This is a genomic window from Actinoplanes sp. HUAS TT8 (assembly GCF_051380535.1).
Taxonomy (GTDB): domain Bacteria; phylum Actinomycetota; class Actinomycetes; order Mycobacteriales; family Micromonosporaceae; genus Actinoplanes.
In genome coordinates, this window is the sequence record NZ_CP195646.1 from 3,605,275 (window position 1) to 3,659,920 (window position 54,646).

At 71.9% G+C, this 54,646-nt stretch carries 59 protein-coding genes and 1 riboswitch (2 of these 60 running past the window's edge); of the genes, 32 read left to right on the forward strand and 27 right to left on the reverse strand.

The genetic code is table 11. The features are described from left to right. Window positions 1–1,407: the 5' portion of a LuxR C-terminal-related transcriptional regulator gene (locus tag ACSHV8_RS16280; RefSeq protein WP_436533881.1), read on the reverse strand. It extends 1,035 nt beyond the left edge of the window; only the first 1,407 of its 2,442 coding nucleotides appear in the window; it begins with the start codon at window positions 1,405–1,407; its stop codon lies beyond the left edge, outside the window. A gap of 167 nt (window positions 1,408–1,574) precedes the next feature. On the opposite strand from ACSHV8_RS16280, the gene ACSHV8_RS16285 reads away from it, so the two are divergent. From ACSHV8_RS16285 to ACSHV8_RS16310, 6 genes are all read left to right on the forward strand, one after another. Then, window positions 1,575–3,065, forward strand: a complete 1,491-nt coding sequence (locus tag ACSHV8_RS16285) for a dynamin family protein (RefSeq protein ID WP_436533883.1) — start codon at window positions 1,575–1,577, stop codon at window positions 3,063–3,065. After that, window positions 3,053–4,855, forward strand: a complete 1,803-nt coding sequence (locus ACSHV8_RS16290; protein ID WP_436533885.1) for a dynamin family protein — start codon at window positions 3,053–3,055, stop codon at window positions 4,853–4,855. The genes ACSHV8_RS16285 and ACSHV8_RS16290 overlap by 13 nt, the downstream gene beginning before the upstream one ends. 5 nt (window positions 4,856–4,860) lie before the next feature. Next, a complete protein-coding gene (locus ACSHV8_RS16295; protein WP_436533887.1) occupies window positions 4,861–5,316 on the forward strand; it encodes a hypothetical protein in 456 nt (151 codons plus the stop codon). Window positions 5,317–5,389: 73 nt separating this feature from the next. Further along, window positions 5,390–6,766, forward strand: a complete 1,377-nt coding sequence (locus tag ACSHV8_RS16300; RefSeq protein ID WP_436533888.1) for an MFS transporter — start codon at window positions 5,390–5,392, stop codon at window positions 6,764–6,766. Further along, window positions 6,766–7,122, forward strand: coding sequence for a GntR family transcriptional regulator (locus ACSHV8_RS16305; RefSeq protein ID WP_436533890.1), 357 nt, complete (start codon window positions 6,766–6,768; stop codon window positions 7,120–7,122). Before ACSHV8_RS16300 ends, ACSHV8_RS16305 begins: the two co-directional genes overlap by 1 nt. A 200-nt stretch (window positions 7,123–7,322) precedes the next feature. Further along, window positions 7,323–8,189 carry an NAD(P)H-binding protein gene (locus ACSHV8_RS16310; RefSeq protein WP_436533892.1) on the forward strand — a complete coding sequence of 289 codons (867 nt, stop codon included), beginning with the start codon at window positions 7,323–7,325 and terminating at the stop codon, window positions 8,187–8,189. Window positions 8,190–8,348: 159 nt separating this feature from the next. Here the strand turns inward: ACSHV8_RS16310 and ACSHV8_RS16315 are convergent, their stop codons facing one another. From ACSHV8_RS16315 to ACSHV8_RS16325, 3 genes are all read right to left on the reverse strand, one after another. Continuing rightward, window positions 8,349–9,767 (reverse strand): FAD-dependent monooxygenase, encoded by a 1,419-nt coding sequence (locus ACSHV8_RS16315; protein WP_436533894.1) that lies wholly within the window; start codon window positions 9,765–9,767, stop codon window positions 8,349–8,351. Between the two features lie 365 nt (window positions 9,768–10,132). After that, window positions 10,133–10,501 carry a hypothetical protein gene (locus tag ACSHV8_RS16320; RefSeq protein WP_436533897.1) on the reverse strand — a complete coding sequence of 123 codons (369 nt, stop codon included), beginning with the start codon at window positions 10,499–10,501 and terminating at the stop codon, window positions 10,133–10,135. Window positions 10,502–10,543: 42 nt separating this feature from the next. After that, entirely contained in the window at window positions 10,544–11,308 is a 765-nt protein-coding gene (locus ACSHV8_RS16325) for a lysophospholipid acyltransferase family protein (protein WP_436536788.1), read from the reverse strand. 131 nt (window positions 11,309–11,439) lie between these two features. Next, window positions 11,440–11,499: riboswitch (guanidine-III (ykkC-III) riboswitch) on the forward strand. 18 nt (window positions 11,500–11,517) lie between these two features. On the opposite strand from ACSHV8_RS16325, the gene ACSHV8_RS16330 reads away from it, so the two are divergent. Beyond that, a complete protein-coding gene (locus ACSHV8_RS16330; RefSeq protein ID WP_436533900.1) occupies window positions 11,518–11,832 on the forward strand; it encodes a DMT family transporter in 315 nt (104 codons plus the stop codon). Window positions 11,833–11,851: 19 nt separating this feature from the next. Further along, window positions 11,852–12,169, forward strand: coding sequence for a hypothetical protein (locus tag ACSHV8_RS16335; protein WP_436533902.1), 318 nt, complete (start codon window positions 11,852–11,854; stop codon window positions 12,167–12,169). Window positions 12,170–12,254: 85 nt separating this feature from the next. Here ACSHV8_RS16335 and ACSHV8_RS16340 read toward each other — a convergent pair whose 3' ends face one another. Together ACSHV8_RS16340 and ACSHV8_RS16345 are read right to left on the reverse strand one after the other, a co-directional pair. Beyond that, window positions 12,255–12,860 (reverse strand): RBBP9/YdeN family alpha/beta hydrolase, encoded by a 606-nt coding sequence (locus ACSHV8_RS16340; RefSeq protein WP_436533904.1) that lies wholly within the window; start codon window positions 12,858–12,860, stop codon window positions 12,255–12,257. Between the two features lie 170 nt (window positions 12,861–13,030). Continuing rightward, complete coding sequence (locus ACSHV8_RS16345; protein WP_436533906.1) at window positions 13,031–13,897, reverse strand: bifunctional helix-turn-helix transcriptional regulator/GNAT family N-acetyltransferase; 867 nt, start codon at window positions 13,895–13,897, stop codon at window positions 13,031–13,033. Between the two features lie 299 nt (window positions 13,898–14,196). On the opposite strand from ACSHV8_RS16345, the gene ACSHV8_RS16350 reads away from it, so the two are divergent. Further along, window positions 14,197–14,787, forward strand: a complete 591-nt coding sequence (locus ACSHV8_RS16350) for a MerR family transcriptional regulator (RefSeq protein WP_436533908.1) — start codon at window positions 14,197–14,199, stop codon at window positions 14,785–14,787. Between the two features lie 102 nt (window positions 14,788–14,889). Beyond that, window positions 14,890–15,474: a hypothetical protein gene (locus tag ACSHV8_RS16355; RefSeq protein ID WP_436533910.1), complete on the forward strand. Its 585-nt coding sequence runs from the start codon at window positions 14,890–14,892 to the stop codon at window positions 15,472–15,474. 41 nt (window positions 15,475–15,515) lie between these two features. On the opposite strand, the gene ACSHV8_RS16360 is transcribed toward ACSHV8_RS16355, so the two are convergent. Then, window positions 15,516–15,935, reverse strand: coding sequence for an organic hydroperoxide resistance protein (locus ACSHV8_RS16360; RefSeq protein WP_436533912.1), 420 nt, complete (start codon window positions 15,933–15,935; stop codon window positions 15,516–15,518). Next, window positions 15,932–16,384, reverse strand: coding sequence for a MarR family winged helix-turn-helix transcriptional regulator (locus ACSHV8_RS16365; protein WP_436533914.1), 453 nt, complete (start codon window positions 16,382–16,384; stop codon window positions 15,932–15,934). Before ACSHV8_RS16365 ends, ACSHV8_RS16360 begins: the two co-directional genes overlap by 4 nt. A 79-nt stretch (window positions 16,385–16,463) precedes the next feature. Between ACSHV8_RS16365 and ACSHV8_RS16370 the strand changes: the two genes are divergently transcribed. Next, the gene (locus tag ACSHV8_RS16370) at window positions 16,464–16,982 is read left to right on the forward strand and encodes a GNAT family N-acetyltransferase (protein ID WP_436533916.1); all 519 of its coding nucleotides are present in this window, start codon (window positions 16,464–16,466) and stop codon (window positions 16,980–16,982) included. Between the two features lie 113 nt (window positions 16,983–17,095). Here ACSHV8_RS16370 and ACSHV8_RS16375 read toward each other — a convergent pair whose 3' ends face one another. Next, the gene (locus tag ACSHV8_RS16375; protein WP_436533918.1) at window positions 17,096–17,866 is read right to left on the reverse strand and encodes an endonuclease/exonuclease/phosphatase family protein; all 771 of its coding nucleotides are present in this window, start codon (window positions 17,864–17,866) and stop codon (window positions 17,096–17,098) included. Between the two features lie 118 nt (window positions 17,867–17,984). On the opposite strand from ACSHV8_RS16375, the gene ACSHV8_RS16380 reads away from it, so the two are divergent. The 3 genes from ACSHV8_RS16380 (at window position 17,985) to ACSHV8_RS16390 (ending at window position 20,250) form a co-directional block, all read left to right on the forward strand. Beyond that, window positions 17,985–18,746, forward strand: coding sequence for a sulfite exporter TauE/SafE family protein (locus ACSHV8_RS16380; protein ID WP_436533920.1), 762 nt, complete (start codon window positions 17,985–17,987; stop codon window positions 18,744–18,746). Beyond that, entirely contained in the window at window positions 18,746–19,219 is a 474-nt protein-coding gene (locus ACSHV8_RS16385; protein WP_436533922.1) for a heme-degrading domain-containing protein, read from the forward strand. Before ACSHV8_RS16380 ends, ACSHV8_RS16385 begins: the two co-directional genes overlap by 1 nt. A 68-nt stretch (window positions 19,220–19,287) precedes the next feature. After that, a complete protein-coding gene (locus ACSHV8_RS16390) occupies window positions 19,288–20,250 on the forward strand; it encodes an NAD-dependent epimerase/dehydratase family protein (protein ID WP_436533924.1) in 963 nt (320 codons plus the stop codon). Between the two features lie 47 nt (window positions 20,251–20,297). Here the strand turns inward: ACSHV8_RS16390 and ACSHV8_RS16395 are convergent, their stop codons facing one another. Both ACSHV8_RS16395 and ACSHV8_RS16400 read right to left on the reverse strand, forming a co-directional pair. Next, complete coding sequence (locus ACSHV8_RS16395) at window positions 20,298–20,786, reverse strand: hypothetical protein (protein WP_436533926.1); 489 nt, start codon at window positions 20,784–20,786, stop codon at window positions 20,298–20,300. Window positions 20,787–20,918: 132 nt separating this feature from the next. After that, window positions 20,919–22,589 (reverse strand): FAD-binding dehydrogenase, encoded by a 1,671-nt coding sequence (locus ACSHV8_RS16400; protein WP_436533928.1) that lies wholly within the window; start codon window positions 22,587–22,589, stop codon window positions 20,919–20,921. A gap of 256 nt (window positions 22,590–22,845) precedes the next feature. Here ACSHV8_RS16400 and ACSHV8_RS16405 point away from each other — a divergent pair, with 256 nt between their 5' ends. The 3 genes from ACSHV8_RS16405 to ACSHV8_RS16415 are packed head-to-tail and all read left to right on the forward strand — an operon-like array spanning window position 22,846 to window position 26,778. Beyond that, window positions 22,846–24,105: an IucA/IucC family protein gene (locus ACSHV8_RS16405; RefSeq protein WP_436533930.1), complete on the forward strand. Its 1,260-nt coding sequence runs from the start codon at window positions 22,846–22,848 to the stop codon at window positions 24,103–24,105. Further along, complete coding sequence (locus ACSHV8_RS16410; RefSeq protein ID WP_436533932.1) at window positions 24,102–25,649, forward strand: IucA/IucC family protein; 1,548 nt, start codon at window positions 24,102–24,104, stop codon at window positions 25,647–25,649. The genes ACSHV8_RS16405 and ACSHV8_RS16410 overlap by 4 nt, the downstream gene beginning before the upstream one ends. Beyond that, window positions 25,642–26,778 (forward strand): type III PLP-dependent enzyme, encoded by a 1,137-nt coding sequence (locus ACSHV8_RS16415; RefSeq protein ID WP_436533934.1) that lies wholly within the window; start codon window positions 25,642–25,644, stop codon window positions 26,776–26,778. Before ACSHV8_RS16410 ends, ACSHV8_RS16415 begins: the two co-directional genes overlap by 8 nt. Before the next feature lie 120 nt (window positions 26,779–26,898). Here the strand turns inward: ACSHV8_RS16415 and ACSHV8_RS16420 are convergent, their stop codons facing one another. From ACSHV8_RS16420 to ACSHV8_RS16435, 4 genes are read right to left on the reverse strand one after another with little or no spacing between them, the layout of a single operon-like run. Next, a complete protein-coding gene (locus ACSHV8_RS16420; RefSeq protein ID WP_436533936.1) occupies window positions 26,899–27,435 on the reverse strand; it encodes a permease-like cell division protein FtsX in 537 nt (178 codons plus the stop codon). Between the two features lie 19 nt (window positions 27,436–27,454). Further along, complete coding sequence (locus ACSHV8_RS16425) at window positions 27,455–27,988, reverse strand: hypothetical protein (protein ID WP_436533938.1); 534 nt, start codon at window positions 27,986–27,988, stop codon at window positions 27,455–27,457. An 18-nt stretch (window positions 27,989–28,006) separates the two neighbouring features. Next, a complete protein-coding gene (locus tag ACSHV8_RS16430) occupies window positions 28,007–28,258 on the reverse strand; it encodes a hypothetical protein (RefSeq protein ID WP_436533940.1) in 252 nt (83 codons plus the stop codon). After that, a complete protein-coding gene (locus ACSHV8_RS16435; RefSeq protein ID WP_436533942.1) occupies window positions 28,255–28,674 on the reverse strand; it encodes a class I SAM-dependent methyltransferase in 420 nt (139 codons plus the stop codon). The genes ACSHV8_RS16430 and ACSHV8_RS16435 overlap by 4 nt, the downstream gene beginning before the upstream one ends. Window positions 28,675–28,792: 118 nt before the next feature. Between ACSHV8_RS16435 and ACSHV8_RS16440 the strand changes: the two genes are divergently transcribed. Next, entirely contained in the window at window positions 28,793–29,992 is a 1,200-nt protein-coding gene (locus tag ACSHV8_RS16440) for an erythromycin esterase family protein (protein ID WP_436533944.1), read from the forward strand. A gap of 273 nt (window positions 29,993–30,265) precedes the next feature. Here ACSHV8_RS16440 and ACSHV8_RS16445 read toward each other — a convergent pair whose 3' ends face one another. The 3 genes from ACSHV8_RS16445 to ACSHV8_RS16455 all read right to left on the reverse strand — a co-directional run bounded on the left by ACSHV8_RS16445 (window position 30,266) and on the right by ACSHV8_RS16455 (window position 31,765). Continuing rightward, on the reverse strand, window positions 30,266–30,682 hold the full coding sequence (locus ACSHV8_RS16445; protein WP_436533946.1) for a hypothetical protein: 417 nt from the start codon (window positions 30,680–30,682) through the stop codon (window positions 30,266–30,268). 246 nt (window positions 30,683–30,928) lie between these two features. Next, complete coding sequence (locus tag ACSHV8_RS16450; RefSeq protein WP_436533948.1) at window positions 30,929–31,315, reverse strand: hypothetical protein; 387 nt, start codon at window positions 31,313–31,315, stop codon at window positions 30,929–30,931. 87 nt (window positions 31,316–31,402) lie between these two features. Beyond that, the gene (locus tag ACSHV8_RS16455) at window positions 31,403–31,765 is read right to left on the reverse strand and encodes a VOC family protein (RefSeq protein ID WP_436533950.1); all 363 of its coding nucleotides are present in this window, start codon (window positions 31,763–31,765) and stop codon (window positions 31,403–31,405) included. 62 nt (window positions 31,766–31,827) lie between these two features. On the opposite strand from ACSHV8_RS16455, the gene ACSHV8_RS16460 reads away from it, so the two are divergent. The 4 genes from ACSHV8_RS16460 (at window position 31,828) to ACSHV8_RS16475 (ending at window position 36,700) form a co-directional block, all read left to right on the forward strand. Next, complete coding sequence (locus ACSHV8_RS16460; protein ID WP_436533952.1) at window positions 31,828–33,012, forward strand: FIST signal transduction protein; 1,185 nt, start codon at window positions 31,828–31,830, stop codon at window positions 33,010–33,012. Window positions 33,013–33,022: 10 nt separating this feature from the next. Further along, window positions 33,023–34,765, forward strand: a complete 1,743-nt coding sequence (locus tag ACSHV8_RS16465; RefSeq protein ID WP_436533954.1) for a putative bifunctional diguanylate cyclase/phosphodiesterase — start codon at window positions 33,023–33,025, stop codon at window positions 34,763–34,765. Between the two features lie 68 nt (window positions 34,766–34,833). Continuing rightward, window positions 34,834–35,646 (forward strand): discoidin domain-containing protein, encoded by an 813-nt coding sequence (locus ACSHV8_RS16470; protein ID WP_436533956.1) that lies wholly within the window; start codon window positions 34,834–34,836, stop codon window positions 35,644–35,646. A gap of 79 nt (window positions 35,647–35,725) precedes the next feature. After that, window positions 35,726–36,700 carry a hypothetical protein gene (locus ACSHV8_RS16475; protein WP_436533958.1) on the forward strand — a complete coding sequence of 325 codons (975 nt, stop codon included), beginning with the start codon at window positions 35,726–35,728 and terminating at the stop codon, window positions 36,698–36,700. On the opposite strand, the gene ACSHV8_RS16480 is transcribed toward ACSHV8_RS16475, so the two are convergent. After that, entirely contained in the window at window positions 36,661–39,327 is a 2,667-nt protein-coding gene (locus ACSHV8_RS16480; protein ID WP_436533960.1) for a LuxR C-terminal-related transcriptional regulator, read from the reverse strand. The two genes, ACSHV8_RS16475 and ACSHV8_RS16480, sit on opposite strands and share 40 nt — an antisense overlap. A 62-nt stretch (window positions 39,328–39,389) precedes the next feature. Between ACSHV8_RS16480 and ACSHV8_RS16485 the strand changes: the two genes are divergently transcribed. The 5 genes from ACSHV8_RS16485 to ACSHV8_RS16505 all read left to right on the forward strand — a co-directional run bounded on the left by ACSHV8_RS16485 (window position 39,390) and on the right by ACSHV8_RS16505 (window position 44,264). Continuing rightward, the gene (locus tag ACSHV8_RS16485; RefSeq protein ID WP_436533962.1) at window positions 39,390–40,622 is read left to right on the forward strand and encodes an MFS transporter; all 1,233 of its coding nucleotides are present in this window, start codon (window positions 39,390–39,392) and stop codon (window positions 40,620–40,622) included. A 5-nt stretch (window positions 40,623–40,627) separates the two neighbouring features. Beyond that, the gene (locus ACSHV8_RS16490; protein WP_436533964.1) at window positions 40,628–40,966 is read left to right on the forward strand and encodes a VOC family protein; all 339 of its coding nucleotides are present in this window, start codon (window positions 40,628–40,630) and stop codon (window positions 40,964–40,966) included. Window positions 40,967–41,099: 133 nt separating this feature from the next. Then, the gene (locus ACSHV8_RS16495) at window positions 41,100–42,107 is read left to right on the forward strand and encodes a hypothetical protein (protein WP_436533966.1); all 1,008 of its coding nucleotides are present in this window, start codon (window positions 41,100–41,102) and stop codon (window positions 42,105–42,107) included. Between the two features lie 63 nt (window positions 42,108–42,170). Next, window positions 42,171–43,019, forward strand: coding sequence for a PHP domain-containing protein (locus ACSHV8_RS16500; RefSeq protein WP_436533968.1), 849 nt, complete (start codon window positions 42,171–42,173; stop codon window positions 43,017–43,019). A gap of 42 nt (window positions 43,020–43,061) precedes the next feature. Continuing rightward, window positions 43,062–44,264 carry an MFS transporter gene (locus tag ACSHV8_RS16505; RefSeq protein WP_436533970.1) on the forward strand — a complete coding sequence of 401 codons (1,203 nt, stop codon included), beginning with the start codon at window positions 43,062–43,064 and terminating at the stop codon, window positions 44,262–44,264. A 21-nt stretch (window positions 44,265–44,285) separates the two neighbouring features. On the opposite strand, the gene ACSHV8_RS16510 is transcribed toward ACSHV8_RS16505, so the two are convergent. Together ACSHV8_RS16510 and ACSHV8_RS16515 are read right to left on the reverse strand one after the other, a co-directional pair. Next, entirely contained in the window at window positions 44,286–44,657 is a 372-nt protein-coding gene (locus ACSHV8_RS16510; RefSeq protein WP_436533972.1) for a YciI family protein, read from the reverse strand. Window positions 44,658–45,012: 355 nt separating this feature from the next. Further along, window positions 45,013–45,918: an ArsR/SmtB family transcription factor gene (locus tag ACSHV8_RS16515; protein ID WP_436533974.1), complete on the reverse strand. Its 906-nt coding sequence runs from the start codon at window positions 45,916–45,918 to the stop codon at window positions 45,013–45,015. Between the two features lie 64 nt (window positions 45,919–45,982). Between ACSHV8_RS16515 and ACSHV8_RS16520 the strand changes: the two genes are divergently transcribed. Beyond that, on the forward strand, window positions 45,983–46,963 hold the full coding sequence (locus ACSHV8_RS16520) for an aldo/keto reductase (RefSeq protein WP_436533976.1): 981 nt from the start codon (window positions 45,983–45,985) through the stop codon (window positions 46,961–46,963). 101 nt (window positions 46,964–47,064) lie between these two features. Here the strand turns inward: ACSHV8_RS16520 and ACSHV8_RS16525 are convergent, their stop codons facing one another. Further along, window positions 47,065–47,475: a MarR family winged helix-turn-helix transcriptional regulator gene (locus tag ACSHV8_RS16525; RefSeq protein ID WP_436533978.1), complete on the reverse strand. Its 411-nt coding sequence runs from the start codon at window positions 47,473–47,475 to the stop codon at window positions 47,065–47,067. An 83-nt stretch (window positions 47,476–47,558) separates the two neighbouring features. Here ACSHV8_RS16525 and ACSHV8_RS16530 point away from each other — a divergent pair, with 83 nt between their 5' ends. Together ACSHV8_RS16530 and ACSHV8_RS16535 are read left to right on the forward strand one after the other, a co-directional pair. Further along, window positions 47,559–48,503 carry a quinone oxidoreductase family protein gene (locus ACSHV8_RS16530; RefSeq protein ID WP_436533980.1) on the forward strand — a complete coding sequence of 315 codons (945 nt, stop codon included), beginning with the start codon at window positions 47,559–47,561 and terminating at the stop codon, window positions 48,501–48,503. Then, on the forward strand, window positions 48,500–49,231 hold the full coding sequence (locus tag ACSHV8_RS16535; protein ID WP_436533982.1) for an AAA family ATPase: 732 nt from the start codon (window positions 48,500–48,502) through the stop codon (window positions 49,229–49,231). Before ACSHV8_RS16530 ends, ACSHV8_RS16535 begins: the two co-directional genes overlap by 4 nt. A gap of 20 nt (window positions 49,232–49,251) precedes the next feature. Here ACSHV8_RS16535 and ACSHV8_RS16540 read toward each other — a convergent pair whose 3' ends face one another. Next, the gene (locus ACSHV8_RS16540; protein WP_436533984.1) at window positions 49,252–50,460 is read right to left on the reverse strand and encodes a serine hydrolase domain-containing protein; all 1,209 of its coding nucleotides are present in this window, start codon (window positions 50,458–50,460) and stop codon (window positions 49,252–49,254) included. Between the two features lie 104 nt (window positions 50,461–50,564). On the opposite strand from ACSHV8_RS16540, the gene ACSHV8_RS16545 reads away from it, so the two are divergent. Further along, window positions 50,565–50,999 (forward strand): Lrp/AsnC family transcriptional regulator, encoded by a 435-nt coding sequence (locus ACSHV8_RS16545; protein WP_436533986.1) that lies wholly within the window; start codon window positions 50,565–50,567, stop codon window positions 50,997–50,999. A gap of 8 nt (window positions 51,000–51,007) precedes the next feature. On the opposite strand, the gene ACSHV8_RS16550 is transcribed toward ACSHV8_RS16545, so the two are convergent. Next, entirely contained in the window at window positions 51,008–51,391 is a 384-nt protein-coding gene (locus ACSHV8_RS16550) for a hypothetical protein (protein ID WP_436533988.1), read from the reverse strand. A 105-nt stretch (window positions 51,392–51,496) separates the two neighbouring features. Further along, a complete protein-coding gene (locus tag ACSHV8_RS16555; RefSeq protein WP_436533990.1) occupies window positions 51,497–52,150 on the reverse strand; it encodes a hypothetical protein in 654 nt (217 codons plus the stop codon). A gap of 90 nt (window positions 52,151–52,240) precedes the next feature. Here ACSHV8_RS16555 and ACSHV8_RS16560 point away from each other — a divergent pair, with 90 nt between their 5' ends. After that, window positions 52,241–53,092, forward strand: coding sequence for an oxidoreductase (locus tag ACSHV8_RS16560; protein WP_436533992.1), 852 nt, complete (start codon window positions 52,241–52,243; stop codon window positions 53,090–53,092). Between the two features lie 61 nt (window positions 53,093–53,153). Here the strand turns inward: ACSHV8_RS16560 and ACSHV8_RS16565 are convergent, their stop codons facing one another. Together ACSHV8_RS16565 and ACSHV8_RS16570 are read right to left on the reverse strand one after the other, a co-directional pair. Beyond that, a complete protein-coding gene (locus ACSHV8_RS16565; protein WP_436533993.1) occupies window positions 53,154–53,861 on the reverse strand; it encodes a tyrosine-protein phosphatase in 708 nt (235 codons plus the stop codon). A gap of 78 nt (window positions 53,862–53,939) precedes the next feature. After that, window positions 53,940–54,646 carry the 3' portion of an RDD family protein gene (locus tag ACSHV8_RS16570; protein ID WP_436533995.1) on the reverse strand. 256 nt of this gene lie beyond the right edge of the window, so 707 of the gene's 963 nt are visible here — the last part of the coding sequence; its start codon lies beyond the right edge, outside the window; the stop codon is at window positions 53,940–53,942.

Consider the following 54,646-nt stretch of genomic DNA (forward strand, 5'->3'; position numbering starts at 1 on the left):
GTCGGTGTCCCAGCCGGGGACGCGGTGGGCGGCGCGGACGGCGGCGATGGCCGCGGCGACACCGGGTTGCGGGTGCGGGTGCCGGGCGGCGACCTTGTCGGCCAGGTCGAGCGCGGACATGGGTGCGGTGGCCAGGGCGGACAGCAGCAGCACCCGGTCGCGGGCGGCGACCACGGCGGCGGCGGCCGCGTCGGGCACGCCTTGCACGGCCAGGACGGCGCCGTGCGGGTCGCCGGCCTGCAGAAGGGCTTCGCCGTGCAGGACGGCGACCTCCAGGGCCAGGGGTGCGGCGGCGCCGGTGGGGCGGGCCCCGGCGGCGGCGAGCACGGACGCGGCTTCGCCGGCCCGGCCGGCGACCAGCAGCGCGTCGGCTGCGGCGAGGCGTACGCGCAGGTCGACGGGGGTGTCCAGGCCGCAGGCGAACAGCAGCAGCCCGGCCCGTTCGGCGGTGCCGGCCTGGTCGGCGGCGATCAGGGCCTGCCGGTAGGCGCCGGCGTTGTCGCCGGCCGCGGCCAGGTGCCGGGCGGCTTCGGCCGGTGGGGTGAGCTGGGCCAGCCGCTGGTGCATGTCGGCGCGGGCGGTCGCGTCGAGCAGCCCGGCCGCGGTTTCGGCGACGTACGCCGACACCGGGTACAGGGCGCCGCCGGGTTCGGTGTCGACCAGGCCGGCGGCCTGCAGGTCGGCGGCGCCGGGGCCGAGCAGTCCGGCCGGGGCGGGCCGGCCGAGCAGGCCGAGCGCGGCCAGGGCGGTGCGGGCGGGGCGGGGCAGGTCGGCCAGGGCGGTCGCTATCGCGTACGCGATCTGGTCGATGTCCTGGGTGGCCGGGGTCTTGCCCGCGGCGGCCTGCCGGGCCAGCGCGATGATCGCCAGGGGGTTGCCGCCGGCGCGGGTGACGACCGCGGCGAGGCCGGGTTCGTCGAGGCGGGCGGCGGTGCGCCGGGCCAGGGCGAGGGCTTCGTCGCCGGTCAGGGCCGGCACGGGCAGCCAGGCGCCGGCCGCGTCGCGCAGCGCGTCGTGCAGGTCGGCGGGCAGCCGGTGCGGGGTGCGCAGCGCGACCAGCACGCGGCAGGTGCGGGCCAGATGCGGCAGGGCGGCGATGGTGGCCGGGTCGCAGTGCTGCAGGTCGTCGAGGACGAGCAGGCCGCCGCGCACCCGGGACCGGACCGCCTCGGCCAGGAGGTGTACGTCGTCGCCGGGCAGCCGGGCCCGCACGGCGCGGGACAGGGCGAGGGCGGGAACTCCGGCGAGCATGGCCAGTCCGCCGCCGGCGTGCACGGGGCCGGGGACCGCGGCGGCGATGCGCTGCAGCAGGGTGCTGCGGCCGCAGCCGGGTGGGCCGGTGAGCACGACGAGGGCCGGGCCGTGACGCAGAGTGGAGGATGCGGCCAGGTAAGGCTCGTCCGCCACTAGTGGTCCTCCTTCTCTGGCACGAACACGGGATCCCCGAGGCGGCACCGGCATCCGTAGTCTGTGCTGCGAACCCGCTTCCCGCGCGAGAGAGGTCCCCGTTTCGTGACGCCGACTGCCGCCTTCTGCACATTGTCGCTGACAGTGTGCTCAGCTGACGAGTCGCGGTGACCGGACCGCTCAGCCAACGGTTGGCTACTCTGTGTCACGATATCGTCACGGATTTCGACTCCGATGCTGGTGGGCAGGTACGACAGATCGGCAACCGTCTACACGAACCGTTACGGGTCGCGATCGCCGGTCGCCTGAAAGCCGGAAAGTCGACACTAGTAAACGCTCTTATCGGCCGGCGGGTCGCCCCGACCGCAGCCGGCGAGTGCACTAGAGTCGTCACCCGGTTCCGGTACGGCCCGGCCGACCGCGTCGACGTCGTCACCCGCGATGACCAGCGGCGCAGCCTCCCCCTCGACGACGACGGCATGGTCCCGGCCCGCCTCGGCGTCCCCGCCGCCCGCATCGCCTACGTCGATGTGACGCTCACCAATGACCGATTGCGGACACTGACCGTCGTCGACACCCCGGGCCTGTCCTCGACCGACACCGCCTCCAGCGACCGCGCCGCCCGCGTCGTCGGCGACGCCCCGTTCGACGACGACATCGACGCCGACTCCTCCCGCGAGGTCGCCGCCGCCGAAGCCGTCATCTACGTGTTCACCCAGGCCGTCCGCGCCGACGACGTCCGCGCCCTGGACGCCTTCCACGACGCGTCGGCCCGGCTGGCCACCAGCCCCATCAACGCCCTCGCCGTCCTCGCCAAGATCGACACCCTGGCCGGCGGGGCCGCCGACCCGTGGCCGGTCGCCGTCCCCCTGGCCCGGCAGCAGGCCGGCCTGCTGCACCGCACCGTCGGCGACGTCGTCCCCCTGGTCGGGCTGCTCGCCGAGACCGCCGGCGCGGGCCGGCTCACCGGCGCCGACCGCGACGCCCTGGCCACCCTGGCCACCCTCCCGCCCGACCAGGTCGACCTGCTGCTCACCTCCGTCGACCTGTTCCGCTCCCTGCCCGCCCCCGTGCCGGCCGAACGCCGCGAACGCCTGCTCGGCCGCCTCGACCTGTACGGCATCGGTTTCGCCTGCGCCCACCTGGCCGCCGACCCACGCCTGAGCACCGGCGAACTCGAACGCCGCCTGCTGTCCGCCTCCGGCCTGCCCCGCCTGCAGAGCACCCTGGAACAATCGTTCGGCTGGCGCGCCGACGCGATCAAGGCCGGATGGGCCCTGACCCGCCTGGAACGCCTGGCCGGGCACACCGCCGACCCGCACCTGCGCACCCGCGTCCGCGACGCCCTGGAAGACGTACTGCGCGACCCCGCCTACCACCGCCTGCGCCTGCTCGACGCCGCCCAGCGCGCCGCCACCGGCACGGTCCGGCTGCCGGCCGACCGCGAGACCGAACTGATCCGCCTGGCCACCAGCGACGACCCCGGTTTCATCCTCGACCGGCCCGGCGCCGGCGAAAAAGAACTGATCGCCGCGGCCGGCCGGTGGCGCGCCTACGCCGTCGACGGCGCCGGCCCCGCCCAGGCCCGCATCGCCCACATCGCCCACCGCGGCTTCCAACTGCTCGCCCAGGAGGTACGCGGCCGATGCGCGATCTGACCCCGCAGATGGACGCCGCCGTCCGCGACACCCTCGCCTACCTGCGCACCACCGACATGGACGCCGCCGCCGACCTGGCCGACCTGCGCCGCACCCAACTGACCCGGCCCGGCGTGGTCGTCGTCGGCGAAACCAAACGCGGCAAGAGCAGCCTGGTCAACGCCCTGCTCGGGGTGCCCGGCCTGTCCCCGGTCGACGCGGCCGTCACCACCGCCGCCTACCTGAGCTTCGTACCCGGCGACACGTACACGGCCCGGGCCTGGCTGCCCGAGGGCGGCGAACCCGTGACCGTCGACGACCTGGCCGACTGGGCCGCCGGGAAACGCCGCGCCCGCCGCATCGAGGTCACCCACCCCGCCCCCCTGCTGCAATACCTCACCCTGCTCGACACCCCCGGCGCCGGCGGCCTCGACCCGGTCCACGCCACCGTCGCCCTCGACGCCGTACGCCGCGCCAGCGCCCTGCTGTTCGTCGCCGACGCCTCCGCCCCCCTGTCCCGCCCCGAACTGGACTTCCTGGCCCAGGCCGCCGAACGCGTCGACGCCGTCGTCTTCGCCCTCACCAAGATCGACGCGTTCCCGCAGTGGCGGCGCATCGCCGACGACAACCGCAGCCTGCTGCAGGCCCACGCCCCGCGATTCGCCGCCGCCCCCTGGTTCCCGGTCTCGGCCCGCCTGGCCGAACTCGCCCTGGCCACCACCGACACCACCCGCCAGGGCGCCCTGGCCGACGCCTCCAAGATCCCCGGCCTGCAGCACGCCCTGATCGAACTGGCCGGCCGCGGCCACCAACTGCAACTGGCCAACGTGCTGCGCGCCGCCCGCGGCGAACTCGGCCGCCTCGAAGCCCAGGCCGACGCGAAAGTACAGGCCGCCACCGCCGACCCGGCCCGCCAGGCCGAACTGCGCGCCGACCGGGCCGCCCTGGCCACCCGCAAACGCACCGAGTCACGCCAATGGTCACTGCTGCTCAACGCCGAGGTCCAACGCGCCCGCGTCGAAACCGTCGGCGCCCTGCGCAGCCGCATCGCCGAGATCCAGCAGGAACTGTCCACCCGCATCGAAAAACTGCGCGCCTCCGACCTGGCCCGGCTCCCCGACGACGTCGACACCCAACTGCAGGCCGTCGCCGTGCAGATGTCCGAACGCCTGGAGACCACCTTCGCGCAGGTCGCCCAGCACGTCCTGGACCGCGCGTTCGAGGACGGCGAACGCGACGCCGTCCTCGGCAAGGTCAACGCCACCCTGCGCCACGCCCTGGCCGCCACCCCACCACGCGACGGCTCCGGCGACAACCTGCTCATCGCCCTGTCGGCCGGCGGCATCGCCTTCATGGCCGGCCGCGGCGCCGCCCTCGGCATGTCCGTGCTCGGCGCCGCCGGCGGGCTGCTCATCCCGGTCGCCGGCATCGGCCTCGGCCTGGCCGCCGGCGGCTACGTGCTGTACCGCCGCCGCGTGCACACCGACCGCCAGCACGCCCGCACCTGGCTGCGCGACGTCCTCTCCGAAGCCCGCGCCGCCCTGGCCGACGAGGTCACCGTCCGCTTCACCGACCTGCAGTACGCCCTGTCGGTCGCCCTCGACGACGCCGCCGAACGCCGCCTGCGCGACCTGGACGCCCAGATCGCCGAGATCGACGCGGCCGCCGCCGAGGACGCCGGCGGCCGCGCCAAACGACGCGCCGCCGCCCAGCACGAGCTTGACACCGTACGCGTCCGGGTCCGCCAGGCCGACGAAGCCCTGCTACGGGCCCGTGCCCTGACCCCGGCGCCGATCGACGACGAAAGGTAGAGCAGATGAGCGACCACTGGGGCGGATTCGACCATCACGACGACGATGGCCTGCCCGACTTTTCCGACATCCACGACCTACCGGACACCCACGAGCTGCACACACCCGAACTCGACACCCACCACGACGACCTCGACCACCACGAACCACCGCCCGTCGACACCGACCACGACGACCTCCCCGACCTGCACGACCCGCTGCCCGTCACCGACGACTTCCCCCCGACCCTGCAAGTCGGCGACCTACCCGAACCGGTCGACGGCTTCCCCTGGGTCGACGCCTCCACCCTCGGCACCGCCGACACCTACGCCGCCCACGCCGACCCGATCGACCCCCACGAACTGGCCGCCTACGCCGGCGTCGAGGTCCCCGACGGCGCCGACCCCTGGTCGATCCTGTCCGCCTCCGACGACCCGGCCGTCGCCGCGCTGGCCCGCTGGTGGACGCCCGGTGAACAGTGACATGGGTCTCCCATGAACGACGCCCGGATGGCATCATGTGCGCGCACCGATCGAAACCCCTGGAGCGCACACGATGGCCGTCACCGGCACCCCGACCCCCGTCCCCGCCGGTAAACGGGAACGCCGCGGCTGGTACTTCTACGACTGGGCCAACTCGGCGTTCCAGACCACCGTCATCACCGTCTTCCTCGGCCCGTTCCTGACCACCGTCACCGAACAGGCCGCCGGCTGCCCCCTCGGCGCCGACGAATGCGACGGCGTCGTGCACCCCCTCGGCCTCACCGTCGCCGCCGGCAGCTACTACCCGTACCTGGTGTCGCTGTCGGTGTTCCTCACCGTCTTCGTCCTGCCGGTCATGGGCGCCATCACCGACCGCGCCCCCCGCAAGAAACCCCTGCTCGCCGGCGCCGCGTTCATCGGCGCCGCCGCCACCATCGGCATGGGCTTCGTCACCGGCCAGCGCTACCTGCTCGGCGGCATCCTGTTCCTGATCGCCAACATCGCCTTCGGCGCCGCCATCGTCGTCTACAACTCGTTCCTGCCGCAGCTGGCCGAACCCGACCAGCGCGACAAGGTGTCCAGCCGCGGCTGGGCCATCGGCTACCTCGGCGGCGGCCTGCTCCTCGCCCTGAACCTGGTCGCCGTCACCCTGCTCGCGCAAGAAGGCAACCCGCAACGCACCCTCGACGTCGCCCGCTGGTCCATCGTCTCGGCCGGCGTCTGGTGGGCCGCCTTCACCCTCGTACCCCTGCTCTGGTTGAAAGATCGCCCCGGCGCCGAGAGCACCCCCGAACGCGGCAACGTGCTCACCGACGGCTTCAAACAACTCGGCCACACCATCAAACACATGCGCGCCTACCCGCTGACCCTCGCATTCCTCGGCGCCTACCTGATCTACAACGACGGCATCCAGACCGTCATCACCCTGGCCAGCCAGTTCGGCACCGAAGAACTCAAACTCGAACAGTCCACGCTGATCATCACGATCCTGATCGTGCAGTTCCTCGCCTTCGGCGGCGCCCTGCTGCTCGGCGCCATGGCCACCAAACTCGGCGCCCGCAACACCATCCTCGTCAGCCTCGTCCTCTGGCTGGTCGTGGTCGTCGCCGCGTTCTGGCTCCCCGAAGGCAAGCCGATCCCGTTCATGATCCTCGGCGCCGGCATCGGCCTGGTCCTCGGCGGCAGCCAAGCCCTGTCCCGCAGCCTGTTCTCCCAGCTCATCCCCGAAGGCCGCGAAGGCGAGTACTACGGCTTCTACGAAATCTCCGACAAGGGCACCAGCTGGCTCGGCCCCCTGCTGTTCGGCCTGATCTTCCAGCTCACCAACAGCTACCGCCTCGGCATCGTCTCCCTGGTCGTCTTCTTCCTCATCGGCGGCATCCTCCTCGCGTTCGTCCCCATCCGGCGGGCCATCATCGCCGCCGGCAACACACCCCCGACACTGGTCTGATGCACATCCCCATCGACCCGGACTCACCCACCCCGCCCTACGAGCAGGTCCGCCTGCACATCGCCGCCCGCGCCGCCGACGGCACCCTGGCCGCCGGCACCAAACTCCCCCCGGTCCGCCGGCTCGCCACCGACCTCGGCCTGGCCGCCAACACCGTCGCCCGCGCCTACAAAGAACTCGAACAAGCCGGCCTCGTCGAAACCCGAGGCCGGCTCGGCACCGTCATCACCGCCCGCGCCACCGGCACCTCCCGCCGCGCCCAGAACGCCGCCACCACCTACGCCGACACCATCCGCGCCCTGGGCATCCCCACCGACACCGCAATCGCCCTGGTCAAAGCCGCATTAGAAGCCTAAATTCAAGATCCATATTGCCTCGGTCCGCCGGGGTACAGACCGCCGCTCCCGCGGGGACCCTTCCAGGCCGAGCAGGGCGCTGCGCGCCCAAAACACTCGACCTTCCAGGGCGACCTCCGCCGCTGGTCACGGTCAGAGCAACACACCCGGCCACGGCCGAACCCCGGAATCTGTCGTACCCCACGGGTAGGCAGTAAGACATGACCATCACCGTCACCACCCCCACCGGAAACGTCGGCTCCCGCGTCACCCAACTCCTCATCCAGGCCGGGATCCGACCCCACCTGCTCGTCCGCGACCCGGCCAAACTCGCCCCGCACATCCGCGCCGCCGCCCACATCCACACCGGCGACCTGCGCGACCCGGACTTCCTACGCACCGCCACCACCGGCACCGACGCCCTGTTCTGGGCCACCCCGGAAAACTTCGGAGCCGACGACCCCCTGGCCGAGATGGCCACCATCGTCGACGCCGGCACCGCCGCCGTCCGCGCCAACCACATCCCCAGAACAGTCCTGATCAGCAGCATCGGCGCCGAACTCGGTCACGGCGCCGGCCTGATCGACGGCCTGGCCCGCAGCGAACACGAATTCACCGCCACCGGCACCCAGGTCCTGACCCTGCGCTGCGGCTACTACTTCACCAACCTGCTCGCCGGCACCGAAGAACTACGCACCGGCCACCTCTCGACCAACGCACCACCGGACCACCCGACCCCATGGGTCGACCCCCGCGACATCGGCGACATCGCCGCCACCCGCCTGCTCAACCCGCACACCAGCACCGGCATCCAGGCCGTCCACGGCCCGGCCGACCTCACCTGGACCGAGGTCGCCGCCATCCTGTCGGTCACCCTGCACATCGTCCCCGACGACACCGTCACCGCCCGGCTCCGGCAAGCCGGCCTGACCCCGAAAGCCGCCGCCGCCGTCCTGGCCATGACCACCGGCCTGCGCCACGGCTTCACCCCGGCCCAGCCCCGCACCCCACTCACCACCACCCCGACCACCCTGAAATCCTGGGCCGCCACGATGCTCCCCACCACTACCCCGGCAGCAGCCCCGTGATCAGGACCCGCACCCCCACCGAAGCGGCCCCACGCCTGCCGTCCTCGGCCACCGCCTGCCGACGCGATGGCCGGCAGGCGGAGACGGGCCGGGAAACAGCGGTAAGAGCAGCGGCAGGCGGTGGCCGAGGCGACCAGGGTGAGCCGGCCGCGCTGCGTCCTACCCGGCCACGCCGAACCAGCGGGCCAGGTGAGCGTCGAGATCCCGCTGATCATCACCGACCCAGGCGACATGGCCATCCGGACGCACCAGAACACACGGCACATCCAGCCCCGCGGACGGATCCCCGAGATAGTCCACCCGATCCGACCAACCACCGACGCTCAAACGCTCGGTGCGATCCAGCAGCAGACCACGGCCACCGTGCAGAAGCCCGTACACACCGCCCTGCTTCACCTCGACATCCGGCAGCCGACGCCCGACCAGATCCGAACCCGCACCGAAGTCGTACCGGACACCGATCGCCGTGACCTTCTCCAACAGAAACCGGTTAACCTCGTCGAACTCCATCAACGCGGTCAACAACCGCCGCGCCGCCGGCGCCGACCACAACTCCGTCTGAGCGCGAGTGTTCTCCAGAACCTCCCCGGCCACCGGCTGCCGCTCAGCCTGATACGAATCCAGCAAGCCCTCCGGCGCCCAGCCCCGCACCTGCGCCGCCAACTTCCACCCCAGATTGAACGCGTCCTGAACACCCAGATTGAGCCCCTGACCACCGACCGGCGGATGAATGTGCGCCGCATCCCCGGCCAGCAACACCCGCCCCACCCGGAAACGCTCGGCCAACCGCGTCGCATCACCGAACCGCGACAACCAACGCGGCGAATGCACACCGAGATCAGAACCGAAAACCGCCCGCAACCGCTCCTGGAAATCCGCCAGCACCGGCGGCTCGGCACGATCACTGACACCGACCGCGGGAATCACCACGCGATACACACCCGCACCCACCGGCCCGACCATGACCCGCCGGTCAACCGCACGGACCTCGGCCGCCCGGGCCGCGACCTCCTCCGCCGGCACACCCACTTCCAGCTCGCCCATCAACGTGTCGTTACGCGACGGCTCACCAGGAAAACCGACCCCGAGCAGCTTGCGCACCGCACTGCGCGCGCCGTCACACCCGACCAGATAGCTCGCACGCAGCCGTTCCCCGCCGGCCAGCTCGACGGTCACACCGTCCTCGTCCTGCTCGACCCCGGCAACCGCGCAACCACGCCGGACCTGAGCACCCGACGCGACCGCGTGCTCCTCCAACTGCTGCACGACGACCGGCTGCGGAATACCCAACAGATATGCGTACGCCGAATCCAGCCCCGCCGGCGCCGGCTTGTCGATCGCCGCGAAATAGGCGCCGGCCGGGCGCTTACGCCCACGCTCGACCAGACGCTGCAACAGCCCACGCATCGCCATCAGCTCGAGACTGCGGATGTGCAGGCCGACGATCCGGGCGAACGACACCGGCTCGGTGTCCTTCTCCAACACCAGCACCCGTACGTCATGCAGTCGCAACTCGGCGGCGAGCATCGCGCCGGTCGGCCCACAGCCGACGACGATCACATCAAAATCGGAGTTCACAGGTAGTGCCTTTCGGGAGTGTCAAGGCGCTCCCGGCGACACCTACGTCAATCGCCCGACCGTGACGGCAGAGGGAGCACCCACAGCGTTCCAGCGTTCATGGGTCTCACCTCCTCGCACGACGTCACAGTCAGGAGCAAGCTACAAGCCCGGACCGCACCCCGTCCAGCCCGCCACACCATTTCTCACAGCTGGACCCCGCGCCCGCGGCACGCCCCGATCGAACCGTCCGGATGCGGTCACCGGGCTGCCTCCGTACCCAAATCAAAGGTTTTTGTGTCTGTCGGCGCAGCCGGCCTTTTGTAGTTGGGTGCGGCTTGCCGCACTGCCTCTAGGGCATCCTAGGACGGAAGGGTAGGTGTCGATCACGGACCCCAGTCCAGCTGCGCCTCCGGGACACCGGCCGACCGACCGTGCGCCACCGCCTCGTCGCGGCCGGCGACATCACCGACCGCATAACGGAAGATGCGGCCCGCATAGACGACCACGTGATCGCCGCCGGCGCGAAAATCCGCATACCACCCACCGTCCGGCAGAAGAGCCGCACTCAGAGCCGCCGCGAGCTCCTCGGCCCGCTCCGATGGCGCGGCCACGTCCAGCAGCGTCCACACCGCCGGCTGACCCGGCCCGGGCGCCGACACACCGACCCGCGACACCCTGGTCAACTCCAGCCCGGGCACCACCAGCGCGGCACCGGTCCGCAGGCTCTCGGCGACAATCCGTCCCTTCACCATGGTGCCGATCCTGCCACCACCCACCGACAAAAACCGGCGCCCTCAGGGCCGCGGCCGCACCCGGGACGTGTCCGGGGGACGCGTGCGGTCCACGTACTTCGGAATCTCCATCTCGTCGGCCCGCAGCGGCGCCAGCGCCGCATCGATCCCCTCCATGATCAACCGCGTCGCGCGCATCGCCTGCGCCCCCGGCGTCCCCGTCACCGCCGACAGATCCACCGGAACACCGAACCCCACGGTCACCACCGGCCGGCGCACCAGCGCCCGCAACAACGCCCGCCCCGCGTTCTTCGGCGCCTCATACGGCAGCACCGCGTGCGCACCCCACTGCGCCACCGGCAACACCGGCGCACCGGTCAGCGCCGCCATCCGCGCCACCCCGGTCTTGCCCCGCTCCGGCCACATCCACGGGTCCAGACCGATCCGCCCCTCCGGGTAGACCAGGATCATCGCCCCGTCCTTCAACGCCTGCGCGGCCGCCGGCAGAGCATCCGCCACCTGCGCCGTCCCCCGATCGACCCGGATGTGCTCACACGCGCGCATCAACGCACCCAGCACCGGCGCGTCGAACACCCCACCGGTGATCATGATGCGCGGCGCGAGGCCCGCCTTGTGACAGGCCGCGATCATCACCAGCGGATCGAACGGGCTGACATGATTCGCGGCCAGGATCACCGGCCCGCGCAGCAGCTCGGCCGGCACGCTCCCGCGCACCCGCAACCGGCACAACGGGGCGATCAGCACCCGGGACAGGGCGAGCAGGAACCGCCACAGCAGCGGCGGTTGCCAGGTAGTCGACGTCTCCATAGGCGGGCCATGATGGCACGCCGGCCCGGCCGCGATCCATCCGCCGGTCAGCGACGCGACCGGAGGATTCTCGGTGATGAACTCGGTCACGGCGTCTTCTGCACCACGGTGCTACGGTTTGTCACGGCACCGCGACGCGGCCGCCCCGGACGAGTTGCGTGTCGTACCCGGCCTGACAAGACGACCGCCTTGAAAGAGGTGTGTCCGTCATGGCATGGATCGTGCTCGTCATCTCCGGCCTGCTGGAAACCGTCTGGGCCGTCGCCCTCGACCGCAGCGCCGGCTTCTCCAAGCCCCTGCCCACCGCCGTCTTCGGCGTCGCCCTCGTCCTCAGCATGATCGGCCTCGGCTACTCCCTGCGCACCATCCCGGTCGGCACCGGCTACGCCGTCTGGGTCGGCATCGGCGCGGTCGGCACCGCGATCACCGGCATGCTCGCGTTGGGGGAAAGTGCCTCGTTCGGGAAGATTATTTGCTTGCTGTTGGTGGTGGGCGGTGTGGTCGGATTGAAGTACGCCCATTGACCGACCGCCGGGAGGCACCGTGCGAATCGTGGCCATCGCCCTGTTCGCCCTGCTCGCCGCCACCGGCGTGACCGCACTCGGCCACGAGGTCGACGCCCTGGCCATCCCCATGATCCTCGCCGGGCTGGGCGGCGCCACGGTAGCCCTGGCCACCCGGGTGAACCGCGGGATCCGCCCGGCCCAGGGCGTCGCCGTCGTCGCCGCCCTGGCCCTGGTCGTCACCGGTGTATTGCTCGCCCCGTCCGGGGCCGAACGGTTCTTCGTCATCACCGTCGACGTGATCATCGCCGGGCTCGTTGTCGCCTTCGCCCTGCTGGCACCGTCCCGACCAGCCTGAGCCCGGGTCGGCGCACCCGTCCCGACCAGCTTGAACCCGGTCGGCGCACCCGTCCCGACCGGTCTGAGCCCCGGTCGGCGCCTCGTCAGCCGGCCGCAGCGGCTCTCCGCAGCCGATCGAGCAACTCCTCGCCCTGCGGCCACGGCCCGAACCCGGTAGCCGAGTCCAGGTGCCCGACATTCCCGGCGTCGACCAGCTCGGCACCCCACTCCCGCGCGAACCGCTCCTGCTCCCCGAACACCGCATGCGGATCGTCCCGGCTGGCCACGACGATCGCCCGAAACGGCAGCCGTCGCCGCGGAACCTCCTCGACGTATGGCGGCGTCACCAGCAACGCCCCCACCACGGGTCCCCCGTTGTCCACACCGGCGGGTTGTCCACAGGCCCCCGACGTGATCTTGTCGAATCCCGCCATACTGACAAGCGGCACCTCCCCCAGGGTGGGTGGGCCGTACGGTTGGCGCTCCGCCCAGTAGGCAACCGTCAAGCACCCCGCGCTGTGCGCGACCAGAATTGCCGGCTCGTCGCTCTCCCCGAGCACCCGCTCCAGGTCAGCGACCCGCTCCGCCGGGCGGTAGGGCGGCCCGGGCGGTTCCGGGGCCCACCGGTACCCACGATCGCGCGCCCACTGTTGAGCCCAGTGGTCGGCCTTCGCCACCCCGCGACCGGGCACCAGCAGAACACGAGTCATGCCGCGCAGAATATCGACCGGTCTCTGTCGATTCTGCCTCCCAGCGGCCGCCCGCCCTCCCGTTCGCAAAAGACTTGATGGTTCGTCGGCGAAGCCGTCCTTCGGGGTTCTGGTGCGGCTTGCCGCACTGCCCCTAAGGCATCCTAGGATTCTAGGAAAGAACCGGACGCCTATCCGGCCGAGGTGAGCGCCTTCGTGAACGTCAGCTGGTTGTAGGGCGAGTCGCTGTAGTTCGGGATCTCCGTGTAACCGGCGCCCCGGTACAGACCGATCGCCTCCCCCAGCACGCCATGGGTGCCGAGCCGCATCACCGTGATCCCGTTCGCGACGGCATCCGCTTCCAGGGCATTCAGCAGGCGCCGGCCGAGACCGATCCCCCGCGCCTCCGGCGAGATCCACAGGTGCCGGAGTTCGGCGACCCCGGGCGTCAGGCGCGTCCACAAGCCACAGCCGATCGGCCGGTCGTCCTCCCGGGCCAGCATCAGCGTCCCGTCGACGTCCTCGGGAGCGGTGAGCGTGCTGACCTCGTACCCCTCAGGAAATCGTCGTCCCAGCTCGGCTGCGTAGCGAAGCAGGCACTCCCGGGCCGGTGGGTCCGCCGGGTCGGCCGGGGCGACCTGGGCGGCGGCCAGGCGCAGCATCCGGTGGATGGTGGTCTGCGCCCTGACCAGCTCGTCCTGCTGCTCGGCGGTCAGCCCGGCCAGGGAGTCGGCGATCGCCTGCCGGGAGCGTTCGTCCAGGTCGGCGCGCTCCCGGCGGCCGGCCGCGGTCAGCTCGGCGATGCGGGCACGGCCGTCCGACGGGTGGGCCCGGACCTCGACCAGGCCCTGTTCCTGCAGGCCGCGCAGCAGCCGGGTCAGGTATCCGGCGTCGAGGCCGAGGCGGGTCCGCAGCTCCCGCAGGTCGGACCGGTCGCCGATCTCGAAGAGCAGCCGAGCGGCGCCGAGCGTCCGTTCCTGCCCGAGGTAGCGGTCGGTCAGGACACCCAGGTGTTGCGTATAGAACCGGTTGAAGGCTCGGATCCGCTCGACGTCCACCCGCCGACGATACTTGACTCAGGTCAAAGACAGGGCCGCCAGCAGGGCCCGGGCCGGTTTGGCGCCCGGCCGGCGCGGGGCGGGGACCCGCGGGCCGGCAGGCCACGCCAGTCGGGGCGGTGCAGCACCGCCTCGTGACTCGCCGACCGCGCCACCAGACCCCCGTGCTGGACGGCCAGTTGGGGCGAGGCGACCGACACGGATGCTCGGTCACAGTCGCGATCATCGCAGGATCGGGGCTTGAACCCGACCCTGCGTCAGGTCGTAGCGTTCACGACGTACCTCAGGAAGGGGGGTTTGTGGAGGAAACCCAGCGTGAGTGGCGTGTCGGGGAACTGGCCCGGATCACCCGGGTGACGGTTCGGGCGCTGCACCACTACGACCGGCTCGGTCTGCTCGTGCCGTCGGCCCGGACCGCGGGCGGGCACCGGTGCTACACCGGGGACGACGTGCGGAAACTCCACGTCATCCTGGCGTTGCGCGGGTTCGGGCTGAGCCTGTCGCAGATCCGCGACACGCTCGGCGAGGCGTCCGGCGACCCGGCCGGGTTGCTGCGACGGCAGCTCGCCGAGACCGAGGAACGGATCCGGCGCGGGATGAGTCTGCGAGGCCGCCTGCTCGGGGTGCTCGGCGCGCTCGAAGCCATGGACGAGCCGTCGACGTCGGAATTCCTGCAGTTGATCGAGGAGATGACCACGATGTCCCAGCCCCTGACACCCGACCAGATCGCCGAGATGCAGCGCAAACGGCAGGAGTTCGCCGCGTCGCTGAGTCCGGACGAGTTGGCCGAGTTGAGCCGGCGACGCACGGAGGCGGCCGCGGCGATGACGCCGGAGCAGGTCGCGGCCATGCAGGCCGAGCGGGCCCGCTGGATGCCCACGGCCGAGTAGCAGCGAGCAGCGGCCCGGAGGCGCCCCGGGCGGTTGCGCACCGCATTGACGCATGACACGATGACGTACGTGCAGTTGCGTCACGACAATATCGACGGCTGTGTGAGCAGCCGTGTTCTGGCCGAGCGCGGATGGACGGCGGCCGCCGTCCGCCGGTTCCTCGGCGAGCCGGACCGCACGGTGCCGAACCCGGTGTTCCGGTCGGCCGGGCCGATGCGGTTGTTCCGGCTGGAGCGGGTCACCGCGGCCGAGCGGACCGAGCAGTGGCAGCGCTGGCGGGAGAGATCGATCCAGCGGTCGGCCCGCTGCCGGGCGGTCGCCGAGACCAAACGGGCCGCGCTGCTGGCCGAGATCGCCGCCCTGGACATCCGGGTGCCGATCATCCCGGTGGCATCCCTGGCCGCGCGGGCGGTCGACCACCGGAACCGGCTCGACCGGGAACGACACGGCTTCGGCGCGGACCCCGCCACGGTCGAGGACACCGACGAGGCGACGCTGCGGCGTTGGATGGTCAACTACCTACGGCACCGGACGACGGTGTACGACGCGACGCTGGACCGCCTGTACGCCCGGGTCGGCCGGGCCGAAGCCACCATCGCGATCCGGAACACGGTGTACGCGGTGATCGCCGCCGCCTACCCCGACCTGGCCGACGAGACACGCCGCCAGGTCGCCCGACGAGAATGAGGCCGAGCCGGCATCCCGGCCCGGCCTCATCGCACCGCGGATCAGGCGAGGTTGAGGACGACCTCGACGTTGCCGCGGGTGGCGTTGGAGTAGGGGCAGACCTGGTGGGCGGCCTCGAGGACCGCCTTGCCCTGCTCCTCGGTCAGGCCGGGCAGTTCGGCCTCGATGGTCACGTTCAGGCCGAAACCGCCGGAGGGCAGCTGGCCGATGCCGACGTCGACGGTGATCGCGGTGTCGGTGAGGGTCAGCTTCTGCATGCCGGCCACCCGCTTGAGGGCGCTGTGGAAGCAGGCCGCGTAGCCGGCCGCGAACAGCTGCTCCGGGTTGGTCAGCGCGCCGCCGGGGCCGCCCATCTCCTTGGGGATGGCCAGGTCGAAGTCGAGGACGCCGTCGCTGGAGCGGACGTGGCCGTTGCGGCCGTCTCCGGTCGCGGTGGCCGAGGCGGTGTAGATCGCGGTCATGCGGATGTCACCTTTCGTGGGGAATTCTCGGAGGCGCGGTTCGCTCGGATGAGCAGGCTCTGCAGCTGGGTGAGTTCGTCCACGGTCAGATTGACCGAGCAGAGCAGCGCCTGGGTGAGATCGCCGATCTCGTCCCGCAGACGCTGACCGGTTTCGGTCAGGCTGATGAGGACGGTGCGCTCGTCGTCGGCGCCCCGGGCGCGGGTCAGGTGGCCCTGGGCTTCGAGTCGTTTCAGCAGCGGGGAAAGGGTGCCGCTGTCGAGTCGCAGGGTGCGACCGAGGTCACGCACGGTAGTGGGGCCGTCGTGCCAGAGGACCCGCAAAACCAGGTACTGCGGGTAGGTCAGACCGTGCGGGTCGAGCAGCGGACGGTACAGCGACGTCATCGCCCTGCTGGCCGCATAGAGCTGAAAGCAGATCATCTCGTCCAGTGCCGTGCTCTCCCGCATGCCCAGAACAGTAGTGCGCAATTTAGTTGTGCGCAACCGGTTGGTGGCATGGGCCACTACGATGTGTGATCATCGCGGGATGCCGGGCATCCGATTCGTGCAACTTCCCCCCGCCGCCCTGTCTGCCCTCGTCGACGGCGACCTGGACGCGGCGAGCGAGGCCGCCGGTACTCCCCTGAGCCGGTACCTCGTCGATGAGAACTGGCTGTGGGAGATCCGCCTCGAGGACGTTCGGCGCGATCCGGCCGCGGCTGAATGGATCGCCCGGGCCGCGCTGGCCGACCCCGAGGGGATCGTTATCGGCCACGGCGGCTTCCACGGGCCGCCCGACGCGGACGGTGTCGTCGAGGTCGCCTACTCGGTCGACCCGGCTCACCGGCGGCAGGGCTACGCCAAGGCGATGCTGCGCGCTCTGCTCGACCGCGCCGACGCCGACCCGCGCGTCACCGCCGTCCGCGCCAGCATCCGCCCCGACAATCTCGGCTCCCGCGCCACGATCAAAGGCTTCGGCTTCCGCAAGATCGGCGAGCAGTGGGATCCGGAGGACGGCCTCGAAGACGTCTATCTCAGAACCAAAAAGCCCCAAACCCCCGCTTAGGTACGGCCACCAGCCGCCCCGACCGCAAACCCGCCTCCCCGGTCGACCCGACGGACTGGGCGTGGCGGGCGGTCACGGCGGGGCCGGGCTCAACGACGTACGCGCAAAGGGGGTTAAAGGTCCAGACCGACGACCAGGGGGCGATGGTCGGAGACGGGCGGGTGCGGGGTGCGCACCTGCACGACGCGGCCCAGCGCGGCCGCCCCTCGCGGATCGGCCAGGACGTGGTCGAGCTGGGTACGCGGGTACGGGCTCGGAAACGTCGCCGCCCGGGCCAGGGGACGCCACCCGGTGAACGCCCGGACCGGCCCGGACGGCATGTTCAGGTCGCCCAGCAGGACGCGCGGCGCGGGCAGCGCGCGCATCGCCCGGACCACGTGACGCAGCTGGCGCACGTTCCAGCCGGGCACGAACGACAGGTGGGTGGTGCCCACGCTGAGCAGGCCCCGCGGCGTCTCCAGAACCGCCGCCAGCAGCACCCGCGGTTCGTCCTTGAGCAGCAGCAGACCGTCCCCGGTCAGCACCGGGGAGCGGATCGGCGCGCCCGGCAGCTGGGTGATCTGCCAGCGCTGCACCGGGAAGCGGCTGACCAGGGCGATCCCGTACTGCGGGTGGGTGATGTCGGCCTCGGCGTGCCAGGGTTGCCAGGTCTGCCCCGGCGTGCCGACCACGGCGGCGGCGAACCGGTGCGCGGGTGCTTTCAGGGCGTCGGCGCACAGGACGGTGAGGTCCAGGCCGCCGGAGCGGGGCTGTGCGCGGTCGACCTCCTGAAGGCCCAGCACGTCGGCGTCGAGGTCCGCGACGGCGTCCCGGACCCGGTCGGCGTGTACCGTGCCGTCGGACAGAGATCTGCCGTGCAACAGGTTGAACGTGGCCAGGCGCACAGGCCGACCCTAGTCAATGGAGGAGATGAATGTTCACCAAGGCCCTCTGCTGCAGCATGGTGGTCTTCATAGCCGTCGCGATGTTCGGCATGTGGCTCCAGAGGCTCCGCGGCCGCAAGTGATCATCACGCTCCTGGTGGCGGCCGCCGCGGCCGGATGGGTCGACGCGGTCGTCGGCGGAGGCGGCCTGCTGCTGCTTCCGGCCCTGCTCCTGGCCGCCCCGCAACTGCCCCTGCCGACCGCGCTGGGCACGAACAAGCTGGCCGCGATCTGCGGCACCAGCACGGCCGCGTTCACCTACGCCCGGCGCACCAAGATCGACTGGGGGGTGGCCGGGCCGTCGGCCGCGCTGGCGCTGCTCTGCGCCGGCTGCGGGGCGCTGCTGGCCGGGTCGATCCCGGCCGCCGCGTACCGTCCGGTCGTGCTCGTCGTCCTGATCGGCGTGGCCGTCTTCGTGACCGTGCGCCCGGCCATGGGCCTGGCCGAGCACATGGAGAAACGCACGGCGCTGCGGCGTGGCCTGGCCGTCGCGGTCGCCGGCGGGGTCATCGCCCTCTACGACGGGCTCATCGGTCCGGGCACCGGCACGTTCCTGGTGCTGGCGTTCACCACGATCGTCGGCGCCGACTTCGTGCACGGCTCGGCTATGGCCAAACTGGTCAACACCGGCACCAACCTGGGCGCGCTGATCGTGTTCGCGGCGACCGGGCACGTGCACTGGTGGCTCGGCGCCGGCATGGCCGTCTGCAACATCGCCGGCGCGGTCGTCGGGGCCCGGATGGCGCTGCGCCGCGGCTCCGGCTTCGTCCGGATCGTGCTGCTGGTCGTGGTCCTGGCCCTGATCGTCAAGCTCGGAGTCGATCAGATAAGAATGCAGTGATGAGCGACGAGTCACAGAACCTGATCGCCGAGATCGAAGAGCAGGAACGCCGCCTGGTCTTCCCGAAGTTCGACGAGGCCGACGCCTGGGCGCTGGGGTGCCTGCTGGTCAACCTGGCCACCCAGCGCGGGCTCCCGGTCGCGGTCGACATCCGCCGCGGCGAGCAGCAACTCTTCCACGCCGGCCTGCCCGGCTCCACCGCCGACAACGACGCCTGGATCGCCCGCAAGGTCCGGGTCGTCTACCGCTTCGCCGCCTCGTCGTACCTGATCGGGCGCCAGCTCGCGGCCAAGGGCCGGGAACTGGACGCGGCGATGGGCGTCGACCCGGCGCTGTTCGCGGCGCACGGCGGCGCGTTCCCGGTCCGGGTTCCCGGCGTCGGCGTGGTCGGCGTCGTCACCGTGTCCGGGCTGCCCCAGGCCGACGACCACGCCCTGGTCGTCGAGGCCCTGGAGACGTTCCTGGAGGAGTAGGTTCCGGCCGGCTCTGCTCTCGGCAGATCCGTTTGGGGCCGGGCCGCGCCGTGGGGCAGGCTCGGCCCATGCGGATTCTCATCCTCGGGGGCAGTGGTTTCGTCGGCCGTGTCCTGGCCGAGACGGCGGTGTCGGCCGGCCACGACGTGACCGTTTTCAATCGCGGCCTGCGCGACCCGGTGCCCGGCGTGACCGTGCTGACCGGTGACCGGCTGGCCGAGGGCGGCCTGGCCGCGCTCGGGTCCGGCACGTGGGACGCGGTGGTCGACACCTGGTCGGCCGGGGCCGAGGCGGTCGGTGCGACCGCGGCGCTGCTCGACGGGCGGGCCGCTCACCTGACGTATGTGTCGAGTCGTTCGGTGTACCGCTGGCTGGCCACCGGCAGCGTCGACGAGAATTCGCCCCTGGCCGACCTCGACGACCCGGGTTACGCCGGCGACAAGCTGCGCGGCGAACGGGCCACCGAGGCGTTCGGCGGCACGGTGCTGCTGGCCCGCGCCGGGCTGATCCTCGGCCCGCACGAGGACGTGGGCCGCCTGCCCTGGTGGCTGAACCGGTTGCACCGCGGTGGCCCGACGCTCGCGCCCGGGCCGCGGGATCTGGGTGTGCAGTACATCGACGTCCGCGACCTGGCCGAGTTCATCCTGGCCACGGTCGGGACGGCCGGGCCGTTCAACCTGGTCGCGCCGGAAGGGCACGCCACCATGGGCGGGCTGCTGACGGCCGGCAACGCGGTGACCGGCGGCCGCGCCGAGCTGCGCTGGACCGACCCGGAGGCGATCCTGGCGGCCGGGGTCAGCCCGTGGACCGACCTGCCGATCTGGCTGCCGCCGGGCGAGGTCCACACGTTCATGCACCAGGGGGATGTCGGCAAGGCGCTCGCCGCGGGGCTGCGGTGCCGGCCGGTCGAGGAGACCGTGGCCGACACCTGGGCCTGGCTGTCCGGGCTCGACGGTGGTGCGCCGCAGCGCACCGACCGGCCGGCGGTCGGGCTGGATCCCGCGGTCGAGGCGACGCTGCTCGGCGCTTGACCGACGGTCTGCGGCCACGTGCCCCGGCAACGCCGAATGGGGGCGGATCAGGACGGACGCCGTGGGTTCCGGGCCCGGTCCAGGGCGATCCGGGCGTCCTCGGCGACGCGCCCGGGTTCACGCTCGGCCGCCGCACCGCCGGCGACCCGCACGAGCCGGGCCGGGCCGGTGACCGTCTCGTCCCGGGGCACGGCGGTCAGCTGCTGATGGGCGCGGTCCAGGGCGTCCCGGACGCCCCGCAGCCAGCCCGGGTCGTCGACGCCGGGCCGCTCGGGCGTTTCCGCGACCGTGGGCCCGTTCACCAGGCGGGCGGCCATCCGCTTGAGCAGCGCCTGCCGGTAGGCGGCCAGCACGGCCGCGGCCAGTGCGTCCACGCCGCGCAGCCGCTCACCCCACCGCCGGTTGATCTCCACGGCCAGGACGGCGCCGTCGGCGGCCACCCGGACCAGCACCACCCCGTCGTCGTCGGTCCCGGTCTGCGCGGCGCCGTACCGCAGATCCGGTCCCAGCCCGGCCACCCCGTCGTCGGAACGCATCGACTTCTCCCTCGGTCACGGTTGTTCAGGCAAACCCCGTGACCGAGGTGTTCGGCCGACCGCCGGGCCGAAGGATGCGGCGGTCGGCAATTCGGCCGGGCCCGGTGAACCGGTGCCGGCCGGGTGTGGTTGTTACAACGATCGGGCCGCGTGCCGGCCGGCCGCGCGGCCGCTGAAGATGCAGCCGCCCAGGAACGTTCCTTCCAGGGCGTTGTAGCCGTGCACGCCGCCCCCGCCGAACCCGGCGACCTCGCCGGCCGCGTACAGGCCGGGCAGCATCTGGCCGTCGGCCCCGATCGCCCGCGAGTCCAGGTCGGTCTGGATGCCGCCGAGCGTCTTGCGGGTCAGGATGTGCAGTTTCACGCCGATCAGCGGCCCGGCCGCCGGATCCAGCAGGCGGTGCGGTGTCGACGTACGCCCGATCTTGTCGCCGATGTAGCGGCGGGAGTTGTAGATGCCCTGGATCTGCCCGTCCTTGGTGACCTTGTTGGCCAGCTGCCGGTCCCGGGCCTCGATCTGCCCGCGCACGTGGGCGACGTCCAGCAGCGGCTCGTCGGTCAGCCCGTTCATTCCCGCGATCAGTTCGTCGAGGGTCGGGGCGACCACGAAGTCGGCGCCGTGCTGCTTGAACGCCTCCACCGGCCCGGGCGCGCCCTTGCCGAGCAGCCGGTCACGCAGGAACGCCTTGCGATCCTTCGCGGTCAGGTCCGGGTTCTGCTCGGAGCCGGAGAGCGCGAACTCCTTCTCGATGATCTTCTGGGTGAGGATGAACCAGGAGTGGTCGTGCTCGGCCAGATCGGGCGTCGTCCGCAGGTAGCGCAGCGTGCCCAGGGTGTCGTAGCTGGGGTAATAGGGCTGCGGCAGCCGCCTGCCGAGGGCGTCGAACCACATCGGTGAGGGCGCCGACAGGATCCGGATGCCGTGCGCCGGCCAGATCGGGTCCCAGTTGCGAATGCCCTCGGTGTAGTGCCACATCCGGTCACGGTTGACCAGCCGCGCACCGGCCGTCTCGGCGATCCCGAGCATCCGGCCGTCGACATAGGCCGGCACGCCGGTGATCATCGTCTTGGGCGCGGTGCCCAGGCGGGGCGGCCAGTACTGACGGACGAGATCGTGATTGGCGCCGATCCCACCGGTCGTCACGATCACGGCCTGCGCCCGTACCTCGAAATCATCGACCTCGTCCCGGTTCGACGACACCCCACGGGCGGCGTCATCAGGAGCCAGGATCTTTCCGCGTACGCCGACGACCGCGCCCTGGTCCACGATCAGCTCGTCCACGCGGTGCCGGTGCCGGAACGCCAGCAGCCCGCTGGACGAGGCCCGCTGCGCGGAGGCGACGAACGGCTCGACCACGCCCGTCCCGGTCCCCCAGGTGATGTGGAAGCGCGGCACCGAGTTGCCGTGCCCGCCCGCCCGCAGGTCGCCGCGCTCGGCCCACCCGGCGAACGGCAGCCAGCTCAGCCCGAGCCCGGACAGCCAGGAGCGCTTCTCCCCGGCGGCGAACTCGACGTAGGCGCGGGCCCACTTGACCGCCCACGAGTCCTCGTCGTCCAGGCGGTCGAAGCCGGCGCTGCCCCGCCAGTCGCTCCAGGCCAGGTCGACGCTGTCGCTGATCCGCGCGCGACGCTGCTCGGGGCTGTCGACGAAGAACAGGCCGCCGAACGACCAGAACGCCTGCCCGCCGAGATTGGCCGCGTTCTCCTGGTCGAGCAGCGCCACCTTCTTCCCGGCGGCGGTGAGTTCGTGCGCCGCGACCAATCCGGCCAGTCCCGCGCCGACCACGATGACGTCCGCGTCCACGACAACCCCCTCAGGTGATCCGCGCCACTCGGCGTTCCAGGAATGTATCCGATACGTGAATGCAACTCATCTAAGGTGTGTCCTCGCTCGCCCCGCAAAACCCCGAACGGACACTACGACCGATCACGGCGACAATGGTGTGGTGCCGCTCCACATCCCCACCGCCGACCCGGCGCAGACCCGTGCCGAGCTCGAAGATATCCGGCCTGACCTGGTCGAACGTTACGATGCGGCACTCCCGGCGGCGCGTGCCGCGGTGTTGCACAGACTGAAACTGGCCATCGAACGTGAACCCCTTCCGGGTGCCGTCCACGCCGACCTGGACCCGATCGAGTTGGCCGCGAAACTGTGGCCGGGGACGACGTTCGTCACCGAGGTCGCCAACAGCGTCGCCAACCTGGCCCTGGCCCGCGCCAACCGGGTGCCCCGGCGCATTCCCGAGCCCGGCGACCCGGACGGCCTCGGCAAGATCGAGCAGTGGGAGACCGATGGTCACCCGCTGCACCCCTGCTGTCGCACCCGCGGCGGCATGACGGTCGCCGACGTGCTCGCCTACGCCCCCGAGCACCGCCCCACGATCCGCCTGCGCCGCCTGCGCGTCCCGGCCGACCGCTGGCACGGCACCGCCCAGCCGGTCCTCTACGCCCACCCGTGGCAGGCCGCGCGGCTGCTGCGCCGCTACCCGTGGCTGACCGACGCCGGCCCGACCCGGCCCATGCGCCCGCTGATGTCGCTGCGCACCGTCGCCCCGGTCAGCGGCGGCCCGCACATCAAGACCGCGGTCGACGTGCAGATGACCTCGGCCGTGCGGACGGTCTCCCCGGCCGCCGTCCACAACGGGCCGCTGCTGTCGGCCGCCCTGACCCGGATCACCGCCGACCTGCCGATCGACATCCTGGCCGAGACCGAGGCCGGCGCGGTGATCACCGAGCACGGGCCGGACCGGCACCTGGCCCACCTGGTGCGGCGCGCGCCGCGACTCGGGCCGGGCGAGATCGCCGTACCCCTCGGAGTCTTCGCCACCCATCTCCTCGACACCGTCGACGACCCCTGTCAGTGGCTGCGCGACCTGACCGAGGTCTTCTTCACGCCGCTGACCACCGTGCTGCGCCGCGGCGTCGCCCTCGAAGCACACGGGCAGAACAGCCTGGTCGTGCTCCGCGACCGGCGACCGGTCCGCATCCTCTACCGCGACCTCGGCGGCGTCCGCGTCGATCGCGGGCTCGGCCTGGATCTCCAGGGTGACCTGCTCACCGACGACCCGGCGGTGCTGCGCACCAAGGTCGCGGCGGCCGCCCTCGGCACCGTCGCCACCCAGCTCGTCGACGCCCTGTCCGAGCATCACGGCGCCGAACCGGACCGGCTGTGGGCGATCATCGCCGCCGGGCTGCGCGCCGTGCCGGAACTGCTGACCGGATCACTTCCGGTCAAAGCGACAACAGCCATGCGCCTCGCCGCCGACCCTCTCGACGACATCTGGACCCAGCAGCCCAACCCGATGGCGGTGTTCGCATGACCTCCAGCCTCACCACCGGACGCCTCGCCGCGGCCGCCGCGCACACCCAGGCAGCCCTGGCCGTGCACGCGCCGGAGCTGGTCGCCGGCTTCCTCGCCCACCTGCCGGAAGCGGCCGGGACGGTCGGGCGACGGCTGCGCGGCGCCCTCGCCCGCGAAGGGCTGACCAGCGACGACGAGCGGGACGGGACACGGCACGCCTTCCACCGGATCGAGTTCGCGCGCTCCGGGGTGGCCGACCCGGTGGAACTGCTGGGCGATCTGGACGCGCCCGGGTTCGCGGCCGAGATCCGCAACGCGGTGATCAACCTGGCGATCGCGCTGGCCCGGCCCGGACCTGTCGCCGGCGGCGATGCCGACGAGGCCGCGATCGCCGGGGAACGGCTGGCCATTTCCGGTCACAACCTGCACCCCTGCGGCCGGACCCGGCTCGGTTGGGACACCTGCGACGTCCTCGCCCACGATCTTGAGGCGGGGAGCACGCGGATCCGATTCATCGCGGTGCGCGATGACACGCACCTGGGCGACGACCTGAGCGCTCTATATCCGGACATCTCGCCAGTCGACCCCGGCTACCGCCTGCAACCCGTCCACGCCTGGCAACACGCTCTCGTCCTCGACCGCTACCGCCACCTGTTCGCCGACGGCACGCTGAAGCAGGTCGACGGCCACCTCGACGCGGTCCCGACCGCCGCCCTGCGCACCCTGCTGCTCCCGCCCGACGCCGACGGCCGACGGCACTACCTCAAGGTCTCCCTGGACATCCAGGTCACCTCCACCCGCCGCAGCATCTCGGTCGCCAGCACCCGCAACGGCCCGGCCGTCTCCCGGCTGCTGCACCGCCTGGCCGCCGACGAACCCACCCTGCTGCTGATGGCCGAGACCGCCGGCGCCGCCGTCCCCGCCGGCTCCGGCCGCGACCTGTCGGCCATCCTGCGCGACGGCCTCACCGGCCGCCTCCATCCCGGCGAGGAGGCCATCGCCGGCAGCGCCCTCCCCTACCGCATGCGCGAGCTGATCACCCGGCACGGCGGCGGCCCGGCGGCCTGGCTGACCGATTACACCCAGCTGCTGCTCCCGCCCCTGCTGCGCCTGGCCACCGCCGGCGTCGGCCTCGAAGCGCACCTGCAGAACTGCCTGCCCACCTTCGTCGACGGCCGCCCGTACCGGCTCGCCCTGCGCGACTTCGCCGGCCTGCGCCTGCACCTCCCCCGCCTCGCCGCGGCCGGCCATCACGTCGACCTGTGGCCGGGATCGGTCGTCGGCACCGACGACCCCGCCGTCATGCGCGCCAAACTCGGCTACACCGCCTTCCAGGCCCACCTCGGCGAGCTCGTCCTCCACCTCGACCTGGACGAACGCGCCGCCTGGCGGATCATCCGGGACGTGGTCGACCACACCTACGAGACGCTCGGCTCGGCCGACGCCCGCGCGGACCACACCGCATTCACCGCGCCGACGGTTCCGCACAAGGCCCTCGTGCGCATGCGCCTGGCCGACAACGGCGACATCTACCTGCCCGTGGAGAATCCCCTGCATGGCTGAGCTGCCCGACCACGTCGCCACTGCCCTGCGCACCCTGGCGACACCGGCCTGCGCCTACGTCTACGACACCGAGGCGCTGCGCACGGCCGCGGCCCGCCTGCGGGCCTCACTGCCGGCCAGAACCACGATTTTGTACGCGGTGAAGGCCAACGGGCACCCGGAAGTCGTACAGTCGCTGGCCTCGGTCTGTGACGGTCTCGAGGTCGCCTCCGGCGGCGAACTCGACCTGGCCGTCCGGGCCGGCACGGGCCGCATCGTCTTCGGCGGCCCGGCCAAGACCGACACCGAACTGGCCGCCGCGGTCGAAGCGGGCGCGCTGCTCAACGTCGAGAGCCGCTTCGAAGCGGAACGACTGGCCGCGCTCGGCTTCACCGGCGACATCTGCCTGCGGATCAACCGCAACGACGTCGCCGTCACCGGCAGCCACACGATGACCGGCACCCCCACCCCGTTCGGCATCGACGAGAATCAGCTCGGATCCGTCCTGGCGAGCCTCCCGAGCAGCCTCACCGTCATCGGATTCCACCTGCACGCCGTCTCCAACAACCTCGACGGCCAGGCCCACGCCGACTTTCTGCGCGACGCGATCTCCTGGTCGATCAAAACCGCTTCGGCGTACGGCATCAACCTGCGCGTCGTCAACGCGGGCGGCGGCCTGGGCATCGACCACACGTCGGCCGCCTCGATCGACCTGGCCCCGTTATCACAGGTCAGCGTGCCCGACGGCGTGGAATTGATCCTGGAGCCGGGCCGGTATCTGGCCGCCGACGCCGGTTACTACGCGGCCGAGGTGCTCGACCTGAAAACCACCCACGGGCGCACGTTCGCGGTCCTGCGCGGCGGCACCCACCACTTCCGTCTGCCCGCCGCCTGGGGTTACAGCCACCCGTTCACCGTCCTGCCGGTCGACGAGTGGGACCGCCCCTACTCCCGCCCGTCGGTCAGCGACACCCCGGTCGACGCCGTCGGCGAACTGTGCACCCCGCGCGACGTGCTCACCCGCGGCCAGCAGGTGGCCCGGCTGCGCGTCGGCGACCGGCTGGTGTTCGCCCGCACCGGCGCCTACGCCTGGGACATCTCCCACCACGACTTCCTGCGCCACCCGGCCCCGGAGTTCATCATCCTTTGACACCCTCGGGCTTCACGAGAGGCGCGGATTCCCGACGGCGGTCCTGCCACCCGCCGCGATGAGCCCGATCAGGCGCGAAGAGCACGCATCGCCGTGGAGGACACCGCTGCCAATCGGTGGTTACCGCGTCGCGTACTCGGCGTCGCAGGTGATCGTGGCGACGTACCCGTTCACCCGATCCTGAATGACCTGCACCTTGTTCACGCCCGGCATGTGCCGCACCTTGGTGTATCCGGCGCAGTCGAAAAGACGCCCCTTGGTCTCCAGCCCGAACGACTCCGGCAGGTACTCCATTTTGGCGCCCTGCAGAATCTCCGGATTGCTCTTCCCGAGCTCCTGAAAATGCTTCCAGGCCTCCTCCCGGCTGGTGAACTTCACCTCACCGGTCGGATCGAAGGCCGGCAGTGCCGCCTGAACCGCCGCTTTCTGCTCGGCCGTCGCGTCGGTCTCCAGATAGACATAGACCGCGAACGTGTGCACAGGCTGCCCCGGAAGCCCGGTGACCAGGAAAACCCCGGTGGCCGCGCCCGCCCCGAGCAGCATCGAGAATGCGAAGATCACCACGAACAGGAATGGCTTCTGCCAGGAGGATTTCGGAACGACAGGTACGGTTTCGACATTCTCCGCAGGGACATCGACATTCTCGGTGCTGGGCATCACGGCTGGACACCCTAGCTCACGCCCGATCGAACGTGTCCACCGCCGTCCGATAGCCGGCCCCGGCGCGCTCGGCGTTCACCAGCAGCGTGAAGTCCGGAAGGGACCCCGGCAACGGATCCCCGTGACTGTTCTGCATGCCCGGCTCGGCCGTCCAGTCCAGAAGGAACACGCCGACCTCCCAGCGCCCGGCCGGCAGCGGCACGTGCAGGTGCGGCCCGGCCACGGCCCCGGCGTGCTCGATGCCGCTCAGGATCGCGCCGTCGGTGGCGACGAACAGGTAGGGCGCCGACGACACCACGAGATACTCCCGCTCGCGGTCGGTCAGTTCGGCCGGCAGCGCCTCCGAGCCGATCCGTACGAGAAAGGTGAATGCGCCGTCGCTGTGGAGGTTGATCGGAACGAAGACGCCGTCCCGGATGTGCCGCGAGATGTCCTCGTCCTCGAGGAGTTCCGCTTCCCACGTCCCGTAGTCGACGACGCCGCGGAAGGCGGGCGGCGACCACAGCCCGAACATGCCGGCAGCGGTCACGACCGTATCCGAGAATTCCACACCTTCCTCTCTACTCCACTACGGCCCGGCGAGCGCGACGAACCAGCTGCGCCGGTCGTCCAGCCAGCGGTCGAGGCGCAGCCCGGCCCGGGCCAGTTCGTCACTCAGCTGCGGCTCGCCGAGGCGATGCGCGGTGAATTTCTGAGACCAGGATCGACCACCCATCGCGTACGTGTTCTCCATCGCCATCACCGCCCCGGTGGCGTGCAGGACCCGGAGGCGGCCGTACACCGCCTCGCCGAGCCGGCCTTCCCGGCCGCCCTCGTTCACGACCTCGTCGAACCAGGTCGGCGGCAGCCACTGCCCGACCAGCACACCGCCGGGCGCGAGGTGCCACGCGCAGGTCTCGCCGAACCGGGCCCGCCCCGCTCGTCGAGGGTGCTGATCAGGTTGGCGGCCAGCAGAACGACGTCGAACCGTTCGGCCAGCCGCAGTTCCTCGATCCGCGCCTGAACCGGTGTCACGCCGCGCAGATGGCGCAGCATCGCGGCCGACTCGTCGACCCCGGTGACCCGGTGGCCTCTCGCGGCCAGTTCGTTGGCCAGGCGGCCGGTGCCGCAGCCGAGCTCCAGGATCCGTGATCCGGGCTCGACGGCGCGGTCGATCAGATCGGGCTCGCCGTTGGGCGGCAGACGCAGGTAGACCTCGACCGGGCACCCGTCCGGCGTCACCTCGTCGGTCGTCACGTGACCACCCCCACAGCGCGTGATGCGTCCTAGGACTCTAGGAGTCTAGCTCTGCCCCTGGGGCCGACCGATAGGTTGGCGGTCCGGCATCGGAACCGACGCAAGGGAGCGCTGGGCCATGGACGCGATCACACTCACCACGCTGGACGCCGACGCGCAGCTGGACGACCTCGAACCACTGCGGACGCTGATCGGTGACGCCCGCGTCGTCGGCATCGGCGAGTCAGCCCACAACGTGCGCGAATATCAGCAGGTCAGGCACAGACTGGTGCGATTCCTGACCGAGCGCATGGGGTTCTCCACCGTCGCCCTGGAGTCCGGGTTCAGCGAGGGGCTCGCGGTCGACCGCTGGGTCCGTGGCGACGACGACGGCGAGGCCGGTGAGGTCGCGGAGCGCGGGCTGACCTACGGGTTCGGGCGGACCGCGGAGACACAGCGGTTGCTCGCCTGGCTGCGGGAGCAGAAGAACGTGCGCTTCGCCGGTCTGGACCTGCCGGCCGACCTGGGTTCGCTGCTGCCCGGTGTCGACGGGGTGGCGAGCTACCTCTCCGGCGTCGATTCCGCGGCGTCCTCGATCATCGATCAGATCCGGACGTACGCCGAGGGCTGGTCCAGTCCGTACACGATGGCGGCCTTCGCGGCGTACCTGAAGACACCGCCCGCCGAGCGCGACGCCCAGACGATCCTGCTGTCCGAGTTGGCCGCGCGGGTCGACGCGATGCGCCCGCTGTATGTTCGCCGTGGCGGCGCCGCCGGGTTCGCCACCGCCCGGCACGAGCTGCGCCTGGCCGTCCTGCTCGACCAGATGCTCCGGGCCCAGGCCGCCGCCGTCGGCGGCTCCGGCATCCACGCCGCGGTGAACGTGCGTGACACGGCCATGGCCGAGACCGCCCGGCACCTGCTGGCCGGCGGCGAGCGGCTGATCATCTCGGCGGCGAACACGCACCTGCAGCGGATCCCGATCAGCCTGGCCGGCACGTTCGAGGTCGCCGTCCTGGGCAGTCACCTGGTCGCCGACCTCGGCGACGACTACGTCGCCATCGCGCTCACGTGCGCCGGCGGCCGCACCCCGACCAGGCGCCCCGCACCCGGCACCGCCAGCGGCGTCGAAGTCCTCACGGTCGACCTGGCCGAGCCCGCACCCGGCAGCATCGAGGCCCGGCTGAGCCCGGGCGCGACCGAAACCCGTCTCACCGACATCCGCCCGTTGCGGGGCACCCCGGACGCTCCGCAGCGCTTCCGCAACCTGGACAGCTACATCGATCTCCCGGTCGCCGACGCCTTCGACCTGGCCGTGCTCGTCCCGGAGCTCACCTGACGATCCCGGCACCGACGCCCACCGGCAGCCTCAGGCCCCGGCCGCCGCGTGCACCCCGACCGCCAGCACGCCCGCACCTGGCTGCGCGCACTCATCCGGCCCGGTGGAAACCTTCCGCCGACTTCGGGCACCCACCCTCGACGCCGGTCGGCAGCCTTCCGCCGGCACCGAGCGCGGCGGGAGGCGTGCCCGACGGCCCGGCGGGTGGCCGCCGGGCCGGTCAAGAACTACTCGTGGTCGCCGCCCCGAGGCCGGGGTGGAGGTGTGGGTGGATCAGGCAGGGTCGCCGGGTTCGGTGGGCTCGGCCGGTTCCACCGGCGGGAGTTCGTGGATGCGGGCGCCCCGGGCGATCTTGCGCTGCAGCGATCGCAGCAGGCGGATGGTTTCGTCGTCACGGAATCCGGTGGTGCTCTGCCAGTCCCAGCCCGACCCGAAGACGTCGCTGGCGAAGACGATCTCGGCCGACACCAGCACCCGCCGCCAGTCCCGCGGACTGAGCGGCTGCCCGGCCCGGACCAGGGGCCGCAGCCGGACCACGTGCTCGAACAGTTCCGCGATGCCCCCGAAGTCCATGGCCACCGCGAGGGCCTCGGTGCACCGCGCCGGGCCGCCCCACTCCGTCAGTCCGTGAGCGAGCACCTCCCGCTCGTCCTCGTCCAGTTCGACCATCACAGGCTCGTCAGCTGTCACGCTCGTGATAATGCCGGACGACCCCAAACGGGTCACAGCATTAACCCACCCATGTCACAACGTCGATAGATCACCGCGAGCGCCCCTCGGCCGCGCTGTCGGCGAGGAGCAGGCGCTGCTCCTCGCCGAGACCCGCGCCGGCGCGGGTCCGGACCGCTGGGTCAACGCCGGGGTGGCCGGCGCGGAGTACGGCGACTACGTCCGGGCCCGCCGCACCTGACGCCGGCCGAGCGAAGGGGCGGGGCGTCAGGCGATGCCGATCGTCCAGTTCTCGCCGTCGGCGCCGGCGCTGCAGGGGTTGAAGCCGTGTTCGCCGGATACGCAGACGCGGAACGTGACGGTGCGGCCGGCCGTGAAGTCGTGGCCGAAGCGGACGGTCTGCCCGGCGGCGTCGGCCGCCGTGTGGGTGCCGGTCTGCAGGGTGCCGTCGGCGCGGACGTAGCGGTACTCCAGATAGGCCCGACCACCGCCGGCGACGTGTTTGGTCACCGCGAACGTGTCGTCCCCGGCATCGAAGTGGGCCTCCGCCAGCAGTTCACTGTCCCGGTCGAAGACCTGGGCGGTGGACGAGACGGCGGACGGCGCGAATCCTGCCGTGGCCGCCATGACAGCGACCGGAATCATGCTGAACATTGCTTCACCTCCGCACGACGCAGCCTGCTTCTGTCTGGCCAAACCGGAGGTAACGATCTTGTACCCGGGCGTTGATCAGCTGAAACCCTAGGAGTGGCGGGTCATGCAGAACTCGTTGCCGGCCGGGTCGAGCAGCACCACCCAGCCGGCGCCGTCCGGGGTCCGGTGGTCGGAGTCGATGGTCGCGCCGAGGGCCAGGAGCCGGTCGACCTCGGCGTCGCGCCCCAGGTCGGGTGACTGCAGGCACACGTGGACCCGGTTCTTGACCTGCTTCGACTCGGGCACGGCCTGGAAGTAGAGCCGCGGCCCGCCGGGCGGCTCGATGACCACCTCGTGGTCGCCGGGCGCGCACGAGGGGTGGACCGGATGGCCGATCACCTCGCTCCAGAAGACCGCCAGGACGTACGGATCAGCACAGTCGAACGCGACATTACGGATGATGGAGGCCACGGCCGAAGGATAGGCCGCCGGCGGGGCTCAACTCGACCCCGTGACCGCCGATGTCCACGGGCATGAGTCACGTCAGCAGCGCGCGCTGGTTCGGCAGCGGCCACAGCACCCTGAGCGACCCGGCGGCGGCCGGGGCCGAGGCGGCCACCGCCGCCCTGCACGGGCGCGACCCGGCGGTCGTGTTCGTGTTCTGCTCGATCGGATACCAGGTGCCGGAGCTGTTCACCGCGCTGCGCGAGCAGGTCGGGGCCGACACGGTCATCGTCGGCTGCACGACGTCCGGCCAGCTGGCGGACGGCCGGGTCAGCCGGAACGGGGTGGCGGTGACCGCCTGGGGTGGTGCCGGTTTCTCCGTACGCACGCATGTGGCTCGAAGCGTGACCGGCCGCCTGCGTGAGGCGGGAGCGGAGGCCGCGTCGTGCCTGGCCGGTTTCGAGGCCGAGCATCGGGTGCTGCTGATGATCGCGGACGGGATCACCGGAAGTCAGCACGAGGTGGTGCGCGGCGCGTTCTCGGTCGCGGGCGCCGCTGTTCCGCTGGTCGGCGGGGCCGCCGGGGACGAGCTGACCTATGTCCGGACCTATCAGTTCCTCGGCGGGCGTGACGGCGTGGAGATCATGTCGGACGCGGTGATCGGGCTGGCGATCGGTTCGGACCGGCCGCTCGGGATCGGGATCGCGCACGGCTGGCAGAAGGAGGGTGACGCCCTGGTCGTCACCAGCAGCCGCGAGGGCCGGGTGCTGGAGCTGGACGGCGAGCCGGCCCTGGACGTGTTCCTGCGGCGGATGGGTGTCGACGAGTCGGCCCTGGACGATCCGGCCGGCTTCCGTGAGCTGGCGTTCCATCATCCGCTCGGATTGTCCCGGCGCAGCGGCGAGGACATCCGGGTGATCCACGACGGTGACCGGGCCGATCGGTCGCTGATCTGTCTGGCCGACGTGCCGCAGGGTGCGCTGACCTGGTTGATGACCAGCACTCACGACACGCTGCTGGACAGCGCCGCGGACGCCCCCGGGCAGGCCTTGGAGGCGCTGGGCGGCGAGCCGGCGCTGGGTGTGCTGGTGTTCGACTGCGCCGGCCGCTGGATCAAGCTCGGCGAGGCCGGCGTGCAGCAGGAGAACGTGGAGATGGCCAAGCGGCTGGACGGCGTCCCGTACGGCGGTTTCTACAGCACCGGCGAGATCGGCCGGGTCCGCGGCGCTCTCGGCATGCACCACTTCACCCTCGTGACCCTGGCCCTGGCCTGAAGGATCGGCGATGAATCACTGGTCCACCCACCAGCTCACCGAGTTCTTCGCCGCGGTCTGCGCACCGCAGCAGGAGAGTTCCGCGATCATGGTCGCGGTCGAGCGGGCGACCGAGGTGCTGGAGACCGAGATCGGCGCGGTGCTGCGCGACGGCCGGGTCGAGGTCGCCTGGGGCGTCAGCGCCGAGCAGCTCACCGCCGCGCTCGGCGACGGCGACCGGCCCCCGACCCTGACCGTGGACGGGCTCGGCGAGCTGCACGTGACGACGGCCCGGTTCGAGGGCGGCGGCGCGCTGCTGGTCGCCCGCGCCGGTGACCCGCTCGAACCCGAGGAGCGGCAGCTGCTGCAGGCCATGGCCCAGACCATCGGGCTCGCCCTGACCAACATCAGTCTGCTCACGGCCGAGCGCACGCTGCGCGAGGAGCGGGAGCGGGAGGCCGCCGAGCGCCTGGCGCTGCTGGACTCGCTGCGCGAGGCCCGGCACGACTCGCTGACCGGTCTGCCGACCCGGGTGCTGTTCCTGGAGATGCTGGCCGAGCGGCTGTCCGGCAACAACCCGACGAGTGTGCTCTTCATCGACCTGGACCGGTTCAAGGCGGTCAACGACAGTCTCGGGCACCGGGCCGGCGACGAACTGCTCGGTCTGGTCGCCGGGCGGGTCCGGGCCTGCTTGCGGCCGACCGACACGGCCGCCCGGATCGGTGGCGACGAGTTCGCCGTGCTGCTCAGCGACTGCGAGGCGGACCAGGCGGTCCCGGTCGCGCAGCGCCTGATCGACGCGATCAAAGTGCCGTTCCCGGTGGCCGGGCAGGAGGTGTTCATCGGCGCCAGCATCGGCATCGCGGCCGGTCCGGGCGCGGCGCCGGGCGAGATCCTGGGCAACGCGGACGTGGCCATGTACCGGGCCAAGACCGAGGGCCCGGGCAAGGTCGTGCTCTTCGAGCCGCAGATGCACGCCGAGGCCCTGGCCCGGCTGACCCTCAACGGTGACCTGCAGCGGGCCCTCGCGCTGGGCGAGTTCCGGTTGCAGTACCAGCCGCTGATGGATCTGGGCAGCGGCACCATGGTCGGCGTCGAGGCCCTGGTGCGCTGGCAGAACCCGGACCGCGGCTACGTCTCCCCGGCCGATTTCGTCCCCATGGCCGAGGAGACCGGCCTGATCAGCGACCTGGGCCGCTGGGTGCTGAACACGGCCGGGCGGCAGGCCGCCGTGTGGCGGCGCACCGTGCCCGACCTCGGCATCAACGTCAACGTCTCCGGGCGTCAGCTGACCGATCCGCAGTTCGCGGCCGACGTCGAGCGCATGCTCACCGACACCCGCCTGCCCCCGCAGGCGGTCACCCTGGAGCTGACCGAGTCGGTGCTGATGAGCGACCCGAAGATCGCCATCGCCTGCCTGCAGGATCTGCAGGACCTGGGCGTGGACGTGTCCATCGACGACTTCGGGACCGGCTACTCGTCACTGTCCTACCTGCAGCGGCTGCCGGTGGACGAACTCAAGATCGACCGGGCGTTCATCAGCCGGGAGAACCCGACGACGGCCGATCTCGCGGTGATCCGGACGATCGTCGAGCTGGCCCGGACACTGCGGTTGCGGACTGTTGTGGAGGGCATCGAGACCGAGGCGCAACGTAACGCCATGCGACTGCTCGGCTGCGATCTGGGACAGGGCTATCACCTGTGCCGGCCCGTGCATCCGGAAGATCTGCTGGCCAGCCTGGGGTCCGGGGACTCGGCGCAAAGAGCGGCCTGAGCCGGTTCCGGAACCAAAATCCACATACGTCAAGATACTCACCGTCGTGTGAGTACAAGGGGGCGTGTGTGGCCGATTACGACGACCAGCGGCGTTCGTCTCGGGCCGAGAATCTGCGGCTGACCCGTATGCCGTCGCTGCCCCCGCGGCCGGGCACGACGGGCGCGATCCCGCTGCCACCCCCGGCGCAGACCCCGCCTCCTCCCCCGGCCCGGCGCCGGCGGCGGGGCGGCTGGGTCGTCGCCGGACTCGTCCTGCTCCTCGTGGCGGCGGGCGCCGGGGTCGCGTACCGATGGAGATCGGGCGCCATCGCGAGCCCGGCCGCGAGCGTGCCCGCCACCTTCCCGGCCGTCGAGGGCCCCGAGCCGTCGGAGACCGACGCCGATCAGGCGCCCGTCGCGGCCGCGCCCTCGCCGGCCCGGACGTCGGCCGAGCCGTCCGCGAGTGCGGCCTCGCCGACCGGGAAACCGCAGCCCAGCGGCAAGGCGAACACGGCCGGCGCCAATCTCGCACTGCGTGGTGTCTGCACCGCGTCCGGTTCCGAGTCCGCCGCCTGGCTGCCCCGCTACGCCTGCGACGGCGACCCGGAAACCCGCTGGTCGAGCGCGTTCAGCGACACCCAGTGGCTGCGGGCCGACCTCGGCCGGGTCTGGCAGCTGACCGGCGTCACCCTGGTCTGGGAGCGGTCCTACGGCGCGAGCTACCGCCTCGAGACGTCCCTCGACGGCAAGACCTGGACCCGCTTGTACACGACCACCAACGGTCAGGGTGGCACCGAGGAGATCCCGGCCAAGGGCGCCGTCGCCCGCTTCGTCCGTCTGGTCGGCGTCAAACGGATCAGCGAATACGGCTACTCCTTGGTGGAGTTCGACATTCGATAGATCAAGATCAACCCCATTGGCGCGTACGGCGACAGCCCGCCGCCCGCCGAGTTGTGGATCTTGGGTAGCGTGTCGCCGCATGGGTAACCTGAACCGGCTCGTGCTGACGGCGCTGGCCGCCGCGTCGGCCGTGGTGTGGGCGATCGGCATCACCGTCCTCCAGCCGTCGAGCGAGCCGACCGGCCCGGACGCCTACGGCGAGAACAACACCTACTGGGCTCGTGAGATCCGCTGGGCCGCCCTGATCGCCCTGGTCCTGGTGTTGATCGTGCTCACTCGCGGCGCGATCCGCGGCCCCCTCGCCGCCGGCGCGGCCGGTCTGATCGCCGACCTGGCCCTGGACCGGATCGACAAGGACTCCGGCACGGTCGAGCTGGCCGTCGGCGCCGCGGTCGTGGCCGTCCTGTTCTGCGTCGTCGCGGCCGTGGCCCGGACCGTGCCCCGCCCGGGCGTGTTGTTCCTGGCCGCGACCGTCGCCGCGGTCACCTCCGGCATCGCCGCCGGCACCGAGTCACCCACCGATGTCGAGACCGGCCTGAATCTCGGCAGCGCGGCCGTGGCCTCGATCCTGGCCGTGATCGCCGTCGTCGCCGCCACCGTCGCCGCCGGGCCGGTCGGTCGTGGGCGTGCTCGCCTCGCGGTGCCGGTCGGCGTGCTGGCGGGCGCCGTCCCGTGGGCGCTGCGGCTCGCCCTCCCCCAGCCCGGCGGCCTCCGGGTGCTCGGCCAGCTCGTACTCGTCATCCTGCTGGTGGCCGCCGTGGCCACGATCGCCCGCGGCCGGATGTCCTCGCGCGACTACCTGGTCCTGGCCGCGGTCACCACCGGGATCACCGTGGTGCTGTTCTACGGCCTGCTGATCGCGTCGCTCGTCACGAACGTCGGCGCGGTGTTCACCCGGCTGGCCGCCAACACGGAGATCAACGAGGCCGACGAGGACGTCATCCTGGTCCTGCTCGGAATCCCGGTCGGACTCGTCCTGGGTCTGGCCCTCGACCGGATCGGCATCGGCCCGCGTCAGGTACCCGAGGAGAGCCTGCTCGACCGCGCGGCCTGATAGGCGCAGCCGGCCCGGTCGAAGGCGGCAGCCGTCGCCCGCACCCGATCGTTGTCGGACACGAGCAGGGCGTCAGCGCGCTCGACGAGCGCCTCCGCCACCGGGTTGCCCTTGACGATGTCCCGCGCCACTTCGAGCCGGGCGGCCGCGTCGGGTGACCCGGCGAGCACGGCCGCCTCGGCGCGCAACGCCACGTACCAGTGCAGCCAGATCCAGGTGACCCACTTCCACACCTCGTCGGGCGCCGGGACCGTCCGTTCCGCGGCCTCGGCCGCCCGTCCCTGGTCGAGCAGCCGGATCGTGTCGAAGACGGCGCCGAATCCGTACGTGTACTCCGGCGTGACCCCCATCCGTTCCACCACGGCCCGCCACTGCTGCCCGGCGGTCTCGTCCCCGCGCAGCTCGTGGACCATCGCGACGGCGGCCGCGGCCGGGGCCAGTGCCGCCGTCGCCGGTCGCCCGGCCCGCTGCCACGACTCCAGGAACCGTTCGCCGATCGCCGGCACCCGGTCGAAGTCCCCGGACAACGCCTCGGTGACCAGCAGCCAGCAGGTCGCCCGGTGCCCCACCTCGGCCAGCATCGGATGCTCGGCCAGCAGCTGCCCGGCCCGCCGCGCGCCGTGCAGGTCGCCCGCCCCGAGGGCGGTCTCGACGGCCATGCCGAGCGCGTCGAGCCGCTCGTGGGCCACGGCCGGCGTCTCCGGCAGCGGCGCCAGCATCAGAATGCGGCGGCGGGCGGTCGCCGCGGTCGCGAACGTGTCCCCGGCCCAGCTCTGCGCCCCGATCAGCGCGTCCAGGGCGGCCGACTCGGCCAGCGGGTCGCCGAGCCGGTGGGCCAGGTCGACGGCCCGTTCGGCCCGGGCGATCGTCTCCGGTACGGCGTTCTCGGCCGGTCCCTGGGCCGCCCCGAACGCGTCGGACAGCACGCCCGCCTCGGCCAGCGCCACCGCGGCGCACGCTCCCGGATCGTCGCCGGCCCGCTTGCGCGCCGCCTCGACCAGGCCCGCGGTCTCCTCCGGGGAGGGCAGCACCTCGAACTTGCCCCAGAACCGGTGGGCGCTGGTCGCGGCGTGCGCCAGGTCCGTGGCCGCCTCGGCGTCGGAGGGGGCCACGTCCGCGGCCGCCCGCAGGTACCGGTACAGGTCGTCGCCGCGGATCCGGCATCCGGCCACGGCCGCCGCCTGCCGGAACATCTCGGCCGCCAGGCCTGGTTCGGGCGCGAGTTCGGCCGCCTGCACGAACCGGATCTGGGACTCGGCCGCGAGCCGGCGTGCGAAGGTCAGCTCGGCCAGCTGCCGGGTGAGGTCGAAGTCGGACGCCCAGGCCTGGGCTGCCCGCAGGTCGTCGGCGACCGCGTCGAAGCGGACCCGCCAGTCCGGCCCGGTCCGCACGAGCTCGCCGGCCCGCGCCCGGCACCAGCGCAGGTGACGGGCCCGCGCGTCGTCGAGTTCGCCGGCCCGGTCCAGCCGCTCGACGCCGTACTGCCGAATGGTTTCCAGAAGGCGGAACTCGGTGGCCTCGGCCGAGGGGGTGACGGTCAGCAGGCTCTGCTCGGCCAGGCGGGCCAGGCCGTCGGCGGTCGCGCCGGCCACCTCGCCGGCCGCGGCCAGCGTGAACGGTGACACGAAGACCGCCAGCCGCCGCAGCAGCGCCTGATCATCCTCGGTCAGCAGCGCGTGGCTCCAGTCGAGCGCGGCGCGGACCGAACGGTGCCGTTCGTCGGTGCGGGAGCCCCCTTCGAGCATCCGCAACGGGTCGTCCAGCCCGGCCGTCAGCCCGTCCAGCCCGAGCGCCGGCCAGCGGGCCGCGGCGATCTCGATGGCCAGGGCCATCCCGTCCAGGCGCCGGCAGAACACGGCGATCGGGTCGCGCAGCGCCTGGTTGGGCGGCCAGCTGGCGGCCGCGGCCCGGTCCAGGAACAGCGCCACGGCGTCGGACCCGCCGTCGCCGTCGAGGGAGAGCGGCGGGACCTCGAAGACGCGCTCGAACGGGACCATCAGCCGGGCCCGGCTGGTCGCCAGCACGGTCACTTCCGGACAGGTGCGGAGCAGCTTCTCCAGGAACGGGGCGACCCCGTCACGGACCTGCTCGCAATTGTCGAGGACCAGGAGCACGTTCCGGTCGGCCAGGGTGTCGACCACGGATTCGTCCATCGCCCGGCCGAGCTGTTCGCCGAGCCCCATGGTGGCGGCGACCGCGGCCGCGACGACGCACGGGCCGGGACCGGTGACCGGCACCAGGTCGACGAACCAGACGCCGTCGCGGAAGTTCCCGGCGATCCCGGCGGCGACCGCCAGCGCCAGCCGGGTCTTGCCGACACCGCCCGGCCCGACCGCGGTGACCTGCCGATTCGCCCCGAGCAGGCCGGTCAGCCGGGTGGTCTCGGCGGCGCGGCCGACGAACGAGGTGAGCGGCACCGGGAGGGCCGGCCGGACCGGTGCCGGACCTTTGATCGAGGCCAGGGCCCGCCGGTCGGCCACGTCGAGTTTGCGCAACAGTGCGGACACGTGACTCTCCACGGTGCGCACCGAGATGAAAAGCTTCGCGGCGATCTCGGCGTTGCTGAGGTGCTGCCCGATCAGGGTCAGCACCTCGCCCTCCCGGGCCGAGACATCCGCGCTCGTCATGGCCCCATTATCCGTGGCCGGCACGGATGACCGCACCACCGCCCGGCCCGAGGATGGGGATCATGCGTGAACTGCTGAGACACCCGGTGGTGCCGGGTCTGCTGGTGTCCGCTCTCGGCGACGGGATGAGCCTGGTCGCGGTCGCCTGGCTGGCCGTGCGGATCGCGCCGCCGGGGCAGGCCGGCGTGTGGACCGGCCTGGCCGTCGCCGCCTATGCGCTGCCCGCGTCGATCGGGGCGGCGCTGCTGTCCCGGTTCATGCGCGGGCTGCGGGCGGCCCGGCTGGTCGCGGCCGACGCGACGGTGCGGGCGGTCGCGCTCGGCACGGTCGCGATGCTCGCCATCACCCAATCCTTGACCCCGATGACGTACGTCGTCCTGCTGGCCCTGTCGTCGCTGCTGCACGCCTGGGGCACCGCCGGCGCGTACACCCTGGTCGCCGAGCTGTTGCCGGAGGAGCAGCGGGTGGCCGGCAACGCGCTGCTGCCCACGTTCCAGCAGGCGGCGATCGTGGTCGGCCCGGCCGTCGCCGGCGCGCTGACCGGACTGGCCGGTCCCGGCTGGGTGATCGGCGTCGACGCGCTGAGCTTCGCGGTGCTGGCCGTCGCCGCCTGGTCGGTCACCGGGCAGCGGGTGGCCTCGACCGAGTCGGCGGCCGGGGCGTGGGCGACGCTGCGGGCCCGGCCGCGTCTGCTCGGCCTGCTCGTGGTGTCGATGATCTTCAACTTCCTGTACGGGCTGGTCGAGGTGGCGCTGCCGGTGCACGTCGCCGTGGACCTGAACGGGTCGGCCGGGCTGCTCGGCCTGTACTGGACGGTGTTCGGGGTCGGCGCGACGGCCGGGGCGCTCGGGGCCGGGCTGCTGTCGCGCCTGCCACCGGCGTACGTGATCGTGGTGATCATCGTCGGGTGGGGTGTCGCGCTGATCCCGCTGGGTCTGGCCGACGCGATCTGGCCGGGGATGCTCGGGCTGGCCGTGGGCGGTCTGATCTACGGGCCGTACACGGCGATCTCCACGGCGCTGTTCCAGCGCGGGACACCACCGGCCGCGATCAGCGGGGTCCTGGCCGCCCGGGCGGCGCTGGCCGTGCCCGCGACCTCGGTGGGCACGGTGCTGGGCGGGCCGCTGGTCGCCGTACTCGGAGGAAGGTCTGTTCTTCTGTGGTCCGGCCTGCTCACGGTCGGTCTCGGGGTGGCGGTCGGTGTCGCGGTCCGTGGTCGGTTCCGTGGTCGGCACGGATGTGCGCGCAGGCCCCGGACCGCGAGGCTTGGTGCATCGAACGACAACGAGGAGTGACCACCATGACGCTGGGAATCAAGACCGTTCTGCACACCGTCTCCGACCTGGACGCGGCCAAGACCGTGTACACCGCGCTGCTGGGGATCGCGCCGCAGACCGACACGTCGTACTACGTCGGCTACGACACCGGCGCCCAGCACGTCGGGCTCGTCCCGGCCAAGGACGGGGTGGCCGCGCCGGTCACGTACTGGGCCGTGCCGGACATCGCGGCCAAGGTGGCCGAGCTGACCGCGGCCGGCGCGACGCTCAAGGAGGAGCCGCACGACGTGGGCGGCGACCGCCTGATCGCGACGGTCACCGACGCCGACGGCACCGTGCTGGGGCTGCTGCAGGACCGCTGATCAGCCGGAACCCGAAGACCCCTGGCCCGTATCGGTCAGGGGTCCTCGTCATAAAGCGAACGCTCATTCTTGACAGGCCGGACGCCCGGCTCCTACCTTGAAAACGAATGGTCGTTCTCTTTTAGGAGTTGTCATGAACACGGCCCCGACCCCGTGGCCGCGCGTCGCGGCCACGGTGGGACTGCTCACCCTGATCATCAGCGCGCTGCTGACCGCGTTCGCCTGGCCGGCCGCACGCTCCTCGGTGCACGACCTCCCGATCGCGGTCGCCGGTCCCCCGGCGGCCACCGCGCAGGTCACGGCCGCCCTGGAGAAGAACCGCCCGGGCGCCTTCGACGTCACCACGGTCGCCGACACGGCCGCCGCCGAGGCCGCGATCAGGAACCGCGACGTCTACGGCGCCATCGACCTGTCCTCCGGCGCCCCGCAGGTGCTCACCGCCTCGGCCGGCAGCCCGGTGGTCGCGCAGACCCTGCAGGCGGTGGCCGCCGCGCTGGCTCAGAACAACACCGCCGCTTCCGTACGGGACGTCGTGCCGACCCCGGCCGACGACCCGCGCGGGGCCGGGGTCACCGCGGCCGCGCTGCCCATGGTGCTCGGCGGCATGCTGGCCGCGGTCCTGCTCACACTCCGGGTCCGCGGCACCGCCCGCAAGATCACCGGCGCGCTGGCCTACTCGGTGCTCGGCGGGCTGGCCATGACCGCGATCCTGCAGTACTGGCTCGGCTCGCTGACCGGCGACTACCTGGCCAACTCGGGCGTGATGGCGCTCAGCCTGGCCGCGACCGCACTGACCATCCTGGGCTTCGAGTCGCTGCTCGGCACGGCCGGCTTCGGCCTCGGCGCGGTGATCATGATGCTGCTCGGCAACCCGCTCTCCGGCGCGTCCAGCGCCCCGGAGATGCTGCCCGGCTGGTCCGGGGCGTTCGGCCAGTTCCTGCCGCCCGGCGCCGCGGCCTCGCTGCTGCGGTCGGTCGCCTTCTTCGACGGCAACGGCTACCCGCACCCGCTCGTCGTCCTGCTCGCCTGGATGGCCTTCGGCGCCCTGCTGTGCCTGCTCAGCGGCCTGCGGGGTGCGCGCCGCGCCGCTGTGGAGGAGACCGCCGGGAAGCAGCAGCCGCCCGTCCCGGTGGCGGTCTGATCGGGTCATTGTGAACGCCGCCCCACCGGGTGGCGTTCACAATCCGCGGATAGCGTGGACGGCATGACGCTGCCGGCCGACAGTCATGTGCACAGCGAGTTCTCCTGGGACACCCAGGTCGGCTCGATGGAGGGGACCTGCGCGCGGGCCGTCGAGATCGGCCTGCCAGTGGTCGCGTTCACCGAGCACGTCGACCACACCCGCTGGGCCGCGCCGACCGAGGGGCCGTACGTGAGCGTGGAGCTGACCGCCGCCGCCGACCCGGACGGCAAGATCACCCCGCCCGCGTTCGACGTCGACGGCTATCTCGCGGCGATCGAGCGCTGCCGGGACCGGTTCCCCGGCCTGCGGATCCTCACCGGTCTGGAGGTCGGCGAGCCGCACTGGTACGCCGAGCAGATCGCCAAGATCCTCGCCGCCGGGACGTTCGACCGGGTCCTCGGCTCGCTGCACTGCCTGCCCGACGGCGCCGGCGGCCACGCCGAGCCGTGGGCGCTGTTCCCGCACCGGGACCCGGCCGAGCTGGTCCGTGAGTACCTCACCGAGATCCCGCGGATGGTCGCGGGGGACGACCCGTTCACGATCCTGGCCCACATCGACTATCCACTGCGGTCCTGGCCCGCCGACCGGGCCGGGCCGTTCGACCCGGCATCGTTCGAGGACGAGTTCCGGTACGCGTTGAGCGCGCTCGCCGGGTCCGGCCGCGCCCTGGAGATCAACACCCGGATCCCGCTCGACGCCACGATCCTGCGCTGGTGGCACGAGGCGGGCGGCGACGCGGTCAGCTTCGGCAGCGACGCCCACCGGCCGGAACTGGTCGCGCACGGGTTCCGCGAGGCCGCCGCGATGGCCGAGGCCCACGGTTTCCGGGCGGGGACGACGCCGTACGCGCTCTGGGCCCGTCGCCCGTAAAATCGGTTGCCCGGGGAGTTTCCGGACGTTAGACACTCCGGAGTGGCCCATAGACCGAAACTGATCGTGCTCGCCCTGGCCCTCGCGGTCGACATGCTCGGCAGCGGTCTGTTGCTCCCGGTCTCGCTGCTCTACTTCACCGAGGTCACCGGCCTGCGCCTGACCACCGTCGGCCCGCTGCTGAGCCTGGCCGCGCTGGCCTCGCTACCGGTTCCGATCATCGTCGGGCACGTCGCCGACCGCACCCGCCCGCTGACCCGGGTGCTGGCCGCGCAGGTCCTGCAGGGTCTGGCCTTTTCCGCGTACGTCCTGGTCAGCGGCCCGATCACCCTGCTGCTGGTCGCCACCGTGGCCGCGGTCGGCCAGCGCCTGTTCTGGTCCTCGTTCTTCTCGGTCGTCGCCGCCCTGGCCGAACCCGGCGAGGACAGCCGAGACGCCGACCGCCGCTTCGCGATGGCCGGCATGATCCAGATGGGTGCGATGGGGGTCGGCACGCTGATCGGCGGGCTCGCGGTGACCTACTCGTGGTACCAGCCCGTGGTCTACCTCAACGCCGCCAGCTTCCTGCTCTCCGCGCTCCTGCTGCTGCTCGTGCCCCGCGGCGCCCGGCCCACGGCGGCCGAGCAGGACCACGGCGGCTACCGGACGCTGCTGCGCGACCGTCCGTACCTGCTGCTCATCGCCGTCAACACGATCTTCGCGCTGTGCAGCATCTTCGTCGCCGTCGCCGTCCCGATCCACCTGATCGACGGCGTGCACGCCCCGGCCTGGCTGATCGGCCCGCTGCTGGCCGCCAACACGGTCCTGCTCGCCACCGGCCAGCGCCTGGCCGTACGCCTGGTCCGCCCGCTGTCCCGGGCCGGCGCGCTGGTCCTGGCCGGCGGCCTGTGGGCGCTGTGGGCGGTGATCTACGCGGCCGCCGGGCGGGTGCCGGCCTGGGCACTCGTGCCGTACCTGCTGCTCGGCATGATCTTCTACGCCGCGGCCGACCTGATCCACGCGCCCATCTCCAACGCGCTCTCCTCGGCCGCCGCGCCGCCGGCCCAACGCGGCCGCTACCTGGCCGTCTACCAGTACACCTTCGCGTTCGCGAACATCCTGGCGCCGACGTTCTTCACCGGCCTCTACGCGTACGGGCCGGCACTCCCGTGGCTGGCCCTGGCCCTCGTCGCCGCGGCCGCCTCGGCCGTCACCTGGACCCTGCGGACCTCCCTGACCGCCCGCGAGACCGCCAGTGCGAACTGACGGCCCGCGGGCATCCCGGGTCTAGCGTCGCCCGGCGGCGTCCAGGATCACGGCCATCTCGGGGTCGGGCAGCAACTCCCGCACCTCCTGCGCGCACCGGCAGGCCACGGCGATCCTGGCCGCCCACTCCAGAGCCTCGGCCCGGGTCGCCACGTCGACGACCACGAACCCGCCGATGAACTCCTTGGTCTCCGGATACGGCCCGTCGGTGACCACCCCGTCCGTGCCCACGACGCTGACCGCCGGCCGGTCCAGCCCGGCGCCGTACACCCACACGCCGGCCCGTACCGCCTCCTCGACAACCGCATGAGCGGCCTTGGCCACCTCCGGAAGCTCCTCGGCCGCGATGTGATCCATCCCGCCGTCGTTGAACGAGATCACGTACTGAGTCATGCCTTCACCCCTCATCCCGGCGGCCACCACCGACCACCTCTCCCTCGTTCCACGAACGCCCCACCCCGAATCCGACAACCCCGCCGAGGTTTTTCCATAAAGGCCTACCGGGCGGGCACCGTCCCGCCGCTCACCATGCCCACCAGATCCTGGGCCGGCCGCGTGGGGCGGCGAGGTCCAGCCTGCGGATCCGGAGGCCGTCCCGGACGACCCGCACCAGCGCGTGTGGCAGGCGCACTCCGACCGGCCCGCCCCTGGCCTCGCTGCTCGGAGTCCATCTGAGCCTTCCCCTCGGCGAGCATGCCCGACACCGCGCTCGCCGGCGATGCCCCACCAGCGACGTCAAGGCCGGCGCCTAGGAATCGCCGCTCACCTGGTCGCCCAGATGAGTCCGCTGGTAGAGAACTCGCCGACCAGCCCGGGACGCCGCCACCAACCCCGCGTCCCGCAGCGTGGTCAGGTGGTGAGAGGCGGTTGCCGGCGCCAAGCCCAGCCGCCCCGCCACCTCACCGGTGCTGGCCGGCACGGCCACCAACGTCAGGACCGCCGCCCGCGTCGGCCCGAGTAGCCCCGTCAATACCGCGCTCGGCTTCGGCGCGGGCGACCACAACTCCCCGTAACCACGGGGCGCATACCAGAGCGACCGGCCGGTGGTCATCGCGTACACATCGGGCCCGGCGAAGCCGGTGGGCAGGAACGTCATGCGCTCCCCGCTCGCCCACTGCCCGGATTTATCTGGATATTTGATGAGCAGAGCCGACCCATCCCACCCTAACCGGGGATGCAACCCCGCAATCATCACCCGCGGACTCTGCGACGCCGCCACCCGCATCCGACCGGCGATCTCCCCCTCGGCGAATCCCCGCAGCCGCGGCCACAGCGGTGCGATCGCCACCTCGGAGTACCCCCGGATCTCCGTGATCAGCGTCTGCAGCCCGGCCGCCGGATCCCCGGCGAGGAGCGGAGCCTCGGCCACCACCCGGTCCAACGGCGTCGCCGCGATCACCGACAACTCATCGACCAGCCGCGGCCGAGCGACCGAAGGCACCGGCGTGAGGAAATCCGGCGCATACCCCCCGGGCCCGAACAGAACCGCCCGCAACGTCGGCCACCGCCCCAGAGCCCCCGAGACCCGACCGGTCCAGGCCGGCGACACCCAGCCCGCACGCAGTGCAAACGCGCTGGCCACCACCTCGGCCATGGGCGAGTGCGCGAATCGCAGCCCGGCGAGATCCGCCGCCCCGAACTCCCACGAGATCACGGGACCATTCGAGCACGATCGAACGCCTGGGAGCCACGGCCCTCCCCGCCTACCGTCGCCCACCATGGAATACACCCGTCTCGGCCGCATCGGCCTCACCGTCAGCCGCCTCGGCCTGGGCACGATGAACTTCGGCTGGCAGATCGACGAGCCGGCCGCGCACACCGTCCTCGACCACGCCATCGCTCAGGGCCTCAACCTCATCGACACCGCCAACATGTACGGCCGTGAGGACGGCGACGGTCTCAGCGAGCGCATCATCGGCACGTGGCTGGCGAGAACCGGTAATCGGAACCGGACAGTCCTGGCTACCAAGGTCTACGCCCCGATGTCGGCCGACCCGAACGATCGGGGCCTGTCCGCGCGCAACATCATCACGTCGTGCGAGGCGTCGTTGCGACGTCTGCGCACCGACCGCATCGACCTCTTCCAGATGCACCACGTCGACCGCACCACGCCCTGGGAGGAGATCTGGCAAGCCCTGGAAACGCTGACGAACCACGGCAAGATTGTGTACGCCGGTTCGTCGAACTTCGCCGGATGGCACCTCACCCGCGCCCAGGCCGTCGCTGACCGCCGCCACTACCTGGGGCTGGTCTCCGAGCAGGTGAAGTACAACCTGCTCACCCGTCACGCCGAGCTCGAAGTCCTTCCGGCCGCAGCCGAACTGGGCCTGGGCGTCCTCCCGTACTCCCCACTGCATTTCGGCGCCCTCTCCGGGGCCCTGCGCAAACAACGCGACAGATCGCCGGGCCGCACGCTTCTGCACGCCTCCGACCGGGTCGAACCGCACCGGGCGGCGCTGCAGCGCTTCGAGGACCTCTGCGCCGACCTGGGCGAGGAGCCCACCACAGTCGCGATCGCCTGGCTGCTGTCCCGCCCGGAGGTGACCGCACCGATCATCGGCCCGCGCACCCCCGAGCAGCTGGACCTCCCGGTCAGAGCGGTGACGAAGCCCCTGCCGGCCGAGGTCCTGGCCCGGCTCGACGAGATCTTCCCGCCGATCGGTAACGGCGGACCCGCCCCCGAAGCCTGGGCCTGGTAATCGCCGGCGCCGATACCGGCACCGCACCACCGTCCACCCAGAAGATCTTCGCCGACGGCCGGGCTCTCCTGCCCGCCCTGCTGGCGTTGGAGGAGACCGGTTCACGCATCCGGGAACGGTGTCACGAGGGTCGCGGCCAGGGCGGTCAGGCGCGCGCGATCCGGGTCGGACAGGCGGGCGGTCAGTTCGGCGATCCGGCGGTTCACCTCGGCCTCGCCGTCCCGGGTGAACTGCTGCCCGAGGGGTGTCAGCTCGACGAGCACGGCGCGGCCGTCGTGCGGTGACGGCAGCCGGCGGACCAGTCCGCGTTTCTCGGCGCGACCGACCAGGCCGGTGATCGACGACTTGTCGAGGCCCAGGTGGCGGCCCAACTCCAGCATGCCGGGCGTGCGGTCGCGCAGTATGCCGAGCAGTCGCAGCTGGACGACGGACAGGTCACGCTCGGCGCCGACCGCGGTGAGGATGCGCTGGATCTGGAAGGAGAGCTGCACCAACGCGTCTGTCGTGTCCACGACGACAACCCTACTTGCATTTAGTACGTGGCACCAACTACCTTGATTTTAGTACGCGCCACAAACTAGTTGGGAGTCCCACCATGCACGCAGCCGTGGTCACCTCGTTCGGAACCCTCCCGCGCTGGCAGGAGGTCCCCACCCCCGTCCCCGGCGACGACGAGATCCTGCTCGACGTCGTCGCGGCCGGCCTGCACCAGCGGGTCCGCTCGGCCGCCGACGGCAGCCACTACAGCTCCGACGGCGTCCTGCCGATGGTCCCCGGCATCGACGGGGTCGGCCGCGCCGCCGACGGCGAGCTGCTCTACTTCGTCGCCCACGACACCCCGCTCGGCACGATGGCCGAGCAGGCCGCGGTCGACCGCCGCCGCGCCGTCGCCCTGCCGGCCGGCACCGACCCGATCGCGATCGCCGCCGGCATGAACCCGGCGATGTCGTCCTGGATCGCGCTGCGCCACCGCGCCAACCTCCGGCCGGGCGCGTCCGTGCTGGTCATCGGCGCGACCGGCGGTTCCGGCCAGTTGGCCGTGCAGGTCGCCAAGCACCTCGGTGCGGGCCGCGTGATCGCCGCCGGCCGCGATCCGGAACGCCTGGCCCTGCTGACCGGGCTCGGCGCCGACGCCGTCTTCGATCTGACCGACCCGGCGCTGCCCGAGGCCGCCGCCGATGTCGACGTCGTGCTCGACTACCTGTGGGGCAAGCCCACCGAGCACCTGATGCCGGCCCTGCTGACCGCCCGCCACGACCGGGCCAAGCCGCTGACCTGGGTGGAGATCGGCTCGGTGACCGCGCCCGAGATCACCCTGCCGTCGTTCCTGCTGCGCGCCGCCGCGATCACGATCGTCGGCAGCGGCCAGGGCTCGGTCCGCACCCGCGACATCCTCGGCGAGCTGCCCGAGCTGGCCCGGCTGATCAGCGCCGGCGCGTTCACGGTCGACGCTCTTCCCGTGCCGATGGCCCAGGTCGCCGACGCGTGGAGCGCCCCGGTCGCGCCCGGGCAGCGGGTCGTTCTTACACTCGGCGAGTGACCGGGCGGTTCCTGCGCGACATAGCCGTCTCCCCCGGTTTCGACCCCGCGATCTACCCGTTCCACCTGCCCGTGGTCAAAGGGCTCATCGCCTCCGGCCGGCTCGACATCGGTCCCGGGGTCACGTTCCTGGCCGGGGACAACGGTTCCGGGAAGTCCACGCTCATCGAGGCGATCGCCGTCGCGGCCGGGTTCAACGCCGAGGGCGGCAGCCGCAACTTCCAGTTCGCCACCAAGGCCACCGAATCGCCGCTCGGCCGGCATCTGATCGTCGGCCGGGTGGCCGGGCGTCGGGAGCGTTCCAACTTCTTCTTCCGTGCCGAGTCGTTCTACAACGTGGTCACCGAGATCGACAATCTCGGCGTCGGGGCCGGTTACGGCGGGCGCAGCCTGCACGAACGCTCCCACGGGGAATCGTTCCTCGACCTGATCGAGCAGCGCTTCCACCCCGGCGGCCTCTACCTGCTGGACGAGCCCGAGGCGGCCCTGTCACCGCGCGGGCTGCTCGTCGCGCTGGCCCGGCTGCACGCCCTGACCCGGGCCGGCTCCCAGATGATCATCGCGACGCACTCGCCGATCCTGCTCGCGCTGCCCGGCGCCACCATCCTGCAGATCGCCGAGGACGGACGGTTGCGGCGGGTCACCTACGACGAGGCCGACGCGGTCCAGGTGACCCGCAACTTCCTGAGCGCGCCGGACCGGACCCTGCGCCACCTGCTCGCCGACTGAGAACGGGCCGCCGCCGGCGCTCAGCTGATCGGCCGGCCGAGCATGGTGCAGACGGCCGCGTCGACCAGTTTCTGGTCGGCGGCCTGCACCTCGGGGAACTTGGTCCCGAACTGGGAGATCGTCACGACCGTCACGGTCCGGCGCCCGGTCGCGTCGGTGTAGTTCTGGCTCGCGTACCCGGGGATGCCGCCGGTGTGCCCCCAGACGGTCCCGCACGAGTTGGTGTACTCCATGAGCCCGAGCCCGTACCGCCCGGAGCCGGCCGGATCCTCGACGGTGGAGCGCATCTCGGCCAGTTGCGCCGCGGGCAGCAGCCGCCCGGAGAGCAGCGCCCCCAGGAACCGCTCCCAGTCGCGCGGGGTCGACACGATCGCGCCGGCCGCCCACGCCCACGACGGGCTGATACCGGTGACGTCGACGTGCTCGTGCCGGTTCGGGCCGATGAACGCGGTGCCGGCCGGCGCCCCGAACGCTTCCAGCAGGGGCGCCAGATGCGCGGCGTCGGGTTCGTAGCCGTGGGCGAGCCGGTCGCCGAACCGCCCGTCGGCCGCCAGGTACGTGCCGGTCAACCCCAGCGGCCGGAAGATCCGGTCCCGGAGCAGGTCGGCCAGGCTGTCCCCGGTGACCCGTTCGAGGATCATGCCGAGCGCGATGTAGTTGGTGTTGCTGTACGAGAACCGCGCCCCGGGTGCGAAGTTGACCGGATACTTCGCGGCCACGCCCAGGAGTTCCCCCGGCGTCCAGGTGTGCCGCCGCTGACCGGTGATCGTCGGGAGCACTTCGGGGTCGTAGCGCTGCTTGTCGTACTCGATGGAGTAGTCGGGCAGTCCGCTGGTGTGGTTGAGCAGCATCCGTACGGTGATCGTGTCGCCGTTGGCGACGGCCCCCGGCAGCCACTTGTCCACGGTGTCGGTCAGGCCGATCCGCTGCTCGGCGACCAGCTGCAGCAGCAGGGTCGCCACCATGGTCTTGGTGTTGGAGCCCATCCGGAACTGGTCGTCGGCCGTGAGCCGATGATCCGCCCTGGTCCAGGGCGCCTGCCGGGCGACGGTGGTCACCCGGCCCCGCCCGTCGTCGAGGCGGACGATCACCCCGGGCGCGCCGGCCGCCACGTCCTGGTCGGCCAGCGCCGCCAGCGAGGTGCGCGGCGCGGCCGTGGCCGGGGTGCCGACCAGACCGGCCAGCGCCACGGCGCCGGCGACGACCTGGGCGGTACGCGGAACGTTCATGAGGTGTGCTCCCCCGATAGCGGTCGATGTCCTGTCATCAACGCTAGGGAGCCGTGTCCGTACCGAATAGTTGCGAAGCTTGTGAATGGGTTTAGTTTTTGAACGTGGATACCGTCGATCGTCAGATTCTTGATCAGCTGACCGTGAACGCGCGGACCAGTCTGACCGACATCGCCCGGACGATCTCGCTGTCCGTGCCCGCGGTGAAACGGCGGATCGGCCGTCTGGAACGCGACGGTGTCATCCGGGGCTACACCACGATCGTCGCCGAGCCCGGCGCGCGGAAACTGCACGCCGTGGTCGAGCTGTTCTGCGCCGGTCAGATCCAGCGCGAGGACATCACCCGGGTCTTCGCCGACCGGCCCGAGGTGCTCGTCGCGTTCACCGCCGCAGGTGACAGCGACGTCGTCATGCTGGTGCAGACCGACGACACCGATCACCTGGAGTCGCTGCTGATGGATCTGCGCCGCCATCCGCTGGTGTCGCAGACCCGGTCGCGGGTCATGCTGAACACCCTGATGGGCCGCCTCACGCTGTGAGGTCCGGATCAGGCGAACTGCGAGGCCGGCCGGCGGGACGGCGCGAGTTCCTCGGTCGATTCCGAGCGGTTGACGGTGCGGGTGTCGGCCGCCGCGCCCGTGCCGCCGGCCCAGACCGCGGTCCGGATCGGGTGCGCCGGCCGGTCGCCGCCGCCGGTCGCCGTGCGGACGTGGTCGAGGCTCACGGCCGTACCCCCGAATTGTGGAGCCCAGGAGGTGATTGCCGCAGCGTAGGAGACCTCCTTGACCCCGGCGGAGGCCGGGTCGGTCCCGGCCGGGGCCGAGGCCGGCGCGGGCCGGGCGGCCATGGCGTTGGCGGGCGAGGACAGCCCGCCGGTCATCGCCAATCCGGTAGCCGCGGCGATCAGGACGGAGAGTGAACGCTGGCGCATCGGGCGCTCCCTTCGAGAACCGGTGTTGAGATCACTCTGCGGCCGGAGTCTGTGCGTCTCCTGTGCCGGTGGATAGTGATTTCTTGTGAACCGGTCCCGGCCCGACTATCCGGCCAGAGCCTGCGTGACCAGGCGAAGATCAAGATCAGGAAGACCACCGGGCTTGCGTACGGCGTAATCCCCGTCGCACACGAGCAAGGTCTCGTCACCCACCCAGCGGACCGGACCGGCCAGCAACTGCCGAGCCGCCTCGGTCGCGGCAAGCGGAGCGGTGTTACCGACAGTGAGCAACGCCTGCGCGACCACGTCGACCGCCTCGGGCGGGGCATCGGCGTCGCCGAGCGCGGGCAGGGCGAGCAGCACCCGCTGGGGTGTGGTGGCCAGGCGACGGAACTCGGGCCAGGACAGGCCGGGGCCGTAACCGTGGCCCTCGCGCGCCGCGACCGTGATCGCCCGGCCGGGCGTGAGCACCACGTACTCGTCGCCGCCCTCCATGTCATAGCCGTGCCAGATGATCTGCACGAAATGATCGCCGATCGGGATGACCGGCCAGCGTTCGGAGGCGCGGATCTCCTCGTCCAGGGGCTGCACGGGGTCGTCGCCGAACAGTTCGGCGATCAGCTCCGGGTCGGCGCAGCCGTCGAACGTGGCCTGCCAGAACACGGGCCGCTCCAGCAGCGGGACACCGTCGGTCAGAACATCCGCGGCCACGTCGTCGTAGCGGCTCACGTAGTCGGTCGCCTGCGCCTCGGTCAGCATCGATCCGATCCTAAGCTCTTCCTGGTCCTGGCGGTCCCAGGATGAACAGAGGTATCACACAAGCCCCGGGCCGCGGGCATTCTTTGAACCATGAACAGCAACGAACTGCCCGGTGGGCGCTACCGCGTCGGCGACCTCGACCTGTCCCGCTTCGGCTACGGTGCGATGCAGCTGGCCGGCCCGCACGTCTTCGGCCCGCCCAAGGATCGGGACGCCGCGATCGCCGTGCTCCGGACCGCGGTCGAGCTCGGGATCAACCACATCGACACCGCCGACTTCTACGGCCCGCACGTCACCAACGAGATCATCCGGGACGCCCTGTCGCCGTACTCGAATGATCTTCACATCGTCACCAAGGTCGGCGCCCGCCGCGACGAGAACGGCGGCTGGCCGCACGCCCGCAGCCCGCAGGAGCTGCGCGAACAGGTCCACGAGAACCTGAAGAACCTCGGCCTCGACGTCCTCGACGTGGTCAACCTGCGCGTCGGCGGCTTCGACCGGCCCGAGCCGGGCTCGATCGCCGAACAGTTCGGCGCCCTGGCCGAGCTGCGCGACCAGGGCCTGATCCGGCACCTGGGGCTGAGCACGGTCAGCGCCGAGCAGATCGCCGAGGCGCAGGCCATCGCCCCGGTCGTCTGCGTGCAGAACTTCTACAACCTGGCCAACCGCGAGGACGATCCGCTGATCGACTCCCTGGCGGCGCAGGGCATCGCCTACGTTCCGTACTTCCCGCTCGGCGGCTTCACCCCGCTGCAGACGGCCGAACTCCAGCAGGCCGCCGACGACCTCGGCACCACCCCGATGTCGATCGCCCTCGCCTGGCTGCTCCGGCGCTCCCCCAACATCCTGCTCATCCCGGGCACATCCTCCGTCGCCCACCTGCGCGAAAACATCACCGGCGCGGCCATCGAACTTCCGAAATCCCTATTCGGTACGGCGTGAGGACCACCTGGACCACGGCGCCGTGACCGACCTCGCGCGCTCCCGCGGCAGGACCGGTGTCTCAGGTCGTCAGGCGAGCACGCAGGGCGGCGAGGTCGGCCTCGGACAGGCCGTTGTCCAGGAGAAAATCGGGCATCGTCAGCGACCCGACGGTCGAGGTCAGCGACGCCGCGATGGTGGTGTCGTGGCCGGCCAGGCGTTCGTTCACAGCGGCGAGCTGGTCGCCGAAGCCGAGTTCGGCGTACCGCCGCCTCATCCGTTCGAAGGTCAGCAGGTAATCGGCGATGATCTCCTCGGGTGTCGCCCCGGCCGACGTCAGCAGCACCAGGGCGAGCAACCCGGTACGGTCCTTGCCGCCGGCGCAGTGGAACACCACGCATCCCGGGGCGGCCGTCGCGATCGCCCGCACGGCCGCGACCACCGGCTCGGGATGCTCGGCCAGCACGGCCGGGTAGTAGAGCGGCGAGGCCAAGTTGTCGATCTTCTGCCAGCGCTCGTAGAACGGTGTACCCACCGGGTCCAGCGGGATCCGCACCGTGGTCATACCCGGCGGTCTCGGCGCGACGTCGGGCCGGCACTCGTCGGCATGGCGCAGATCGACCACGGTCCGGACCCCGTGGGCCCAGGCCGCCGCCCACCCGGACTCGCTCAACCGGGTCGGCGCCTCCATCCGGACCACCGCACCGGGCCGGATCCGGCCGAGGCCGCCCAGATCGCGAACATTGACACACCCGTCCCACGCGAGCTCCCGACCACCGGCCACGTCCACAGCGCCCCCTACCGCGGGTGGTCATACGGCGAACGCACCACCCGCGCGGTGGGCCGGCCGGACTGAACGGTCACGGCATCAGAAGCTGGGTGATGCCGGGCGGACGGGTGACGTCGAGCGGCGGGGCGAGCGGCCGAAACCGGGCAGCAGGCGTTCGGTGACCATGCGGCCGGCCGCGAGCTGGGCCGCGTACCGGCGGCGGCGTTCGGCCAGGACCGTGGCCAGGAAGTAGTACGGGGTGGTGCCGGGCGGCGGGGGCGGGGTCACCCGGGCCCCGACCTCGGCGGCCAGCATCCGCTCCAGATGGCCGCGGTGGGGTTCGCGCAACTCCGGGGCGCGGGACACGAACTGGCGAACCTGGGCGGCCAGTTCGTCGTCGATGGCCGACAGGTCGGTGACGGCGGCCCACGCGGCCAGCCCGGCCGGGAGGGCCGGGACGAAGCGGAACGGGACCGGGCGCTTCTCGTGGACGACGATCGTGCCCGCGGCCAGGTCGCCGAGGCGCCGCCCCTTCGCCGAGAAGATCATCACGGCCAGGGTGACGATCCAGGTCAGGAACGGCAGGAGCAGTCCCGGCCACTCGACCGCCAGCCCGATCAGGGCGCGGGTGAACGCGTGCCGGACCCGGATCGGCCCGCCGTCCTCGCGGATGACCCGCAGGCCCATGGCGGACTTGCCGATGCTGCGGCCGTTGGTCCGGGTCTCGACGAACGTCGGGTAGAGCAGCAGCACGAGCACGACCACGATGCGCAGCACCGCCGAGACGAGCGCCTCGTCGACGATGC

What these genes read in the sequence shown, in the direction of transcription:
- ACSHV8_RS16360 (WP_436533912.1), bottom strand. Translation starts at nt 15,935, where the DNA reads ATGACCGCGATCTACACCGCCTCGGCCACCGCGACCGGAGACGGCCGC.
- ACSHV8_RS16390 (WP_436533924.1), top strand. Translation starts at nt 19,288, where the DNA reads ATGCGGATTCTCATCCTCGGGGGCAGTGGTTTCGTCGGCCGTGTCCTG.
- ACSHV8_RS16300 (WP_436533888.1), top strand. Translation starts at nt 5,390, where the DNA reads ATGGCCGTCACCGGCACCCCGACCCCCGTCCCCGCCGGTAAACGGGAA.
- ACSHV8_RS16490 (WP_436533964.1), top strand. Translation starts at nt 40,628, where the DNA reads ATGACGCTGGGAATCAAGACCGTTCTGCACACCGTCTCCGACCTGGAC.
- ACSHV8_RS16395 (WP_436533926.1), bottom strand. Translation starts at nt 20,786, where the DNA reads ATGCGTTCCGACGACGGGGTGGCCGGGCTGGGACCGGATCTGCGGTAC.
- ACSHV8_RS16450 (WP_436533948.1), bottom strand. Translation starts at nt 31,315, where the DNA reads ATGTTCAGCATGATTCCGGTCGCTGTCATGGCGGCCACGGCAGGATTC.
- ACSHV8_RS16465 (WP_436533954.1), top strand. Translation starts at nt 33,023, where the DNA reads ATGAATCACTGGTCCACCCACCAGCTCACCGAGTTCTTCGCCGCGGTC.
- ACSHV8_RS16365 (WP_436533914.1), bottom strand. Translation starts at nt 16,384, where the DNA reads ATGCGGGAGAGCACGGCACTGGACGAGATGATCTGCTTTCAGCTCTAT.
- ACSHV8_RS16520 (WP_436533976.1), top strand. Translation starts at nt 45,983, where the DNA reads ATGGAATACACCCGTCTCGGCCGCATCGGCCTCACCGTCAGCCGCCTC.
- ACSHV8_RS16320 (WP_436533897.1), bottom strand. Translation starts at nt 10,501, where the DNA reads ATGGTGAAGGGACGGATTGTCGCCGAGAGCCTGCGGACCGGTGCCGCG.
- ACSHV8_RS16475 (WP_436533958.1), top strand. Translation starts at nt 35,726, where the DNA reads ATGGGTAACCTGAACCGGCTCGTGCTGACGGCGCTGGCCGCCGCGTCG.
- ACSHV8_RS16560 (WP_436533992.1), top strand. Translation starts at nt 52,241, where the DNA reads ATGAACAGCAACGAACTGCCCGGTGGGCGCTACCGCGTCGGCGACCTC.
- ACSHV8_RS16305 (WP_436533890.1), top strand. Translation starts at nt 6,766, where the DNA reads ATGCACATCCCCATCGACCCGGACTCACCCACCCCGCCCTACGAGCAG.
- ACSHV8_RS16540 (WP_436533984.1), bottom strand. Translation starts at nt 50,460, where the DNA reads ATGAACGTTCCGCGTACCGCCCAGGTCGTCGCCGGCGCCGTGGCGCTG.
- ACSHV8_RS16485 (WP_436533962.1), top strand. Translation starts at nt 39,390, where the DNA reads ATGCGTGAACTGCTGAGACACCCGGTGGTGCCGGGTCTGCTGGTGTCC.
- ACSHV8_RS16510 (WP_436533972.1), bottom strand. Translation starts at nt 44,657, where the DNA reads ATGACTCAGTACGTGATCTCGTTCAACGACGGCGGGATGGATCACATC.
- ACSHV8_RS16295 (WP_436533887.1), top strand. Translation starts at nt 4,861, where the DNA reads ATGAGCGACCACTGGGGCGGATTCGACCATCACGACGACGATGGCCTG.
- ACSHV8_RS16550 (WP_436533988.1), bottom strand. Translation starts at nt 51,391, where the DNA reads ATGCGCCAGCGTTCACTCTCCGTCCTGATCGCCGCGGCTACCGGATTG.
- ACSHV8_RS16530 (WP_436533980.1), top strand. Translation starts at nt 47,559, where the DNA reads ATGCACGCAGCCGTGGTCACCTCGTTCGGAACCCTCCCGCGCTGGCAG.
- ACSHV8_RS16325 (WP_436536788.1), bottom strand. Translation starts at nt 11,308, where the DNA reads ATGGAGACGTCGACTACCTGGCAACCGCCGCTGCTGTGGCGGTTCCTG.
- ACSHV8_RS16440 (WP_436533944.1), top strand. Translation starts at nt 28,793, where the DNA reads ATGGACGCGATCACACTCACCACGCTGGACGCCGACGCGCAGCTGGAC.
- ACSHV8_RS16290 (WP_436533885.1), top strand. Translation starts at nt 3,053, where the DNA reads ATGCGCGATCTGACCCCGCAGATGGACGCCGCCGTCCGCGACACCCTC.
- ACSHV8_RS16340 (WP_436533904.1), bottom strand. Translation starts at nt 12,860, where the DNA reads ATGACTCGTGTTCTGCTGGTGCCCGGTCGCGGGGTGGCGAAGGCCGAC.
- ACSHV8_RS16310 (WP_436533892.1), top strand. Translation starts at nt 7,323, where the DNA reads ATGACCATCACCGTCACCACCCCCACCGGAAACGTCGGCTCCCGCGTC.
- ACSHV8_RS16555 (WP_436533990.1), bottom strand. Translation starts at nt 52,150, where the DNA reads ATGCTGACCGAGGCGCAGGCGACCGACTACGTGAGCCGCTACGACGAC.
- ACSHV8_RS16495 (WP_436533966.1), top strand. Translation starts at nt 41,100, where the DNA reads ATGAACACGGCCCCGACCCCGTGGCCGCGCGTCGCGGCCACGGTGGGA.
- ACSHV8_RS16410 (WP_436533932.1), top strand. Translation starts at nt 24,102, where the DNA reads ATGACCTCCAGCCTCACCACCGGACGCCTCGCCGCGGCCGCCGCGCAC.
- ACSHV8_RS16330 (WP_436533900.1), top strand. Translation starts at nt 11,518, where the DNA reads ATGGCATGGATCGTGCTCGTCATCTCCGGCCTGCTGGAAACCGTCTGG.
- ACSHV8_RS16480 (WP_436533960.1), bottom strand. Translation starts at nt 39,327, where the DNA reads ATGACGAGCGCGGATGTCTCGGCCCGGGAGGGCGAGGTGCTGACCCTG.
- ACSHV8_RS16370 (WP_436533916.1), top strand. Translation starts at nt 16,464, where the DNA reads ATGCCGGGCATCCGATTCGTGCAACTTCCCCCCGCCGCCCTGTCTGCC.
- ACSHV8_RS16385 (WP_436533922.1), top strand. Translation starts at nt 18,746, where the DNA reads ATGAGCGACGAGTCACAGAACCTGATCGCCGAGATCGAAGAGCAGGAA.
- ACSHV8_RS16420 (WP_436533936.1), bottom strand. Translation starts at nt 27,435, where the DNA reads ATGCCCAGCACCGAGAATGTCGATGTCCCTGCGGAGAATGTCGAAACC.
- ACSHV8_RS16500 (WP_436533968.1), top strand. Translation starts at nt 42,171, where the DNA reads ATGACGCTGCCGGCCGACAGTCATGTGCACAGCGAGTTCTCCTGGGAC.
- ACSHV8_RS16415 (WP_436533934.1), top strand. Translation starts at nt 25,642, where the DNA reads ATGGCTGAGCTGCCCGACCACGTCGCCACTGCCCTGCGCACCCTGGCG.
- ACSHV8_RS16460 (WP_436533952.1), top strand. Translation starts at nt 31,828, where the DNA reads ATGAGTCACGTCAGCAGCGCGCGCTGGTTCGGCAGCGGCCACAGCACC.